Annotated in this window: 36 protein-coding genes and 1 rRNA gene; 36 read left to right on the top strand and 1 reads right to left on the bottom strand. The window is 44.4% G+C overall.

The window, feature by feature from the left end; genetic code table 11:
- Positions 1 to 355 precede the first annotated feature (355 nt).
- The 34 genes from AB4Z45_RS30755 (at position 356) to AB4Z45_RS30590 (ending at position 44,156) form a co-directional block, all read left to right on the top strand.
- Entirely contained in the window at positions 356 to 7,678 is a 7,323-nt protein-coding gene (locus AB4Z45_RS30755; RefSeq protein WP_441913237.1) for an endo-alpha-N-acetylgalactosaminidase family protein, read from the top strand.
- 1,490 nt (positions 7,679 to 9,168) lie between these two features.
- A complete protein-coding gene (locus tag AB4Z45_RS30750; RefSeq protein WP_441913235.1) occupies positions 9,169 to 10,374 on the top strand; it encodes a DUF4367 domain-containing protein in 1,206 nt (401 codons plus the stop codon).
- Positions 10,375 to 10,522: 148 nt separating this feature from the next.
- On the top strand, positions 10,523 to 11,707 hold the full coding sequence (gene alr / locus AB4Z45_RS30745) for an alanine racemase (protein ID WP_441913234.1): 1,185 nt from the start codon (positions 10,523 to 10,525) through the stop codon (positions 11,705 to 11,707).
- Positions 11,708 to 11,934: 227 nt separating this feature from the next.
- Positions 11,935 to 12,216 (top strand): CopG family ribbon-helix-helix protein, encoded by a 282-nt coding sequence (locus AB4Z45_RS30740; RefSeq protein ID WP_028609437.1) that lies wholly within the window; start codon positions 11,935 to 11,937, stop codon positions 12,214 to 12,216.
- Between the two features lie 3 nt (positions 12,217 to 12,219).
- Entirely contained in the window at positions 12,220 to 12,570 is a 351-nt protein-coding gene (locus AB4Z45_RS30735; RefSeq protein ID WP_028609438.1) for a type II toxin-antitoxin system PemK/MazF family toxin, read from the top strand.
- Between the two features lie 246 nt (positions 12,571 to 12,816).
- Positions 12,817 to 13,536, top strand: coding sequence for a flagellar biosynthesis protein FlgA (locus AB4Z45_RS30730; RefSeq protein ID WP_441913232.1), 720 nt, complete (start codon positions 12,817 to 12,819; stop codon positions 13,534 to 13,536).
- 2 nt (positions 13,537 to 13,538) lie between these two features.
- A complete protein-coding gene (locus AB4Z45_RS30725) occupies positions 13,539 to 14,387 on the top strand; it encodes a hypothetical protein (protein WP_441913230.1) in 849 nt (282 codons plus the stop codon).
- A complete protein-coding gene (locus AB4Z45_RS30720) occupies positions 14,342 to 15,757 on the top strand; it encodes an ATPase, T2SS/T4P/T4SS family (RefSeq protein WP_441913229.1) in 1,416 nt (471 codons plus the stop codon). Before AB4Z45_RS30725 ends, AB4Z45_RS30720 begins: the two co-directional genes overlap by 46 nt.
- On the top strand, positions 15,750 to 16,685 hold the full coding sequence (locus AB4Z45_RS30715; protein ID WP_441913227.1) for a type II secretion system F family protein: 936 nt from the start codon (positions 15,750 to 15,752) through the stop codon (positions 16,683 to 16,685). The genes AB4Z45_RS30720 and AB4Z45_RS30715 overlap by 8 nt, the downstream gene beginning before the upstream one ends.
- Positions 16,686 to 16,698: 13 nt before the next feature.
- Positions 16,699 to 17,589, top strand: a complete 891-nt coding sequence (locus AB4Z45_RS30710; RefSeq protein ID WP_441913225.1) for a hypothetical protein — start codon at positions 16,699 to 16,701, stop codon at positions 17,587 to 17,589.
- Positions 17,590 to 17,624: 35 nt separating this feature from the next.
- A complete protein-coding gene (locus AB4Z45_RS30705; protein WP_179089950.1) occupies positions 17,625 to 17,774 on the top strand; it encodes a hypothetical protein in 150 nt (49 codons plus the stop codon).
- A 45-nt stretch (positions 17,775 to 17,819) separates the two neighbouring features.
- Complete coding sequence (locus tag AB4Z45_RS30700) at positions 17,820 to 17,966, top strand: hypothetical protein (protein WP_441913223.1); 147 nt, start codon at positions 17,820 to 17,822, stop codon at positions 17,964 to 17,966.
- On the top strand, positions 17,963 to 18,388 hold the full coding sequence (locus AB4Z45_RS30695) for a hypothetical protein (protein WP_441913221.1): 426 nt from the start codon (positions 17,963 to 17,965) through the stop codon (positions 18,386 to 18,388). The genes AB4Z45_RS30700 and AB4Z45_RS30695 overlap by 4 nt, the downstream gene beginning before the upstream one ends.
- Positions 18,389 to 18,409: 21 nt before the next feature.
- Positions 18,410 to 18,895, top strand: a complete 486-nt coding sequence (locus AB4Z45_RS30690; protein WP_441913220.1) for a hypothetical protein — start codon at positions 18,410 to 18,412, stop codon at positions 18,893 to 18,895.
- 63 nt (positions 18,896 to 18,958) lie between these two features.
- Positions 18,959 to 20,179 carry a M24 family metallopeptidase gene (locus AB4Z45_RS30685; RefSeq protein ID WP_441913243.1) on the top strand — a complete coding sequence of 407 codons (1,221 nt, stop codon included), beginning with the start codon at positions 18,959 to 18,961 and terminating at the stop codon, positions 20,177 to 20,179.
- Between the two features lie 24 nt (positions 20,180 to 20,203).
- Positions 20,204 to 20,683: a PH domain-containing protein gene (locus tag AB4Z45_RS30680; RefSeq protein WP_339207432.1), complete on the top strand. Its 480-nt coding sequence runs from the start codon at positions 20,204 to 20,206 to the stop codon at positions 20,681 to 20,683.
- A complete protein-coding gene (locus AB4Z45_RS30675) occupies positions 20,676 to 22,208 on the top strand; it encodes a PH domain-containing protein (protein ID WP_441913217.1) in 1,533 nt (510 codons plus the stop codon). Before AB4Z45_RS30680 ends, AB4Z45_RS30675 begins: the two co-directional genes overlap by 8 nt.
- A gap of 148 nt (positions 22,209 to 22,356) precedes the next feature.
- Complete coding sequence (gene sigY, locus AB4Z45_RS30670) at positions 22,357 to 22,890, top strand: RNA polymerase sigma factor SigY (protein WP_441913215.1); 534 nt, start codon at positions 22,357 to 22,359, stop codon at positions 22,888 to 22,890.
- A complete protein-coding gene (locus AB4Z45_RS30665; RefSeq protein ID WP_441913213.1) occupies positions 22,877 to 23,215 on the top strand; it encodes a YxlC family protein in 339 nt (112 codons plus the stop codon). The genes sigY and AB4Z45_RS30665 overlap by 14 nt, the downstream gene beginning before the upstream one ends.
- On the top strand, positions 23,203 to 23,424 hold the full coding sequence (locus AB4Z45_RS30660) for a sigmaY antisigma factor component (protein ID WP_441913211.1): 222 nt from the start codon (positions 23,203 to 23,205) through the stop codon (positions 23,422 to 23,424). Before AB4Z45_RS30665 ends, AB4Z45_RS30660 begins: the two co-directional genes overlap by 13 nt.
- 37 nt (positions 23,425 to 23,461) lie before the next feature.
- Positions 23,462 to 23,671 (top strand): PLD nuclease N-terminal domain-containing protein, encoded by a 210-nt coding sequence (locus AB4Z45_RS30655; protein WP_441913210.1) that lies wholly within the window; start codon positions 23,462 to 23,464, stop codon positions 23,669 to 23,671.
- Positions 23,668 to 24,618 (top strand): ATP-binding cassette domain-containing protein, encoded by a 951-nt coding sequence (locus tag AB4Z45_RS30650; RefSeq protein ID WP_441913208.1) that lies wholly within the window; start codon positions 23,668 to 23,670, stop codon positions 24,616 to 24,618. The genes AB4Z45_RS30655 and AB4Z45_RS30650 overlap by 4 nt, the downstream gene beginning before the upstream one ends.
- Entirely contained in the window at positions 24,615 to 25,460 is an 846-nt protein-coding gene (locus AB4Z45_RS30645) for an ABC transporter permease (RefSeq protein ID WP_441913206.1), read from the top strand. The genes AB4Z45_RS30650 and AB4Z45_RS30645 overlap by 4 nt, the downstream gene beginning before the upstream one ends.
- Before the next feature lie 104 nt (positions 25,461 to 25,564).
- Complete coding sequence (locus AB4Z45_RS30640) at positions 25,565 to 25,948, top strand: ATPase (protein WP_441913204.1); 384 nt, start codon at positions 25,565 to 25,567, stop codon at positions 25,946 to 25,948.
- A 147-nt stretch (positions 25,949 to 26,095) separates the two neighbouring features.
- On the top strand, positions 26,096 to 29,179 hold the full coding sequence (locus AB4Z45_RS30635; RefSeq protein ID WP_441913202.1) for an ATP-binding protein: 3,084 nt from the start codon (positions 26,096 to 26,098) through the stop codon (positions 29,177 to 29,179).
- 59 nt (positions 29,180 to 29,238) lie between these two features.
- On the top strand, positions 29,239 to 30,345 hold the full coding sequence (locus AB4Z45_RS30630; RefSeq protein WP_441913241.1) for a response regulator: 1,107 nt from the start codon (positions 29,239 to 29,241) through the stop codon (positions 30,343 to 30,345).
- Between the two features lie 204 nt (positions 30,346 to 30,549).
- The gene (locus tag AB4Z45_RS30625) at positions 30,550 to 35,514 is read left to right on the top strand and encodes an Ig-like domain-containing protein (RefSeq protein ID WP_441913200.1); all 4,965 of its coding nucleotides are present in this window, start codon (positions 30,550 to 30,552) and stop codon (positions 35,512 to 35,514) included.
- Between the two features lie 265 nt (positions 35,515 to 35,779).
- The gene (gatC, locus tag AB4Z45_RS30620) at positions 35,780 to 36,067 is read left to right on the top strand and encodes an Asp-tRNA(Asn)/Glu-tRNA(Gln) amidotransferase subunit GatC (RefSeq protein ID WP_076271888.1); all 288 of its coding nucleotides are present in this window, start codon (positions 35,780 to 35,782) and stop codon (positions 36,065 to 36,067) included.
- 35 nt (positions 36,068 to 36,102) lie between these two features.
- Positions 36,103 to 37,560: an Asp-tRNA(Asn)/Glu-tRNA(Gln) amidotransferase subunit GatA gene (gene gatA, locus AB4Z45_RS30615; RefSeq protein WP_441913198.1), complete on the top strand. Its 1,458-nt coding sequence runs from the start codon at positions 36,103 to 36,105 to the stop codon at positions 37,558 to 37,560.
- 36 nt (positions 37,561 to 37,596) lie between these two features.
- Entirely contained in the window at positions 37,597 to 39,036 is a 1,440-nt protein-coding gene (gene gatB, locus AB4Z45_RS30610; protein WP_339207443.1) for an Asp-tRNA(Asn)/Glu-tRNA(Gln) amidotransferase subunit GatB, read from the top strand.
- A 148-nt stretch (positions 39,037 to 39,184) separates the two neighbouring features.
- Positions 39,185 to 39,895 (top strand): MgtC/SapB family protein, encoded by a 711-nt coding sequence (locus AB4Z45_RS30605; RefSeq protein WP_076271891.1) that lies wholly within the window; start codon positions 39,185 to 39,187, stop codon positions 39,893 to 39,895.
- The gene (locus AB4Z45_RS30600; RefSeq protein ID WP_441913196.1) at positions 39,877 to 41,802 is read left to right on the top strand and encodes a DUF4097 family beta strand repeat-containing protein; all 1,926 of its coding nucleotides are present in this window, start codon (positions 39,877 to 39,879) and stop codon (positions 41,800 to 41,802) included. Before AB4Z45_RS30605 ends, AB4Z45_RS30600 begins: the two co-directional genes overlap by 19 nt.
- 77 nt (positions 41,803 to 41,879) lie before the next feature.
- On the top strand, positions 41,880 to 42,314 hold the full coding sequence (gene perR, locus AB4Z45_RS30595; RefSeq protein ID WP_076271893.1) for a peroxide-responsive transcriptional repressor PerR: 435 nt from the start codon (positions 41,880 to 41,882) through the stop codon (positions 42,312 to 42,314).
- A 117-nt stretch (positions 42,315 to 42,431) separates the two neighbouring features.
- On the top strand, positions 42,432 to 44,156 hold the full coding sequence (locus tag AB4Z45_RS30590; protein ID WP_441913239.1) for a glycosyl hydrolase family 18 protein: 1,725 nt from the start codon (positions 42,432 to 42,434) through the stop codon (positions 44,154 to 44,156).
- A gap of 170 nt (positions 44,157 to 44,326) precedes the next feature.
- On the opposite strand, the gene AB4Z45_RS30585 is transcribed toward AB4Z45_RS30590, so the two are convergent.
- Entirely contained in the window at positions 44,327 to 44,686 is a 360-nt protein-coding gene (locus AB4Z45_RS30585) for a YgzB family protein (protein WP_339207446.1), read from the bottom strand.
- Between the two features lie 153 nt (positions 44,687 to 44,839).
- Here AB4Z45_RS30585 and AB4Z45_RS30580 point away from each other — a divergent pair, with 153 nt between their 5' ends.
- Together AB4Z45_RS30580 and AB4Z45_RS30575 are read left to right on the top strand one after the other, a co-directional pair.
- Positions 44,840 to 45,724, top strand: coding sequence for a nucleotidyltransferase-like protein (locus tag AB4Z45_RS30580; RefSeq protein WP_441913193.1), 885 nt, complete (start codon positions 44,840 to 44,842; stop codon positions 45,722 to 45,724).
- A gap of 383 nt (positions 45,725 to 46,107) precedes the next feature.
- Positions 46,108 to 46,253: ribosomal RNA gene (locus AB4Z45_RS30575) — 16S ribosomal RNA — on the top strand; the annotation flags it as partial.

Raw genomic sequence — 46,253 nt, 5'->3', positions numbered from 1 at the left:
ATCTGAATCTACGTTAATCTGATACTGAGTCATACCATAATCCCTCCATTGAATGTTGTCTCGACAACTCCATTCTAAACGAGGATTTTGGCTATGGCTCTCTTTTTTTGAGATGCTAGCTTTTTACACAAGTATACGGACTCAACTTGGATTTGAAAAGTAGTTGGCGGAATAGGAGCAGAAATGCACCTAGATGCAGCTGAAGCGGGCAACACCGTGGCTCCCCCCATCCCATACAGACTTTTTTCAAAAAAGATCAGACTTCTAACAAAAATGATCATTCTTAAGCGCTTTCATCTGTTCTATGCTAATAAAATCCAATTAGGATCAGATTACCATGGAGGATGGGTGAAAGATGATTAAGAGGAAAAAAAGCACGGTTTTCAAATTGTATGTTTGGATGATTTGTTTTGCTATTTTGAGTCAACTGGCTATATGGCCAAGTGCGGTATCCTATGCAGAGGAAGTCGTTGAGGTAAAAACGATCGCGAGCATTCCCTCTATCGAGATTAACACAACAATAGGGAACCCGCCGGTTCTTTCGCTGGAGGTACAAGCTGTATTTAACGATGAATCCGTTGGACAAGTTCAGGTAAGCTGGGACGAAATCGATCCCTCGCAATATGCTGAGGCGGGAGCTTTTAAAGTTGAAGGCAGCGTTCAAGGCACTCCCCTCAAGGCTTCCGCCGAAGTTACAGTGAGGGAAAACGATTTTACAGTATTTCTGAATGAGATGACGAGCAATGTACCAGATGGACAAAGCATCGTTTCCTACAGCAACAACTATCAGTCCATGCAGCCCGAATTGATGACTTTTATGAAAGGAAACGGGACTACATCGGTTAACAATGGGCTGACGGTAGAGATGAATTCGTTAGAAAAAAATATCGCTATTGCTGCTTGGGATAAAGGACCATGGCTGTCCGCCGGCACAATCGATGCAACACTGCGTTACACCAGCGGGACGCAAGGCAATATCGGGTTTGTAATCGGAGCCTATAATTCTACCCAAGGCTTGTCTATTCGTTATGATGCGGGTACAACTTGGGTCATTCAAAGCCCAGATGGTTCTGGCGCGTGGGAATCTTTTGAAGGACCTGAGCTGAAAATGGATACCGATTACCGTATCAAAATTGGTTATAACGGAAACAAGCTATTGGTTATCGTTGATGGCGTTACCTATTACAACAAAGAAACGAATTTATTGAATTTGAAGGCTGGAATAGGTCAGGTGGCCTTGTATAAACGTTTTGCGACAGGACAAGTCGTTTTGAAGGATATTAACATTCAAGGCGTTGGCCAAATCGAAAAACCGTCAGATATCATCAACTATGTACAAAATTACGAAGACCCAGCGTACACACCCCGTTGGTCCGGCCTTAACGCTCAAGTGGTAACCGACATTACAGGAAATAAGGTATTATCGCTAAAAAAAGGCGCTAAAGAACGCGGAGCAGATTTGGATTCCCCGCAGCTACAATCGGGTACGCTTTCATTGGACTTTAAGCTAGTCAATCCTGTTAAGCTTTCTAGCGGCCAAGGTTTTGCATTTGGCTTCAGAATGAATGAGACAGCAAGCATCTTTAGCGAAATCGGAGTCGATCCAAATCGCTGGTTGCCTGAATCCAGCTCCGGTTGGGGCAGCAATTTAAATATTCCTTATCCGATTCAGGGAAAATGGAACAATCTATTGTTCAATTTTAATGGAAAAACAATTACGGTCTATATGAACAAAAAGCTAGTTGGCGATATTACATTTGCTGAATTTACCGATGCGGCAGGCTTGTTTGGACTTCGAATTAGAAGCACAGTAGAGCTGTATATCGACAACCTGCAGTATACGAATCAGATGATTACTCCAAAGGAATTGGTGCAATACAGCAACAACTTCCAGGATGGCATTACGGGAGGGTGGAGCAGCGGCTCTCCATCCATCGTCAAAGAAGGCAGCAATCGCTTCTTGAAGTTGTCCGGCATCACGGGTACCGTATTGAATAACGATGCGCCTCTCCTACAGAGCGCAACCTATATGCTGGATGTGAAACCTACGACTGATTCGATTGGTTTTGCTATAGGCAGCAGCTCTTTGGTGAAATTTGCGAATGACCACTGGATTTTGGAGAAGGATGGCAGCACTATTCCTTTTGTAGCAAGTGACGCTATTTCACCGAGTCCATTACTTATGAGTTGGAATAAGGTCGGATTACAATATAGCGACTCTTCGGTCACACTAAGTATAAATGGAGCTAAGTTGACTGCGAATTTACCGTCCGGACAACAATTCGGAGAAGGTTCATTCGGAGTATACGGGCAAGGCGACTTGTATGTGGACAACATTTTGTTCACGGAGGAATTTATCCAAATGGATACTTCCCCTGTCGCAGGCAAGATGTATTATGAACAATATTATGAGACAGCTTCAAGCATGAACTGGACAGGACTCGGCGGCAGTCAAGTCGTCGATGGTTATTTGAAGGGCAGTATCGCTTCGGGATCGGTTGCGATAAATGAAGATATCGTACCTGTGAAAAACGGCGTATACCAGGTCAAGATGAGGACAAATACTGCGTCCGCAGGAGTTAAAATCGGCAATGCAGCCATTTATTACGAAGGTCAAGGAAAATGGATGTATCAAGCTAACGGTGGAGAGAAAATAGCTATCGGAGACAGCGTTGAAATTGTACCTGGCAAAGATTTTATTTTGCGGGTACGGTTGATCGAAGATGAGTTGAATCTTTATGTGAATGGCATTTTGGCGGGCAATGTCCAAGCGAAAAACTTCACCCCAGGTGCATTTGGAATTTATAATTCCGGAAATGAAGTGATGCAAGTTGAGATGGATGCGATGACCGCAGAAGAAATCAGAATTTATGAGCCTGACTTCGCAACGCCTAACTGGAGCGCGATGGATTCAAGCAGTCCGGCCGTGCTGGAAAGCGGCGAAGGCAGCGTTAAATTAAGGCTGCCGGGCGTATCTCTCGTTACCGATAATAACAGTCCAGACGTTGTCGATCAGAAAGTGACCTTTGATTTCAAGACGAGTGTAGGCGCTGGGTCAGATGGAGGGCGCTATGGATTTATTTTGAGAGGATATGACGATAACCGCTACGTATCTATCGTTCATGACATCAATGGAACTTGGAAGCTTTCTGCAAACGGCAACGATTCCAACTTCCCTACTGCGTATTCCATGGCGGCTGATACTGTGTATAAAATCGAATTGAATCTGATTGGCAACACAGTTACTTTCGCTATTACTGATGCTGATGGCAACAGGACGGATATGGGCGCGGTTACGGATAATACGGTGACCTCAGGGGCTGGGAAATTTGGAGTGCGTTCCTGGTATAGCGCCAAAGAAATGACGATTGCCAATCTCAAAGTGGTTGAACAGGAATCCATGCCAAGGCTTCAGCTTGCGGCGGAGCTTGATTCGATCACCAAAGACGATTTGACTGTGACGCTGAATAAGGATTTTCCGAGTATTTTTTCTTATCTGGTCGGCAATAAGACGATGAAAGCAGCAGACGAGCAAACCAATACATTACAAATTAACAATACGGAGTATACAGCTCAGACGGTTTCGGAAAAGGTTGGCGAAAGCAAATATGCCTATACGATGGCTTTTGACGAAATTGGCGTGGTGATTAAGGCTTTCATAGAAGCAAAAGAAAATAACGTTGTTCGATTCGAAGTGAGCGAAATTCAAGAAAAAAGTGATTTTGTTGTCAGATCTCTCGAGTTGAACAGTTCACTCTTCTATGTAGATAGCTCTATGAAAGGCGCGACGTACGCTTGGAACAAGTCTGACGGCAAGTGGCACGGGATTTCGGAAGAGCTGGTTGACGACATGTCCAAAATGAATCAAACCGGTTCATTCGGCGCAACGATGACGATGGTGAGCGCAGAAGGACTGGGCGCGTCTATGGAAAATAACGTGATGAGCGGCGGAAATAAGATACTCGTTAACGCCGAGAAAAAGTCCCTTGTAAACAAGCTTACCGTAAAACCAGGATCGTGGACTTATCGTCATACCCAGAGCAATGAAAAGGAAGCACTGCCGTGGTATAACGTTGTTCTTACCGAGGATCGCAATTCCGATGGGAAGGTAGACTGGCAGGATGCGGCTGTGGCTTATCGTAAAGAAATATACGTGCAGCCGTTCGGCGCTGAAGACATGAAAAACAATATGATGTACATTGCGTTCAACTTCGCCAGTCAGGCAAATGATCCGTTCCTGAACGCTTTGGACACCGGTAGAGTGCTGTACAATTATTCCGACGGCTTTGGACAAATGATTTTGGAAAAAGGTTATCAGGCGGAAGGGCATGACGATGATATTCCTTCTTACTCCAACATTGGAGTGAGACAGGGCGGATTAGCTGATTTTAACTACTTGATTGACGAAGGGGCCAAATATAACCTTCGCGTCGGCGTTCATTTAAACGCCACAGAATACCATCTTGATGCAAACGAGCTGAACTATTCCAATCTGACAGGCGCTACGCCAAACGGTTATAAACAGGATCGGCTAGCAAAAGGTTGGGATTGGATCGATACGAGCTACTATGTAGATCAGACAAAGGATGTTTTGAGCGGTGATCTGAAGTCACGATTTACAAACTTGTACAATCTCACTAAAGATCCAGCAAACCCGAATGACCCAGCTTTGGATTTTTATTATATCGATGTATACACAGGCAACGATTACAACGCTTATAAATTGCTGCAGTATGCGAATGGCTTGGGGCTGAAAGTAGGAACCGAATTTGCGGGGCCTATTGAGCCAGGATCGGTATTTGTCCATTGGGGAACAGATTTGGGTTATCCGAACCAAGGAAACAAAAGCATTCTTTACCGATTGGTTAAAAATGACCTCGATATTTTCGTCGGCAACGCGCTGTTTAAAGGCCAGAAAATCCCGGTCGTAGCGACTTGGGGGGATTCGAAGCCAGATATTCAACAGGGTGTAACCGTGTTTTTCAATGAAGTGCTTCCAACAAAATTTATGCAGCATTATGGCGTCATGAAATATGAGACGGATCAAGTGACTTTTGAACAAAATGTTGTATCCAAACGAAATAAAGCAACCAATAAGATTGAACTTTCCAAAGACGGGAAAGTCATCTCTTCTTGGAAAGATACCGGAACAACGACGGATACAGCCGAGCGTCATACGAGCGAAGCAGACTCCTTGATCCCGTGGCTGTGGGATGTGAAGACCAATCAGACTTTAGGAATAAACGAAGGAGCTAAATTGTACCACTGGAATACGACCGGTAATACGACGACTTGGCAACTGACAAATGATTTTAAAGACGTTGCATTGTTTAACATGTATGAATTAACGCAGCAAGGCAAGGTGCTTGTAGATACGATTGCTGCGGTGGATGGATCGCTAACGATTGCGAAGGCAAGCAAAAATACGCCTTATGTTCTATATCCTGCGACAGCAGACGCTTTAAACTTGATTCCTTCTGCGGGTGAATGGGGAGAAGGCAGCCTGATTAAGGATTTTGCTTTCAATTCGGAGAAATTTAATGTTGAAGGATCATGGACAGTTAATGATACGGCCAATGCTTCCATTAAGGTCGTTCAAGGTGATGTTGGATACGACACGACAAAAGAAATGGTAAGGTCCAACTGGAACCGCTATGCGGAAATGGGAAGCCGTGCCGGTGAGTTGTCTCAGCAAATCGCTGGATTGATTCCGGGAGGAGAGTATACGGTTGGTGTATGGACTCAAACCGTTAAAGGAAGAAAATCCTCTTTACAGGTAACCATGAACGGCAAAACGTACAGCAATTATGTAACCGGCTTGGACGGTTCACATCAAAGTTCATTTAAATATGTGGACACAACTTGGCAGAGAATGAATGTGAAATTTAAGGTACCAGAAGGCACGACAACGGCAACAATCAAGCTAATCGCAGATGCTGGAGCTGGCACTGTGCTATTCGATGATGTCCGAATTTGGAAGCATCTGACGGCGGGAAGCGGTGCTGAGCAAGCTGGATACGTCGTGAAGGAAGATTTTGAGAATGTGTATGAGGGCTGGGGGCCTTTCGAGTATGGAGGCGGCAGTCGAATGATTCATATTGCATCGGATGAGAGCAACCCGCATGACAACAATCCGATTGTTCAGGCAGCTGACCAAAAAATCGGTCCTGTCATGACTTGGGTATTGAATGGTCAGAATTCATTAAAGCTGAATGAAACTGACGTGGGCAGACTGATCAAATCAAATGAGTCAGACATTAAGTTAAAAGCGAATAAGACGTATGAGCTTGGCTTTGTTTATACGATGGAAAATGGGGTTACCTACGAGGTCAGCGTGTTGTCTCGTTCGACCGGCACTGCCGTGTTGAAGGAAACGCTGCAGAACAAGCCTAATTCGGGGATTAAAGCAGAGGATGGCTACATCCGCTTTAACCAAACCTACACCACTGGAGCACAAGACGATTATCAGGTCGTGTTTAAAATGATTGCCAAAGGCGTCGGTAACGCGACTTCCGATTATGCTTTTATATTGGATGATTTCTACATCAAAAATACGGGCGTTGATTATGCCAAGGAGCTCCTCCTGCAAGCAATTAAAGATGCACAAGCGCTTAAAGAAGCAGAGTATACGCCTGTGACATGGGCGACTGTAGCCGCGACTCTGCAAGGCGCTATCGAAGTAAGCAGCAATGTTGAAGCAACAATAGAAATAATTGAATCGGCGAGGACAGCTTTGGAGAAAGCTGTGAGTGAGCTGGAGACTCATGTCATCGCTATTGTAAGCTTGCAGACAGTGTCAGTGACCACTACGGTTGGAAAGGCACCAGTGCTGCCTCATACTGTGAGAGCCGTTTACAGTGACAAATCGGTTAAAGATCTTTTGGTCGTCTGGAATGCGATCAAAGCTTCCGATTATGCGCAAACGGGCACTTTTGAAGTAGAAGGCACGGTTGCAGGTACGACGCTTAAAGCGATCGTTACGGTGCAAGTGCAGGCGGACAATAGCGGACCGGGTACAGATCCAGGAACAGATCCAGGGACAGGGACGAATCCTGGAACAGGAACAAATCCGGGAGCGGGCACTGGTCCAGGCACAGGCACAGATCCGGGAGCGGGAACTAAAGTGACTTTCCAGGATACAGCCAGCCATTGGGCTAGAAAAGAGATTGAAGCTCTTGCAGCCAAAGGCATTCTAACAGGTGTATCAGAAAACAAATTTAACCCTAATGCGTCCATTACTCGCGCTGAAATCGCGGCTATGTTCACTCGGGGATTCAATCTCCAAGCAAGCACTTCTCAATCGTTTGAAGATGTGCGTGGGGACAAGTGGTACAACAATGTGATATCGGCTGCATCGGAATCAGGATTGCTGCAAGGAACAGGAGGCAATCGATTTGAGCCTGACCGTTCCCATACCCGTGAGGAAATGGCTGTCATTATCACGCGAGTGCTGCAAATGAAAGGTAAGCTGCCGACTCTTGCGACATCTGAAGAAGCCATTTTAGCGAGCTTTAAAGACGAAGATCAAGCAGCCGCTTGGTCCAGAACTGCGCTGTCTATTTGTATCCAAGCAGGCTTGTTGAAAGGCATGCCGGATCAAACGCTCAAAGCCAACAAAGAGCTGACTAGAGCGGAAGCGGCGATTGTACTTAGCAGACTATTTGAATATTTGGAATAGGTTTAAAGTTTTTAGAGAACTAGTGGATTTCTCTACATTACAGATTAGTTTGTCCCAAAAGTAGTATTTGAATTTGATAAAATAGCGTTACAGGGAGTTTTCCTGTATCGCTATTTTTCTATTCTGATCCATGGCTGCTTTTAAGCAGATGACGGATAAACAAAAGCCGCCTGACCCATTGAATGACATTCTGGCAGCCGATAAGCAAGAGACGGAATTAGGGAACCCATGGATTCTGTAGCCCCTGTAGCAGCCCGTTAAAACCCCTCAGACCACCCGAAACCCCGAAACCCCCGGAACCTACGAACCTTCGGAACTGCTAGAACCCCTGGAACCCCTGGAACCCCGAAACCCCGAAACCCCGAAACCCCGAAACCCCGAAACCCCGAAACCCCGAAACCCCGAAACCCCGAAACCCCGAAACCCCGAAACCCCCTAGGCCCCCTCTACAATACTTTAGCTGCCTAAATACGTTTTCGGAAAGAGTGTTGGAGTGTGAATCGACTGTATTTGAATTGTGAAGGTGGTGTACTTGGAGAGTGCGTGAACCGATTGTGAGTATAGATAAGCGCAGAAGTGCACTTGTTTTTAATAAATGAGGTGGAAATTACACAGATAGGTGCACAAGTGCATCTATTTGAGCAGTTTTGAAAAGTAGCTGGTGGAATAAGTGTATTTATGCGCTTAAATGCTGCTGCTAATCGGAGTGAGCTCACTAAACTAACTAACTGGATGTGTGGGGGCGTGCATTTGTAAGTGTGTAAGGAGTGCGATTGGACTGCATGTGAATAGTGTAGGTAGAGTGTTGGTAGTGTAATTTGAGTGTGCGTGAACCGATCGTGGAGTATAAATAAGCGCAGATGTGCACTTGTTTTTTATAAATGAGCTGGAAATGACGAGAATAGGTGCACAAGTGCATCTAATTGAGCAGTTTTGAAAAGTAGTTGGCGGATTAGGTGTATTTATGCGCTTAGATGTCGCGATGCCGCTGCTAACAGGTGTGTGCTCACTAAACTAGTTAGTTTTATATTCTTGAAATTTGTTGTGAATTGCGGCCGGTTACGTGAGAGAGCGTGCATTTGTGAAGTCTGTGAAGTGTGCAAGGAGTGCGATTGGATCATATGTGAATTGTACAGGCAGAGTGTTGGTAGTGTGATTAGAGTATGCGTGAAGCGATCGTGGAGTGTAAATAAGCGCAGAAGTGCACCTGTTCACAACAAATATGATGGAAATAAAGCATATAGGTGCAGAAGTGCATCTATTAGAGCAGTTTTGAAAAGTAGTTGGAGGATTAGGTGTATTTATGCGCTTAGATGCCGCGATGCTGCTGCTAACCGGCGGCGCATTAAATTAGCGAGTCAAATTGAGCTGAGATAGCCATATATTTTGATCCAAGCCCCTGCTTGTCAAACTAGTCCGCATAATTGGTCAAGTCCCCTCATAGACATGTTATCAGCCAGTAAAAAACAATGTGCAGAGGGGATGATTACATGCGTCGCATGACATGGACCGCGGCAATATTATTAATTTTTTCATTAGCATTAGCGGCTTGCGGAACGAAGGACGCCGAGTCCGTGGTTAAGGAGCTCGACAAGGTAGTAAACAGTATGGAGAGCTATCAAGGAAGCGGGACGATGACGCTGCGAACGGGACAGCAGCCACTCGAATACAAAGTGGAGGTTTCCTATCAAAAGCCGCAATTTTATCGGATCAAGCTGACAAATGAAGAGAAGGACATTACACAAATCGTGCTTCGCAATGACGACGGCGTATTCGTTCTCACACCGAAGCTGAATAAAGTATTCCGCTTCCAAAGCGATTGGCCGCAAAACCAAGGGCAAGTATATTTATATCAAACGCTCATTCAAAGCATCCTAGTTGATAACTCACGGCAATTTGTAATCGATCAAGATGCTTACGTGTTTGATGTCATGGCTAATTACAACAATGGGTCATTGTCTCGTCAAAAAATTTGGCTTAATAAAGCAGACTACAAGCCGGTTCAGGTTGAGGTCAGCGATACGAATGCAACGGTAATGGTCGAAGTGAAATTTGACAAATTTGATTTTGGTCCAAAATTTGATAAAGCTGTGTTTGAGACAGAAGCAAACATGAATACTGCTCCTACTAATCAAGCTACGGAAGAGCCAACGATGACTACGCCGGAGCAACCCGGCAACAAGGGAACAAATACGAATACTGAAGTAGAAGCAGGAACCCCAGGCAATAAAGTGGACAAAGACGGGAATAAGCCAGGAACTGACAGTGCAGTAGACGGTAATAATCAAACGAATAATAGCGGCAATGCTGCGGAAAATGAAGGCGATGGAGCTGCAACGGGCACTGCTCCTGAAGCTACTAATTTCACAGCAATGGAACCTTCGTACATTCCAGATGGCGTGGGCGAGCCGGAATTAGTTGATATCAAGTTTGGCGGTAATCCAGGTTTGATGCTACGTTACACTGGTGATTATAGCTACACGTTGATTCAGACGGAGCCAAAAGATCAAGCAGTCTCCTTAGTAGATGGGGTGATGGTCGATCTAGGCTTTACGTGGGGTCAGCTCAGCGGTGATGAACAACAGACGCTCACCTGGACTTACGAGGGTCATCAGTTCCGGCTTACCAGTGCAAATCTGCCTGAGTCCGAAATGCTTAAGGTCGCACAGTCGGTACAGGGAGAAATCGGGAAATAAAGCGGGGAAAAGAACGAATTTCCAAGACGTACTAGCCAATTCCGAGGTTCGTTTCATTGACAGTCTTAGCAGCAAGGTTTAACATTATTGCTATTGATGTTTGCTGCTCGGACTGTTGTGGCTGAAAGATGAGGAGAAGGTGAAAGACTTGGATTCGTTTTATCGCCCGACTAGGGTTGAATTATCACTTGATGCATTACGACATAATTTACAAGCTTTTCGCAATGCCATGCCACAGGACTGCAAGCTAATGGCTTCCGTTAAGGCTAACGCTTACGGACATGGCGCGGTAGAAATAGCAAGGGAAGCAGAGCGCTTTGGCGTGGACTATTTAGGAGTCGCTTTTCTTGATGAAGCATTGCAATTACGCAAGGCAGGCATCCTAACCCCGATTCTTGTACTTGGATTCGTGGCTGCGGATGCCTTGTCTGTCGCTAGAAGCAGTGATATTACAATAAGCCTGTTCAGGGATGACATCATGGAAGCAGCTGCAAAACTGCCGCCTGACATAAGTGGACGAAAGCTTAAAGTTCACATCAAGATCGATTCCGGAATGGGACGGCTCGGCATAATCGGGAAGGACGCTGCGATATCTTTTATTGAAAAGGCGTTGCAGATACCTCAAGTTGAAGTTGAAGGATTGTTTACGCATTATGCGCGTGCGGATGAAGAGGATAAGAGCTATACGATCATGCAATACGAGCGATTTCGAGAAGTGGCAGATTATGTCCAGCAGAATGGATTGCCTATACCTATTATTCATGCGGCAAACAGCGCTGCAGGCATTGACACTCCGCAATTTGCGGATGGTATGCTAAGATTGGGAATTAGTATGTTTGGTCTTTATCCTTCTGAAGAAGTTAATCAGCAGCGAGTGGAGCTGAAGCCGGTCTTGACGCTGAAAACAGAAGTAGTTATGGTCAAAAAAGTACCTGCCGGCTGGGGAATCAGCTATGGCACTCGTTATTTTTCAAAAAGCGAAGAAGTCATCGGAACACTTCCGATTGGATATGCAGACGGCTTTAGTCGCATGCTAACGGGTAAAGCCCACGGACTTGTACGAGGTGTAAAAGTGCCAATCCGAGGTACGATATGTATGGATCAATGTATGATAGCGCTTGATGCTGCTTCTGATGCGGGAGCGTTGCCAATTGAGCCAGGTGAAGAGGTTGTGCTCATTGGACGCCAGGGCAATGAGGCTATTACAGTGGAGGAAGTAGCTGAGCAGCTAGGAACGTTAAATTATGAATTAATCTGCATGCTTGCTACACGAGTACCTCGCGTATATGTCAGAGGTAACCAAATAATAGCTGTGCAAAACCCCCTAACTTAAACATCATTCGAATTGGTAATTGTTTCATCTTACAATTTTTCGTAAATGAAGAGGATTTTCGCCAAATATCTCGAATGTAGTAAGGCAGATCATCTATAATGGCTATACATGAAAACATACAGCATATTTGATATACGGCTATCATAGATATGTTGAAGTATAGCGACGGCAATATATTGTCATAATGTGTATTAAGGTTATGGAAAAGTTTTGGGGGTGCGAGTTCGGTGGCCAATGTACAAAATACCAAAAGAATCATGATTAGCCTGCCAGATCACTTGCTGGAGGAGGTTGACGGGATTGTAGCCAAGGAAAACTCCAACCGCAGCGAATTTATTCGGCAAGCCATGAAGCTGTATTTGGTGGAGCGCAAAAAACGTCAAATTCGAGAATCCATGCAGCGCGGGTATATGGAAATGGCGAAAATAAACCTGAACATGGCCTCGGAAGCTTTTCAAGCGGAGGAAGAAGCAGATCATACGTTAGGCCGTCTCGTTAGCGGGGTGTAGAGGTTGATTGTAAAACGTGGAGATGTCTTTTTTGCGGATTTATCGCCTGTCGTCGGATCGGAACAGGGTGGTGTTCGCCCCGTCTTGGTCATTCAGAATGATATTGGAAACCGTTTTAGTCCAACGGTAATTGTGGCTGCAATCACAGCTCAAATTCAAAAGGCAAAGCTGCCTACCCATGTTGAAATGGATGCAGCCGCCCATGGGTTTGATCGTGATTCCGTCGTATTGCTTGAACAAATTCGAACGATCGACAAGCAAAGATTAACGGATAAGATTACGCATTTGGATGACGAAACTATGCGTAAAGTTGATGATGCTTTGTTAATCAGCGTTGGATTAATTGATTTTTAATGAGTGAGAGGGCTATTTGGCATAGGAAGGGATTTCCCTTCTGCTGAATGGCTTTTTTTGTCGACTTTTACTGAATGTTGTTGAACTTGGAAAAATAATGATAGACAAATGAAAGTTCAATTTGCTATTATGAACTCAATTACTTATTGCAAACCTATATATGAGCTTTATTATGCGAAGAACGCACGTAGTACGCCTTAGTTGGCTGCTGCTGCGTTCTTTTTTTGTGCTCAGAGAGGAATGGGGATGAAAAAGAGACGAAATGCAATCATTAGTTTAACAGCTGCGGTGTTGTCGGCAAGCCTCGTGTATGGCATGTATGAGCTGCAACGAATTCAAATCCAGGGGGAGGAAACGGTAGCTGTTCTCGTACCCAAACGATTTATTGGGGCAGGCGAGCGGCTTAAGGAAAGCGACTTAGAGTACAAATTGGTTCCGCAATCTGCTTATGTCTCCGACATGGTATTGAAGCTGGAGCAGGCTGCTGGGAAGGAAACGATGATCCCCCTTGGCAAAGGGGAGCCGCTCTTGATCTGGAAGGTCGACGATTATTATTTGCAGCCTAGAAGAAGCGAGTCGACATTTCAAATTCCGAAGGAGTATATACGCTCGATTTCGAATGGGATCAGAGCAGGTGACAAGGTGCTTCTATACGCTTCAGGTGATGCGTCTCCCTCGACGAGGATTTTCTCTGAGGCAGTCACTGTAGCCTCGGTCAAGACATCTGGCAACATCGAAATAGATAATATGGAGAACCCGAATTTATTTTCGCTGGCTGAGGGAAATAAAGAGCAAATGTATGCGTCAAGGCGGGAAGCTAACGGAATGATTGATTATTTGAATTTAAATTTGTCGGAGGAACAATGGCTTAAGCTCGACAGCTTATGCAAGGGAGGCTCTTTGAAGCTGGTTGTAGCTTACAGTCCGACATCGCTTGATTTGGTTGCTGGAGAGGAGGCTGAGTAATTGTGAATGGAACACCAGCGACTCTTGCAGTATTTATTGGCACGACTCCCAATATCGGAACGACAACCGCGGCGTTTGCAACCGCATATCGTATGGCGGAAGCATGCGGCAAGCCAATCGGCTACTTATGCCTTAATCTCAAAAGCGCGAAGATCCATCGGTATATCGGTGTAGACGAGCCGCTTGTAACGCTTGATAAGCTTCGTCCAGAGCTTCGTTCCTATACGTTGACGCCGGAGAAGCTTCGCAGGGCCGTATATTCTGTGCCAGATCAGCCGAATTTGCAGGTGCTGTTCGGTAATCTCATGAGAGATCAAGCTGAATATTTTACACCAGAAGAAGCGGAGCATTTGCTTTCTATTGCGGAACAAACTTTTGCATTTGTCATTTTGGATGTGGGTGCCTATTGGGACAACGCAGCGACTATTTGCTCTATCCGTAGAGCGGGCTCGCGCATACTCGTTACAACTCCTGCATTATCGCATTTTCAAGAGGATGGAAGACGCTGGATAGGCCAAGTATCGCCATTATTTGAAGTCGCGCCTGAACAATACGATTCGGTCATTATCAACGGTCCATGGAGAAACGGAGGTTATCAGATGAAGCATATTTGCAAAGAGCTGGGAACAAAGGCACTTGGACAGCTTCAATTAAGCGAGCCAGTTTTTAGTCAGTTGGATAGTGGGACGTATGCACAGTGGCTTAAGGTTGATACGGAGGGCAAGCAGGTTATGCAGGAGCCCGCCAAAGCAATGATGAAGAGGCATAATATACGCAGTATGAGCACTTCTGTTGCAGTACAGCCTTGGTATCGCAAACTGTTAGCGCATCGCAATGGTACGAGTTCGTGACAGCGGGGCAAAATCGATTTTCGCCTTCCCAATTCGCAGCTCAAATGCAATCGGAGAAAGAAAAACGTGAGCATGATGCAGTTGGTTCTTATTTGCCATCGGACGCACAAGAGGAAATGGGCAAGCTTGCCGATGATATTCGAACTTATTTAAGCGCCCCGCACGGGCTTGGCGAGGAAGAGCGCAGGCAATACAGCGAGACATTGAACCGTGCAGTGCTTGGTTATGCGCAGGAGCGTGAGCAAATTCTTGCGGTTATCACGGATCGATTAATTAGGCTTCGAATACATGGAGCAGCTAATATACAGCATTCGTTTCAATCGCTCGCAGAGGCGTTATTTGCGGAAGTCATAGGATTGAATGTTCTGGAGCTGGTGCTTGCTGACAAGGAAGGCTTGGAGGAAATACAAGTCGTTGGCGAGAGGATTTTTACGGTAAAGAATGGGGTTACAAATGCTTCAGGCTACCGCTTTAACGACATTCGAGAGGTGGAGCGCATCCAGCAAAATTTAGTGCTCTACAATAATGACCGCATCAACCCGCGTAAACGATGGGCAGAGGTGATGCTGCGAGATGGGTCGCGTGTTACGATGACAGGTTTTGGCTTCACGGCAAACCCAACCTTAACGATTCGATTCTACACGGTACGAAGCTTCAACCTTGAGACATTAAGTAAACAGGAATACCAGACGATTAATGCGCGAGTAGAGAGCTTGCTTAAAGCCATCTTAGCTGCACGATTCAATATGGTCATAATTGGACCAACGAACTCTGGAAAAACCAATTTAATGAAAGCTTTAATTGCTGAGCTGCCTGATGAAGAACGAATCATTACGATTGAGAGTCGATTTGAGATGATGCTGGGGCGTGATTTTCCAAATAAAAACGTTGTGGAATATATGACCGATGAAGAGGATTCCTATCATCGCTCGGATCAAGCTTTTAAGCTCGCGCTCAGGCAGTCGCCGCAGCGCATCATCCATGCCGAAATTCGCGACATGGATGCGAATATTTATGTCCGTGCCTGCACACGTGGACATACGGGAAGCATGACGACCGTTCATGCGAATAGGCTGGAGGATGTGCCAGAGGCGATAACCGATATGTGCATGCTCGACGGAAGAGGCATGAACGCTGAACGGCTCGCAAAACGAATTACACAGTATGTAACCGAAGTCGGCATTGAAATGAGTTACTTGGGCGGACGGCGAGTCGTTAGTCGGATAGGGGAGCTATGCTGGGAGAATGGGCAGACAATCGTTCGAGACTGGGCAAGATTTGATGAGTCGCGAAATGATTGGCAATTTCCAATGGAGCCAACTGTGAGGTCGGCTAGCAGGCTAATCACAGGGGGACACCACGATGAATAAACTTTCCACAGCAGCAGCGGCATCCTTATTATTTTGCTTAATGTTTATCGCGTTGTATCACCTGTTCAAGCTGTGGTCGGCTGAGCAGCAGCTTAGAAGCAAGCTGGCTTACCGGGCAAATAACGGCTGGCGCAAGAAGCTGGCTGAAGGGTTCAGACGATATAGCTGGCTGCATGATCATTTGAATGAACTGCTCGAGACGCTCCGATTGAAAATAACGCCTGCTACCTTTGCTTGTGTATCAGGATTGCTGTTGCTTGCGGGGATTGCTTCTGGGGGCATATTTTTTCAAAGCGTCAAAGGAACCTTGTTGTTCGGCGCGTTGCTAGGGTTTTTCCCTTATACAATATTACGAGCATTGCTAGTGCACCGCAGAATGCAGACGCAGATGGATTTTTTACCTGCGGTGGAGCTGTTTTATCAATGTTATCTCGTAACAGGTGAGCGGCATGTCCGGGTTGCGCTGCAGCGCACGGTGGAGGAGAGAAGGCTGCTCGGACCGATGCAGCTTGTTTTTGAACAGCTGTATCGTAATTTATCGGTTCGAGGCGATGATGAAGCAAGCCTGAGGCTGCTCTCCGTATCACTTGGCCATTTGTGGGCGGATTATTTCGTTCATATTTTGCGGGTGGAGCTTGTTGAGGGAGCTCCTATAACAGATAGCTTAAAAGAGCTTCTAACCGATATGCGCAAGGCAAGAAGAGCGGGCGAGCAGGAACGAAATCGATTGCTAGAAATTCGTGTAGCTAACTTCACGCCAATATTGTTCCTAGCTTTATTTGTAGGCATTAATCTCAGATACAACAAAGATAACTCTTATTATTACTACATCGTTGACCCGATGGGAAGAGATATGCTGCTAAATGCAATGGTGCTCATCTTTGCATCGTTCCTTATGGGTTTGTGGCTTTCACGTAAAAAGATGTGAAAGGAGGCAGTAAATGCCTGAATGGACAGGAGTATCAATACGGTTAGCGCTGTTAATAAGTCAGTGCATAGGCTGCGCGGCTGCGATTTATATGCTTTTGCAGCTGTGGCCGGAGCGGCCATCGAGATGGAAGCACCTTGCTGTATTCGGGTGGCGAACGAGGCAAGCACCCGATAAGTGGCTGCGGTTTTTGCTTATTTCAAGGCAGCATCCTTCGTTTATAGAGCGGGAGCTGCTGCTCGCAGGCTGTGGTGTAACCATCGATACAGCATGGTATGTTTTTGCAAGGCGATCGTTATTAATAGGTGTAAGCGGGATGATTATCTTGGCTGCTGCATGGTATGAGCGTATAAACGCCTATATCCCCATGTCGTATGCGGGTCCAGGCTTACTCATTGTGATGCTTGTTTTGTATGTCGACCTAATATGGCTGCGTTCTATTCGCAAGGTGCGCACCCTGCAAATTACGAAAGAAATATTCATTATTAGCAGGCAGCTTCTTTATTTATCCGATTCCTCACTCCATGTCCATGCGAAGCTTCTAAGATGTGTACCCTTTACGAGAGCGATGCGCTACGATCTTGAACGGCTTCTGGCTGAATGGTATCACGATGCGGGCGGCGCACTTCAACGGTTTAAGCAAAGGCTCGGAACGGAGGAGGCTTTGAGCTTTGTAGAAACGATTGATGCGCTTCGACTCCATGAGAGTCCGCAATATTACGAACTGCTGCGTGTACGTATAGAGGATTATAAAGAGAAGCTGGAGCTGGCTAAAGAAAGCCGTAAGGAATCAACCTCTTATTTTTTGTTTGTCATCGCGGGAATCCCCATCTTGTATACCTTTCAAGTGTTTATATATCCATGGGTGAGAGAAGGACAGAAGCTGTTTGAATCGCTAGGCTAATCATTAATCGGTTATTTTGGAAAGGAGGTGGTAGCATGCGTAATATTTTGATGACAGTCATGATGCTAGTTGTTGTTATCGTTTTGTTTAACTCAATCATCGCTGAGGACAAGACTGGAACTAGCAGTCAGATCGAATCGCAAGGAACAGCAGCCAATACGAAAATTGGCGCTCTGCTTCCTTAAGCTCAACTGCATAAATTTATAAAGTAGAGCGGAGGTGTTCCATTATTGCGCTCAATACTTGTATCGATGCTGCTGCTTATTGCCGTAATTATTTGCTATCAAGCAGTTGCTGATGGTGATAAGGGAATGAAGAAGCAAATCGATGGAGCAGGCAGCTCGATAAGCAGCCATATTAGGGAAATGAGTCCATGAAGCAAATATTGGTTTTTGTTTTGTTTGCAGGGCTTTTATGCTGGCTTATGTTTTCGCCCATTTATAAGCATGTTCTCATTGTTAGACAAGCTGTTTTGCAGCAGGAGGTAGATTATTTACTGGAAATAGGCGCTAGTGGAACCTACGGCTACATTAGTGAGGAAATGCAAGAGCAGTCTAGGCAGCGTATGGCTCGCTATGGCATGCAGGCTGACCAGATCGAATATAAACTAGCTACAACGAGTGGTGTCACAGCTTCAAACCCTAGCGCCCCTGTTGTAAGAGGGACCGGCATTTCGTTGACACTTAGCTACCCGTATGAGGATTTATTTGAAATAGATCGATTAATTGGTCTGGCACCTCCGCTGCCGAGCGAGCGAATGCGGGCTTTTGGAATGAAAATGAGTGAATATTTGCCATAACGGAAAGAGGTGAATGAATCGATGTACAAGCTATTGCTTATCGTGTTGATGATGACGGTCTGGATATCGATTCATTTGCTTCAGGTTGAAGAGGAGCTTGCGATGCGCACCTTGTTCCAAAGCAAACGAGCGATTAATCGAGCTGCGCATGCAGCTGCACAACAGCTTGATCCAGCGGCGCTTGGCAATGGCGTGCTTCGATTATCTCCAGGTGAAGCTGCAGCTGCAGCGACTTTATATTTGCGGGAAAATTTAAGGCTGGATGAACAAGGCATGCCGCTGCCGGAATCATTTCTGAAAGAGCGAGTTGAGGTGCTTGTATTTGAGATCGTAAATGATGAAAAAACCTTTCCATACCTTTATCGAAATGAAACCTTTGATTATGAGGTGACGCTTAATCGGCCGGGAGTTGTGTTGATTGTACATATCGTATATCCGCGAGCGTTTCAAGTGATGGATGCCATTGAATGGGATATTAAGGGGGCGGCGGAGCTGGTAGCAGGTTGACGAAAATTTGGAAAATTGGTGTAATAAGGGGAGGGAAATAAATAGGAGTTGATTAACGAAGTGATGGATATTAAAGCAGATGTTCCTGCTGAGCTTATCGAACAACGAATTGAGCTATTGCAGGACGTTATGAAAGCAGAAAGTATTAATGGTTTTCTTATTACTCAAAATGTAGATCTATATTATTTTTGCGGATCTATGCAATCGGGTTATTTATTTATTCCAAGCATTGGGGAACCTACCTTTTATGTACGTCGCAGCGTTCAACGCGCTAAGCTGGAGACGGTCATTCAGGTAGAGGAACTCGGTGCTTTTCGTGTTTTTGGAGAAACGCTGGCAAAAAACTATGCGTATTTGTTTAACAAAGGAGAGGAGCTGCGGATAGCCGCCGATCTAGATGTGCTTCCAGCGCAGCTATACATCAAGCTGACGGAGCTGCTTGGCACATCGGGACGTTGCGAGCTGATGGATGGCTCAGCTCACATTCGGAGATTGCGAATGATTAAATCTCCATGGGAAATAAGCCGTATCGAGGCAGCTGCCGAAGTAGTGGCACAAGCATTAAGCGAGGCGCTGAATGACCTTAAGGAAGGAATCAGCGAGCTTGAATGGATGGCGCGTGTTGAATATGAGCTTCGCATTCGCGGACATATTGGTTTGATGCGCATGCGCGGCTATAACCAAGAGATAACGACCGGTATGGTTATTTCGGGAGCTGCAGCAGCGGTTCCATCCTATTTTGACGGACCTGCGGGCGGACTTGGTCTTGGCGGGGCATCGCCGCAAAGCGTAAGCAGATCAATCATCAAACGCAATGAACCAATATTAATTGATATTGGCTGCTGTGTAGATGGATATGTTATCGATCAGACACGTACAGCCGTAATAGGGAAGCTTTCTGAAACCCTTCACCATGCCTACAAGGTTTCGGAGTCAGTAATTGCTGATTCTGAGAAACTTATGATTCCTGGCACCCCTTGCGCAAAGCTTTACGAGGCTGCGCTTGAGAGCTGTGCAGCGGCAAAGCTATCGGATCATTTTATGGGCTATGGTGCGGATCAAGCCAAGTTTCTAGGGCATGGCATTGGGCTTGAAATCGATGAGTGGCCTGTACTGGCAAAAGGTTTTCAAATGCCTCTGCAGCCCGGTATGGTTATCGCAGTTGAACCGAAATTCACGTTTCCGGGAGAAGGCGTGGTCGGTATTGAGAATAGCTATTTAATTACGGAGCAAGGCGCTAGGGCGCTGACTCGTTCCAAGGCGGAGCTCATTCTTTTGCCTTAACAAATAGAGGGGGAAACGATAGAAATGAATCGAAAGTTAACGAATCGGCTTCATCGTGATTATATTACGGTTTATCGCATTAGTGAGCTAATTACGAACGGTATTTTTCTCGCTTTAATCATCGCCTATTTTTCTTGTGCAACGATTTGGGATTGGACGCTAATACCAGGATGGATCGCATTATCCATTTTTGCCATCTCTTTTATTATGTTCACTTGGGTTATTCCAGAAATGAAGTATACGCGATTTTCATATGAGCTGTTTGACGACGAGCTTGAAATTCAATCAGGTCTTATCTTTTTGAGCAATGTTCTTGTTCCGATGGTACGAGTACAGCATGTCGAGCTTGAGAGCGGTCCTCTGATGCGGAAGTATGATCTGGCTAGCGTATCAATAGTTACAGCTGCTACAACCCACCGGATCAGTGGTTTGAAGCAATCGGAAGCAGAGCAGTTGAAACGTAAAATTGGAATTTTGGCTAAGGTGGATGATCAGGATGAATGATCGCCGCACGCTTCATCCAATTTATATATTGTTCGGACTGCTGAATACGATTAAAGGTTTTATTCCTGTTATTTTGATCGGCGTATTGAAAGGGACCAGTTGGACTAATTTGAATTGGTACTGGTATACCGGGGCAGCCGTGTTATCTGTCGTATTATTAGTCTTTAGTTTTTTTGAATGGAAGCGTTTCGGATTTTGGCTGGAAGAGGATCGTATTATCATTCAAAAAGGCTTGTTGTTCAGGGATGAGAAAACGATCTACTATACACGTATCCACTCCGTTAATGTCGAGCAGCCGCTTATACAGCGGATACTCGGGGTTGCTCAAGTGAAGATCGAGACGCCTGGCGGCAATAAGAAGGCAGATGGGATATTGCCGGCACTCTCTATAAAAGAAGCAAATGACATCCAGTACATGCTTAGAAAACAAGCGTCGTCGATCGTTGTACCGACTGATCCGGCTGCTGAACATATCGCGGTCAATGAACAGGCTGATGAGCAGGTTGTTGTAAAAATAAACAATAAGCCGCTTACACCGCAAGCTCCGGCTGCCTTGGCCAGCACCAAAAAATCGGAGATAACGTTATCGGCTGCGCAGCTTCTTCAAGCAGCTGCGACATCGACTAATTTTGGTCTCGTAGCGGCGTTTTTGGCGGGTTTGTTTTCTTTTGCAGATGATATTATCAATCAACTTCTCCCGGATCACTTTTTTGAAACGGTTGTCGAGGATTCAACTAGTTTAATGCCAAGCTACATACTCATCGTAATTGTTGTCGTTATTGGAATTGTGCTGGCATGGCTTCTGTCTATCGTTTTATACGTGCTCAAGTATAGCGGCTTCTCCATTAAAAGAGATGGCAGGCAAATTGCAGTTTCTTATGGTTTGCTTGAGAAAAAATCGTTTGTTTTTGACCCGAAGAAGGTTCAGGCTGTTATCGTCAACGAAGGACCACTGCGGCAGGCGATTGGTTATGCGGAAATCCAGCTTCAAATCGTATCATCGGATAAAAAGGAACAGCTTATGCTGCATCCTTTTCTCAAGTATTCCGATATTCAAACTGTACTCGAAGAATTTGTTCCTCAAATGAACATTCCTTCGAGAGCTAAGCTAATCGGTGCGCCGAAACGTGCCTTCATTTATTACGTTAGAATTGAGTTATTGATTACTCTGCTTTTATGTATCGCATTAGTCGTATTATTTAAAGCAGATGGGTTATGGTCGCTGATATTGTTGCCGCTAGTTATTTTGTGGAGAAAAAGCTGCTATAACGCTGCGGGGGTTTATTTGGGAGAAGGCCAGTTAACGCTTCGCAATCGTTTTTTATCACGATCAACTTATATGGTTAGGCGCCCGCAAATTGTAACGATGAGAGTAAGCCGCTCCATTTGGCAGCAGAAGAAAAATCTGTTTGCAATAGCGGTTCGGGTTCTGGGCAGCCCTTACGAATATCGTGTGAAATCACTCGATCGTGCGGACTTGCAGCCTGTATGGAATTGGTACAGCCGCAGTCATAACAAACAATAGAATAAGGTTTTCCTTACAACAGCTGCGGAAGAGCTACTATTTCCGCAGTTGTTTTATTTTAAAAAAATAAATTTAAAAGGAAATGAACGAAATGTGCTAGTGAACCGTCTAAGCTACAAGTGAATGAAAAAGAGGAGGTTGCGCGCTCGTGCATGACGAGACGAAGCTAATTAAGCAAGCAGTTCGCGGCGATTCGCGAGCGCTCTCTGAACTGCTGCGACAAAATTATTCATTTCTGTATCAATACGCACTTAAAGTAACGATGAACAAAACACGTGCGGAGGATGTCACACAGGAAACGATGCTTAAAGCGATTGAAAAAATAGCGACCTTTCAGAGTAAAGCCAAATTTTCCACTTGGCTTATAACGATAGCATCAAGACTTGTTGTTGATCGCATTCGTCGAAACGAGCTTGAAAAGCATTGGGTGCAAGAGGAGCAGTCGCTCAGGTCCATTCGCTACAATACTTTGCAGCGAGTAGATGAATGGCCCGAGGCGCTTCAAGCATTAGGTGATCTGAATAGCGATACTCGAATACCGGTATTGTTGAAATATTATTACGGCTACTCACAAGAGGAAATTTCCTCGATGCTGGATATCCCAGTAGGGACAGTAAAATCAAGGCTGCATAATGGGTTAAAGCAGCTGCGGAAGGAGCTAACGGAGCATGAAGAAGCTTAAAGAGGACATAGAGGATCAGAAGTGGTTCGACGATCAACTGCAAGAGACATTAAATCGATTTGATGCTATTCATGCACCGCATGTTCCAGAGCTGCAAAGATTCGAGGACATGGTGGATGCGCATAAGCAGCAAATGAAAAGAAAGCTATGGAAGGATCTTTTGATTTTTTGGCTGTTAGCTTGTTTGATTTTTGGAATGATGATGTGGATGTTGAATCGTAACTTGGTATGGTTCACTGTACTTCAAGTGGTCATTGCCGTTGGTGGCATAGGTTTTGTTGGCATAACGTTTGGCCTGAGGAAGGTGCGAACATGGAAGAGCTGAAGATCATACCGATTTGGGGATGGATTTTGCTTATCTCTGCTTTGATCGCACAATCAACGTGGCTATTCATTGATGCTCGTAAAAGGGACAGTATGCCTTGGTTTTGGGGGTTATGGGGGTTGATTCAGGCGCCGATGCCGCTTCTCTTTTATTTTATTTTTGTGCGGAGCGGATGGTTTCCACGTCGCCGTGGAAAAGGAAATGAATAGCCTGATCATTTTTAAATCGAACTAGGGGGGCTTTATAATGAATAATCAAATCGAATTGTCGGAAATATTACCTATCATTGCACCAATAATCGTTATTCAATTGATATTAATGGTGATTGCATTGGTATTGTGCGCTAAGGCGGAGAGCACACGCGGTCCTAAGCTCATGTGGGTTTTAATTATTATATTTGTAAATATTTTTGGCCCGATCGCCTTCTTTATTGCTGGAAGGAGGAATGAAAGATGAGCGCATTGCTTCAGGTGAAGGGACTCACAAAAACGTTTGGTACAGTTGATGCAGTGGCTGGAATCGATTTTTCGATTGCGACAGGCCACTGTGTTGCCCTTCTAGGACCGAACGGAGCAGGGAAAACGACAACAATTAAGATGATTACAGGTCTGCTTAAGCAGACGGCAGGACAAATGGATTTTATGGGATCTGCTCAAGCAGGCAATCATCGTGAGTTGATTGGATACTTGCCGCAATCACCTTCGTTCTATAATTGGATGACTGGAACGGAATATGTGATATATGCAGGGAGATTATGCGGTCTCAGCGCTGCAGAGGCCAAAAAACGAGCCAAAGCGTTGCTGGAGCGTGTCGGGATTTCCTCTGCTGCGAAGCGGAGAATAGGCTCCTATTCGGGAGGCATGAAGCAGCGCTTAGGTCTGGCTCAAGCGCTTGTCCATCAGCCTAAGCTGCTTGTTATGGATGAGCCGGTTTCAGCGCTTGATCCGATTGGACGCAGAGAGGTGCTTGAATTGCTGCGTGAGCTGAAGCGGGAGATGACGGTGCTTTTTTCGACTCATGTTCTGCATGATGCCGAGGAACTGTGTGATGATGTCATTATTATTCGGAATGGGAAAGTTGCGCTGCAAGGAGCGATTGAGCAGATTCGCAATGAGCATCGTAAACCGATCATTGAGCTTCAGATTGAACGTGATGCAAATTCAGAACGCTGGTTATCCTCCTATGTAGAGCGTATCCAGCCGGCCCTTACGAATAGCAGCAAAACTAGTCTCTTTCAAGATGTTCAATTGTACAATGGCATTGCACGATTTACTGTAAACGAAGTGGATGCAGCTAGACGGAGTTTGCTTGAAGAATTGACGAGAGAACAAATTAAGGTAAGCAAATTGGTGATTGGTCATTCATCATTGGAGGATTTATTTATGAGGGTGGTGACTGCATGAGTACAAAAGAAATGAGTCGTTTACAGACAGTTACTGTTCCTTCAGCTGGATCGTCAAGCTTTACTCGATACATGGTTATGGTTCAAAAGGAGCTTCTCGAACTTATGCGAAGCTTTAAGCTGCTATGGGTGCCATTAGTATTTATATTGCTCGGTATTATGCAGCCGGTATCAACCTATTTCATGCCGGTCATATTGGAGAAGGCAGGAAGTTTGCCGGAGGGAACGGTTATCGAAATTCCTACGCCGCTTGGTACTGAGGTTCTTGCACAAACACTGCAGCAATTTGGCACACTAGGGGTTCTTGTTCTCGTACTCGTTTGTATGGGGACGGTGTCAGGTGAGCGTATCAACGGCTCAGCATCACTTATTCTTGTAAAGCCGATTTCGGTATTATCCTACATCTGCTCCAAATGGACCGCTATCGTTTTGCTTACCTGGGGTTCATTTATAGCGGGATATCTTGCTTCTTGGTACTATACAGACTTGTTGATCGGCGATGCTCCAATGGATAAGGTGTTTAACAGCCTGCTTATCTACGGTTTATGGCTCACCTTTGTAGCAACGATTACGCTCCTTTTCAGCTCGCTGCTTCGGAGTCCGGCGGCTGCGGCGTTCTCGGCATTAGGGGGAGCTGTCATCTTATCCATTTTGACGGGGCTGTTTCCTAAGGCACTGGGGTGGAGTCCAGGCGCATTAAGCGGTTTTGCCTATCAAGCCGCGGTATCAGGTATAGAAAATAATAGTCGATTCGGGTGGTCGATTCTGATTACGATATTATGTATTGCAGCGTCTATTAGCTTATCAACAACTGTTCTTCGCAGAAGTTCAGCTGTTGAATAATGTAATTATTCCGTCTATCAACTCTCTTCGATTGGACACCGCTATCATTTTTTAGTAGGATAGTAGTGAAAGAATCAGCGGCGAAGAAACAGGAGTTGAGGACGATGCTACAGCTAGGCACAAAGGTCGTCATTGTGGCTGACCAATATGAACAAAACCTGCCCATCGGGGAACATGGTTATATTATAGCTTACGACCGCAATGCGGATAATGTATTTGATTATGTGCTCAGAGTACCCTCTGCGAATCGTAATTTCCTTATTCCTGATGAAGATGTAGAACTTGAAGAGGTACTCATTCAAGATGAGGTTGACCGCATTGAACGTGAGGCTTTAATTGATTTTGCTCTTGCTACACATAATGAAGAATTGTTTAAACGAATTATGAACGGCGAAGTAGAAGCGGAAGCGGAGCCAGAGAGTACGGCTACGGAGACGCTTAGCCCAGCGGACTTTATTCGTCAGGTTAATTTAAAGGCTTGGATTTAAAAAGAATAGCTTTGAGCATTGACTGTTCTGTAGTCACTTTTGTGACCGCGGAGCAGTCTTTTTTTGTTCATAGAATTATAGAGATTTATGTGAGCTTGAGGTGATAAAATGGACGAAATGTTATGAACGGTGGAAGGGGCTACTGCATTGCACAGAGATAGCGTTAAAAGATTGATCAAAATAGCAGTATTTCTACTCATTACAATCTTATTGACAGCCAGCCTGCAGATATTAACGCAATCTAACCGGGACTTGCCGCAAGCGAAGCGTGGAGTGCTGGATTTGTCTAATTGGAACCTCGAGCAGGATGGCCCTGTCTTTCTTGATGGTGAATGGGAATTTTACGAAGGACAGCTGCTTACGCCTGCCGATTTTCACCAAAATAATTCGGAAATTTCTTATTTATCTGTACCTGCTACTTGGACAGGGAAAAACGCTGAAGGAGGTATGGCTCGAAAAGGCTTTGGGACGTATCGCCTTAAGGTTCTGCTCCAAGATGAAAAGGAAGGTTTGGGTCTGAAAACAAGAAGTATCCGGATGGCTCATCGGCTATTTATTAATGGCAAATTGGAAAGTGAAAGTGGACAGCCATCCTCGAGTAAAAAATTGAACAAGCCTGGAAACACGCCTTCTAGCGCTTTTTTTCAAACGGAAATGAAGGAAGTTGAGCTTGTCGTTCAGGTATCCAATTATGAGTTTGTCACCGGGGGAATCGTCAATTCGATTTCGTTCGGATTGGATTACGATATTAGCAAGATGAATGGCAGACAGCTAGGTATAGGAATTGGACTTGTTTTGATTATGGGTATGTTCGGGGCGTATCATCTTATCTTTTATTATCTTGGGCGGAGGAATAAAGCTTACTTGCTTAGCGGATTGTACCTGCTAATCTTGTCTTTAGAGCGTTCACTGAATGGTGAAAAAATATTTCAACAGCTGCTTCCTAACATTCCATTCGACATCACTTATAAGCTGCTTGATTTGAGCCAAGTTTTAAGTGCTATGGTCATTATTATATTTTTTTGTTCATTTGATGCTAGTCTATTGTCGCGGAGAAACTTAAAGCTGTTTCAAACGCCATTTATCCTTTATATTGCTGCTGTTTTGCTGCTGCCGTACAGCGTTCACATTAATGTAAAAGGTTTAACTTTATATTATTTAGGGCTGTTGGTCTCCTATATTATTTTGAAAATGGCTGTATTTTACATACGCAGTGAGAGTACTTCGTCTGAAGGGAAAGAATGGCTTCTGTTCATTGGGAGCGGTGTTTCTTTGATGGTATTTCTCCTTTATGATGGTCTCTACTCGACGAATGTCGTAGACACTAATTTAGTGGGAACATTCGGTATTATCGGATTTATTGTCATTATAAATATTTTGCTTGCTGTAAGATTTTCGAATGCCTATGAGAAAGCTGAAATACTCTCCCGTCAATTGCTCGTTTCCAATCAATTGAAGGATGAATTTTTAATGAGTACCTCTCACGAGATCAAAACACCTTTGCACGGTATTATGAACATGACAGCTCATTTGCTTAAGGATGAGGATCATAATTTGCAGCTAAAGCAAAAACAAAATCTTTGGTTGATCAAGGATACTTCCACTAAACTATCTATGTTAATTCATGACTTAATTGATGTAAGCCGTTTGAAGCATGGAGAATTAAGGCTGCATATGACAGTGGTGGATTTGCGAGTAGCCGTCCAGATCGTATTTGATGTGCTGCAATTCGAGCTAGCTGGGAAGTCGGTGCGATTAGACAATCAGGTGGAAGTGGATATATGGGTAGTTGCAGACGAAAGCAGACTTAGACAGGTGCTCTATAATCTCATTTATAACGCAATCAGGCATACAGAGAACGGCTGGATAAGGGTTAATTCGAGCCTGATAGACAATAGGGTAGCTATCACTGTTGAGGATACGGGAAAAGGGATTCCGAGCAATAAATTTTTGAAGGTTTTCGAATATTTTGAGCAGTTGGAAGAAACCCTTCCGACGGATGGTTATATGGGAATGGGAGTCGGTCTGTACATTAGCCGCAAGCTGGTTGAGCGAATGGACGGCGAAATTCGAGTGGATTGGTCCGAAATCGGTGAAGGAACTCGTATGCTCTTTACATTGCCTAGGGCTTTAGACATTCAAGGCTATCGGGAAGCTTCGGCATCCTCAGAAAACGAAATGGTGCAGCGAGTGACTGCTGATCACGCCTCGCTCGACGTTATAGGCTATCATGATCATACCATTTTAATCGTGGATGACGAGGCCTCCAATATTTATAGCTTATTGCATATCTTAAAGCAGCATCGATACAATGTGATTACAGCATTTTCGGCTAAAGAAGCGATGTTCAAGATGGACGAGCATCCTCATGTGGATCTTGTTATTTTAGATGTTATGATGCCAGGTACTTCTGGTATTGAACTATGCCGTACACTGCGAGGCCGCTATTCTATTCTAGATTTGCCCATTCTCTTCGCGACTGTTAAGGACACGCCTGCAGATATTGCGTTAGGTTTCAGGGCAGGTGCTAATGATTATATAACAAAGCCATTTGATGGTGAGACGCTGCTTGCTAGAATCCAAACCTTGATTGCAATGAAAACCTCTATTCAGGAGGCCATTCAAAATGAGCTAGCTTTTCATCAGGCTCAGATTAAGCCTCATTTTTTGTTCAACGCGTTAAGCAGCGTTATTTCCTTCTGTTATACAGATGGAGAAAAAGCAGCCTATTTACTGTCGATGCTTAGTCAATATATACGCTACATTCTAGATACGGATCGATCTAATTTAGTCGTTCCTCTAGACCGTGAGCTTGAATTGATTCATGCCTATGTTGAGATCGAAAAAGCTAGGTTTGGAGAGCGGTTTACTTTTATCTCTCATGTAGATGAAGGTCTTCAAGATGTAGAGATTCCTTCTTTATGCATACAGCCATTTGTTGAAAATGCGATCCGTCACGGGTTATTTGATAAAGAGGGAGAGGGCACTGTTTCATTAAAGATTAATGAAGGACATGGCTATATACAAGTAACCGTCGAGGACGATGGTGTTGGAATGCCGGATATTCTGCTTAGTCAAATAACGAGCGGAGAGAAGCGGGATGGGGGCATTGCCATCGCTAATATTCGAAAGCGGCTAGAGGCCATTTCTGGTGCTGCATTCACTGTTCATTCAGAGCTAGGGAGCGGAACAAAGATAACGATGTATTTGCCTTATGGTATCGTAGGGTGAATAATCATGACTCAACACTTGGACGATATTTTGGATGAAGGATTAAAGGGGTGAAGATTATGTTTCGGGCTGTCATTATAGAAGATGAGAAGCCGATTTTGGAATTAATGAAGGTTATTTTAGGACGGAATACTAATTACACTATTGTGGGAGCTTTCACTAATCCTATTGAAGCGCTAGAGAAAATGGAAGACATTAAGCCCGACGTAGCTTTCATAGATGTGGAGATGCCTAAGATGAATGGGCTTGAGCTTTCACGGAAAGTACGAGCGTTAACAGTGCAGACGGAGATTGTTTTTACAACAGCTTACAAGAACTATGCTCTGGACGCGTTTGGGGTAGAAGCGATTGATTATATTTTAAAGCCGGTAACACCTTCAACAATTGAACGGGTGACGGAACGTCTAGTTAATCGGCAGCGCTCAACTATGATGGTCATCCCTCAAAAGGACCTATCTATGATCCAATGTTTTGGTGGGTTCGAGGTCCGCAATTCGGAAGGGGTTCCTGTACATTTTCGGACACGCAGGGCAGAGGAGCTGTTTGCCTATTTTTTGTGTCATTCGGGACGCAATATTAGCAAATGGCAGGTAATGGATTTATTGTGGCCGGATATGCCGGAGGAGAGAAGCTCTTCCAATCTATACAATACAATTTATCTTATGAAGAAAATATTGAAAGAAAATGATCTCGGCATGAGCATCCGTAAAATGAATGATGGCTACATGATGGAAACGGGAAACCAAATGTATGATGCGCTAGCGTTCCAACGCTCAAATGTATCTTTTACCGAGGGTAAGCTGGATAGGGAGCAAATGGAGTATCTATGTGCATTGTATCAAGGGCCGCTACTGGACGGGAAAACCTATCTATGGAAAATCTCACTGGAGGAAGCTTATTTTAAACAATACTCCATGATGACCAGAAAGCTAGTCGAAGATGATTTATTATCGAATGACTGGAATCAAGCGGAACAGCGCCTCGACAAATATTTGGCTGTTTATCCGCTTCATGAAGAGATGAATCAGCTTATGATCRATATTTATGAGAAACAAGGGAACAGGGAGAAGATGCTTCGACTATATACGAAATATGAGAGGGCTTGCCGCGAAGAGCTTGGAATAGAGCCGTCTTTGGATATGAAGAGCAGGTTATCTTCGTTCTAGATTCATTAAAAATATAGTTATAAACAATTAGAGCAGAGGAATGTCCTCTGTTCTTATTTGTTTTTTCGACATGTTGTGACGAATTGTGAGATTTTGTTGAGTTTCGATTGTTAAGATTCTTCCAAACATGGTAATAGCCAATCACACGGTGGGAGAGAGGTCAAAAATATGCTTAGTTTAGTAAGGTCCAAGAAGATAATCAGTATGATTCTATTCGCGCTGATGGTCAACCTATGCTCGTCATTGTTTATTGAGGATGGGAGAAAGGTAAATGCGGCTGGAACTGACACAACTGCAACATTTAATAAAGCGTATATTACTAGCTTTACTCATGGAACAGTTGATGTTGTAAATCTGACAGATCTGACGGTGGAAAAGAAGAAAATTAAGGCAGGAAAATACGCTAACAGCGCTGCTATCAACCCGAATCAGAAACAGGTGTTTGTAACCAACAGGGGGGATAATACGGTTACAATTATTGATCCTACGGATGATGATAAGGTAATCAAAACGATTCAGGTCGGGCATGATCCACAAGGTGTTGCTTTTAATAAGGAAGGGACTAAGGCCTATGTGGCAAATCACGAAGGTAATACACTTTCAGTAATTAATACAAAATCTCTTGAAGTCAATAAAGAAATATCAGTATCAGGTAAGCCCGTTGCTATGGCTGTGATCAGAGATAAGCTTTATGTTACCGGAAGGGAGTCTGGTAAAGTCTCGGTTATTGATATCTTAAGCGATGAGATAATTATGGATATCCCTGTAGGGAAAAGTCCTTTTGGACTTTCGGCTAATCCATTAGGCACCAAAATTTATATAGCTAATCATGAGTCTGGAACAATCTCAAAAATCGATGTGGCAACAGGAACAAAGGAAGCAGACGTAAACGTGGGCACGGCTCCAGCTTCAACAGAAGTTAGTCCCGATGGCAGTAAGGTATATGTAGCAAATGTGGATAGCAACTCTGTATCAGTGGTTAATACAGAAACGCTCAATGTTGAAGCTACCATTAATGTTGGTCAAATGCCTTACGTAATTGGTCTTTCAAGAGATGGCCTTCATGCTTATACGATTAATTATCTTTCGAGTGATATGAGTGTAATTGATACAGCCACTAACGAGGTCATCAAGACTATTGGGTTGAGTGATGGTCCTTTTATGGTCGGAACCTTCATGGTTCCTGTTGCTGTTGCATTGGATGCTGAACCCTCTGAACCATCCGAGCCAGCAGATAACAAAGCACCTGTTGTGACAGCGCTAACTCCTGTTAAGGATGCACAGACTGTTAGTGTGGATACTAATCTTAAATTAATGTTTGATGAGAAAGTAAAGGCATTGGCGGGTAAAAAGATAACGCTTTGGAAGCCTCGGGAATTATCAATGATTAATGGACCTCAATACCCGATCTTAATAAGCGATGCAACGTTAGTAGAATCAATTGATGCAGGTGATTCGACAAAGGTAACAGTCTTGGATAATGTAGCAACAATTAATCCAGCAGCGGATCTGGAATATCAGACGACTTATTTTGTGAAGATTGAACCATCTACTTTTACGGATATTGCAGGAAATGGCTATGCTGGATTAACCGCTGATGTTGAAATCCATGATGGTCAAGTACAGGATACTTATACCGAATCATGGCATTTCAAAACGGGTAAGGCAGCAGATACAACCGGCCCGGTGGTGACAACATTTGTACCCGCAAAAGCAGCTGTGGATGTTTCCGTCAGTACGGACATGACATTAACGTTCAACGAAAATGTGAAGGCTGGAACAGGCAAAAAAATAAAGATTTTTGAACCGGGCAGAGCCACACCGGATGGAACAAATCCAAGTGCTCCAATTTTACTTGAAGAAATAACTTCATCAGATACGAGCAAAATAACGATTTCTGGGAACAAAGTTACCATTAATCCAACGAAAAACATGAAAAACAACACCTATTATTATATCCTCATGGATAAAGGTGCGTTTCAGGACATATACAATAATGATTTTGATGGCATGTTCCAATTCATTCAGTTGATGAACGAAAACGTAATGTATATGGGTGAGCCGGGGAAGATATGGTTCTTCAAAACAGAAGCTGCACCAGACACAACAGCGCCGACAGCTATTGGATATACACCAGCTAATAATGCGCTTGATGTGGCGGTTGATGCTAGCTTACAGCTGACTTTCAGTGAGATCGTGGAAGCGATGGCAGGCAAAAACATTAGCATCCGCAAAGCAAGTGATGATAGTGTTGTTGAAACCATTGCGGCTAACGATACTGCAAAATTGACACTAGCAGGAACTAAGGCAACCATTAAATTGTCAACTAGTTTAGCTAACGACACGGGTTATTACATTCTGATTGATGATGGAGCCTTTAAGGACAAGGCAGGCAATACGTATAAGGGCATTACAGGTAAGACGATCTGGAGCTTCAAGACAGCAAAGAGTGTTTCGCCACTAACTGTCACGGCATTATCTCCTATTGATGATGCTTCAGCAGTGGCCACTAACTCCGATTTGTTGCTAACTTTTAGCGAGAATGTACAAGTGATTCCGGGTAAAAAGATTTTTATCAAGAAGCAATCTGATGACAGCATTGCTCATACTTTTGAAATTAGCAGCATTAGCGATGTAAGTGTATCTGGTAATAAAGTAAAGATAAATCCTTACCTAATGGTATCGGATGTTCCAGGGAATTATTTGGAATACAATACTGCTTACTATGTTCAAATAGAAGCGGGAGCACTGAAAAGCACGACCAGCAGTGCACAATACGCAGGTATTGCAGACAAGACAACTTGGAACTTCACTACAGGCGCTGCTCCGGAAAAAAACGAACTGAAGGTTACAGCATACTCACCTGCAGGAGGGACAAATAGTGTTTCTCAGAGTACAGCTCTAAAACTGACGTTTAGCACAAATGTTCAGGGAGTAAACGGCAAGAGCTTTGAAATTAGAAAGAAGTCTGACAATAGCGTTGTGCATAAAGTGAGTATCGGAGAAATGGGAGTCGAGATATCGGGAAATACGGTAACGATCAATCCTCCAATCCTCCCGCAACCTGGCAATGGTCCTAAGGTCGAATATTTGGAGCCAGGTACAGAATATTACGTCCTAATTGCAGCTGGAGCTTTGAAGGATAAAGACGGAAACAGCTATGCGGGTATTTCTGATAAATTAGTATGGACCTTTACCACGGAGTCAGATTTGGAACTGGATACAGACGGAGATGGTATTCCAGACTCCATTGATCCAGACGATGACAACGACGGTTTGACGGATGAGCAAGAAGCGAAAATAGGTACAAATCCAAAAGATCCTGATACCGACAAGGATGGAATCAACGATAAAGATGATCCATTCCCAACGGATGCTTCTAAGCCGGGTACAGTAAACGGTGAGCTGGACACAGACGGAGATGGCATACCAGATTCGACTGATCCAGACGATGACAACGACGGTTTGACGGATGAGCAAGAAATTAAACTAGGTACAAACCCAAAAGATCCAGACACCGACAAGGATGGAATCAACGACAAGGACGATCCATTCCCAACGGATGCTTCTAAGCCGGGTACAGTAAATGGTGAGTTGGACACAGACGGAGATGGCATTCCAGACTCGACTGATCCAGACGATGATAACGATGGATTGACGGATGAACAAGAAGCGAAAATAGGAACGAATCCAAAAGATCCTGACACCGACAAGGATGGAATTAACGACAAGGACGATCCATTCCCAGCGGATGCAGCTAAGCCGGGTACAGTAAACGGTGAGCTGGATACAGACGGAGATGGCATTCCAGATTCGACTGATCCAGATGACGACAACGACGGTTTGACGGATGAGCAAGAAGCGAAAATAGGTACAAATCCAAAAGATCCTGATACTGACAAGGATGGAATCAACGATAAAGATGATCCATTCCCAACGGATGCGTCTAAGCCGGGCAAAGTAAACGGTGAGCTAGATACAGACGAAGACGGTATTCCAGATTCGACTGATCCAGACGATGACAACGACGGTTTGACGGATGAGCAAGAGGTAAAACTGGGTACAAATCCAAAAGATCCTGACACCGACAAGGATGGAATCAACGACAAGGACGATCCATTCCCAACGGATGCTTCTAAGCCGGGTACAGTAAACGGTGAGCTGGACACAGATGGAGATGGCATTCCAGATTCGACTGATCCAGACGACGACAACGACGGTTTGACGGATGAGCAAGAAGCGAAAATAGGTACAAATCCAAAAGATCCTGATACTGACAAGGATGGAATCAACGATAAAGATGATCCATTCCCAACGGATGCGTCTAAGCCGGGCAAAGTAAACGGTGAGCTAGATACAGACGRAGACGGTATTCCAGATTCGACTGATCCAGACGATGACAACGACGGTTTGACGGATGAGCAAGAAAAAGCAATTGGAACGAATTCAAAAGATCCAGACACGGACAGAGATGGTGTCAATGATAAGGATGATTATTATCCGCTCGATCCAACGAGATCCAGTTATTCAGGCAACAACTCGGGCGGCAACGTGACGCCAAAGCCTGATAAGCCTGATCCGGTTGAAGTTCCAGAACACAAAGAAGTCAAAGCTTATATTATTGGTCATCAGGACGGAAGCTTTAAACCAGAGAAAGGGATTACACGTGCTGAAATGGCAGCGATACTTGTTCGCATACTGGGCAAGGAAGCTGAATTATCTTCCGTGAGCAGCACGGGCGTTGATGCTGAGCATTGGGCTGCAAAATATATTGCAATCATAACCAAATTGGGTTTAATGGTTGGTTATCCAGATGGCAGCTTCAAACCAAATCAGACGATCACTCGTGCGGAAATGGCTGTTATTATTAATCGATTGATGGAGCATATTGAAACCGGCGGCAAAAGCTTCTCTGACATTAATGGGCACTGGGCACAAACGGCCATTGATCAGGGGACTGCAGCAGGAATTTTCAACGGGTATAAGGATGGTACATTTGCGCCAAACCGCGTTCTTACGAGAGCAGAGGCTGTTGTCATATTCAATAGACAGCAGGGCAGATCTCCTCTAGCAGGAGCAGATCAACAATGGAGTGACGTTTCGCAGAAGCACTGGGCGTATGAAGATATTCAGACTGCGAGCATCGACCATGAGATTAAAGAGCAATAATGCTAACGGTCATCTAGAGCATTTCAGTAAGAACCTGATTCTCTAAAACTAAAAAGCAGCCTGCCTCACAACAGCTTAAGTTGTGAGAGTAGGCTGCTTTTGTTTGTTTGATAAACGATAGCTTTTACGCCCAACTCTTCTGCTTTAGATCCAGTTCCTTTTATGTGGAAATTAAGAAGTGATTTGCCGTTTACATTGATGTTCTCCCTGTATGTGCGATATAATAGGAAGAATGATTACAGGAATAGGAAAGGAAGAATACCTGATGAGCATTTCACCTAAGGATGTAGACCATGTAGCAAGACTTGCTCGGTTAGAGCTATCCGATTCGGAGAAGGATCAGTTTACGGAGCAGCTCAATGCGATTTTGAAATATGCGGAAAAGCTAGAAGGCTTGGACACGGAAAATGTTGAGCCAACCAGCCATGTGCTCCCTATAACGAATGTAACGCGCGCGGATGAGAAACGCCCGTCGCTGCCGATCGAGAAGGTTTTGCTAAATGCGCCTGATGAAGAAGATGGACAATTTAAAGTACCTGCGGTGCTTGAATAATACGAATGGGTTTAATTTGAAGGGAGGAACTACTGTTGGCACTGTTTGATTTGCGCCTGCAGGATGTACATAACAAGCTTAACAATAAGGAACTGTCTGTTTCTGAGCTGGTTAGCGCATCATTTGCGAGAATTGCGGAAACTGAGCCTGCTATTAAGGCTTTTATCACATTAAATGAAGAGAATGCACGCTTGCAGGCTTCCGAGCTGGACAAGCAATTGCAAGAAGGCGGCGACCAAGGTTTATTGTTTGGATTGCCGGCGGGTGTTAAGGATAATATTGTGACTGAAGGTCTACTGACCACTTGTGCGAGTCAGTTCTTAAGCAATTACAATCCTATTTATGATGCCACTGTTGTTCGCAAGCTGAAAGTAGCTCAGTCGGTAACGATTGGCAAGCTGAACATGGATGAATTTGCGATGGGCGGTTCCAACGAGAACTCCAGCTTCTATCCAACTCGCAATCCATGGAATACGGATTATGTTCCAGGCGGCTCAAGCGGCGGATCCGCAGCTTCGGTTGCTGCTGGACAAGTTTATTTCTCGCTTGGCTCCGACACTGGCGGCTCGATTCGTCAGCCAGCTGCTTATTGCGGTATCGTTGGCCTCAAACCAACATATGGCCTAGTATCACGCTTTGGACTTGTTGCTTTTGCATCTTCTTTGGACCAAATCGGTCCGCTTACCAAAAATGTTGAAGATTCCGCATTTGTGCTGCAAGCCATTGCTGGTTACGACACAAGCGACTCTACATCAGCGAATGTGGATATTCCAGATTACACAGCAGCTCTTACAGGCGATGTAAAAGGTCTGCGTATCGGTGTGCCTAAAGAATACCTAGGAGCTGGTATTGATCCGCGTGTGAAAGAAGCGGTACTTAAAGCGCTGGCAGTGTACGAATCACTGGGCGCGACTTGGGAAGAGGTTTCACTTCCGCATACGGAGTATGCAATCGCTACTTACTATTTGCTTGCTTCCTCGGAAGCATCGTCAAATCTAGCTCGTTTCGACGGCGTACGTTACGGCGTACGTGCGGAAGATCCTAAAAATCTCATTGATTTGTATAAGAAATCCCGCAGCGAAGGATTTGGCGCTGAAGTAAAACGCCGGATTATGCTTGGAACCTATGCTCTAAGCTCTGGCTATTATGACGCATATTATTTGAAAGCTCAGAAGGTGCGTACACTTATCAAGCAGGACTTTGACCAAGTGTTCAGCCAATATGATCTCATCATCGGACCTACGGCTCCGACACCTGCGTTCAGAATCGGAGAGCAAGTTGGAGATCCATTAACGATGTATTTAAACGATATCTGTACGATACCGGTAAGCTTGGCTGGCGTTCCTGCCATTAGCGTTCCTTGTGGAACGGCAGATGGCTTGCCGATTGGCTTGCAAATTATCGGGAAAGCGTTCGACGAATCGACGGTGCTGCGCGCCGCTCATGCGTTCGAGCAGCATACAGAGCATCATAAACAACGTCCGCAGCTATAAGCGGACCTATATACGTTTACGAAGGGATCGATACGAATGTCTGAACCGAACAAATACGAGACGGTTGTCGGGCTGGAAGTCCATGTGGAGCTGCATACGAACAGTAAAATCTTTTGCGGCTGCTCTACGGCTTTCGGCGCGCCGCCGAATACCCATACCTGTCCAGTATGCCTTGGACATCCCGGCGTTTTGCCGGTATTGAATCGCCAAGCCGTTGAATATGCAATGAAAGCGGCAATGGCTTTGAACTGTCAAATTGCAGATATCAGCAAGTTTGACCGTAAAAACTATTTTTACCCTGATTCGCCAAAAGCGTATCAGATTTCGCAATTCGATCAACCAATTGGTGAACATGGCTGGATTGATATTGAAGTGGGCGGAGAAACCAAACGAATTGGGATTACGAGGCTGCACCTTGAAGAGGATGCAGGCAAATTGACTCACGTCGATGGCGGTTATGCATCACTTGTCGATTTCAACCGTGTAGGTACGCCGCTAATTGAGATCGTATCAGAGCCTGATATTCGTACACCTGAGGAAGCGAAAGCATACCTCGAGAAAATCAAAGCCATCATGCAGTATTGCGATGTTTCTGATGTGAAGATGGAAGAGGGCAGCTTGCGCTGTGATGCAAACATAAGCCTTCGTCCATACGGACAAAAGGAATTTGGTACACGTGCGGAGCTTAAGAACATGAACTCCTTCCGCGGCGTTCAGCGCGGCCTTGAGTATGAGCAGTTCCGCCAAGCGGAAATTCTCGATAGCGGAGGTGAGGTTATCCAGGAGACGCGTCGTTTTGACGATGCACTTGGTAAGTCCTTCTCTATGCGCGGCAAAGAAGAAGCACATGATTATCGCTACTTCCCGGACCCGGATCTAGTACAGCTTCATATTAGTGAAGACTGGAAGCAAAGCATTCGTGCGACAATTCCAGAATTGCCTGATGCGCGCAAAGCGAGATATACGGCTGATTACAGCTTGCCTTCCTATGATGCTGAAGTCATTACTTCATCTAAGAAGCTTGCTGATTTCTTCGAGGAGAGCCTTTCTTACACGAAGGATGCCAAATCCGTATCGAACTGGATCATGGGTGATTTGCTTGGTTATTTGAATGCCAACGGTCAAGAAATTACCGATGTAAAGATTACTGGACAAGGCCTAGGTGAAATGATTGGTTTGCTTGAGAAAGGCACAATCAACGGTAAAATTGCCAAAACGGTATTTAAAGCGATGCTGGATTCAGGCAAGTTGCCACAGCAGATTGTAGAGGAACAGGGTCTCGTTCAAATCAGTGACGAAGGCGCTATTCAAGCCATCGTTAACCAGATCGTTGAAGCAAATCCGCAATCTGTTGAAGATTACAGAGCAGGTAAAGATAAAGCAATTGGCTTCCTTGTTGGTCAGGTTATGAAGGAATCAAGAGGGAAAGCAAATCCTGCACTCGTGAATAAGCTGCTTGTAGAGCGCTTGAAATAAGAGCAGTTGCACGCAAATAGACGCGGTTCATCAACATGATGAACCGCGTCTTTCTTTTTGTACATCACTCTGGACAGAAGACCTGTAAGCTCCATACGCTGCATACAATTATGTTACAATAGCGAATATAGAAAGGTCGGGATTGTTTATGCTACTAAGTACACTTCATAATCCTTGGTATATTAGTGAACTTCATATTTTATTAAGGCTCCTGCTTGCCTTGCTATTGGGCGGACTTATTGGCTTCGAGCGAGAACAGTCGAATCATGCTGCTGGACTTCGAACGAATATTCTAGTTTGTTTAGGTTCTTGCTTGTTGATGCTGCTATCCATGTACGGTTTCTCAGCATTTGTCGACGAGCCTAACGTACGGGTTGACCCAGCGCGACTTGCAGCCGCAGTTATTACAGGCATTGGATTTCTAGGTGCAGGTACTATTTTATTTACCGGAAAATCAATAACGGGTTTAACGACAGCGGCGTCCCTATGGGTCGTTTCTGCAATTGGATTAGCAGTCGGAGCAGGCTTTTATTTTGCATCAGCTACCGCAACGATCATGGTTCTTGTGACATTATGGGCGTTTAATAAGCTGGAAAAAAGGTATATTAGTGCAAAGAAAGAGCACTTGCTCAAAATAAAAGCTAATAATTTATCTCAAGCTATGCTTGAATTAAATAGCCTATTGACTGATCGGAAAATCATCATGAGAAAAATGCTGCTGGAAGAATGCGAGGGTGAAGAGGAAGGCGAGCAGATTTTGCTGCAGGTGTATATTACACTGCCTAAATCAGAAGCATTGTTAGTGCTCCTCGATAATATAAAGCACTTGGAGGGTGTACGTTGGGTCAGCTCAGAATAAAACGAATAAAAAATAGGCTTCTCACCGTATTATTCGCATTTGCTATGCCAGGAGCAGGACATATGTATACGGGACAGCATCCGAAAGGCTTACTGTTAATTGCGGCCTTTTGGCTGGATTTGACGGCGATTGTACGATTAGCCGATTCAGATGGCGGCAGACATTTGCTGTTGATCGTTTATTTAGGTATTATGCTTCCTATTTTTTATTTTATTAGCGTGTTTGATTCCTTGCAAAGCGCGGATGCCGATAATAACAACCCCGTTGCACTGAATCGCACACATGGTATTTTACTTTTGGCGGCGGGAAGCGTCATGCTTATTTTAGTGAAGCCTCCACAAGCGATTTTACCCTGGATGAATGAACTAGCGGAGTTATGTGTTGGCCCGATTATTATAATCGCTTCAATATTGCTGCTGTCACGTTCAAGGAAAGGAAGAGTTACTATGTTTAAGCTGGGACGCTTTACAGCAGCGGCACTGGTATTGGTCGTAGGAGGATTGCTTCTCTGGGATCAAATTCAAGGACGGAATGATATTTCATTGCTTGGTCAATGGTGGCCGGTTATTTTTATTTTGCTAGGTTTAGAAATCATACTATACAGCATAAAGTTTAAAGACATAGAAAAAAAGCTTCGATTTGATGTTGGAGGCGCGATGATCGCTGTTGCGATTTCGTTGACCGCTTACGTTGTGACCCAATACGCGGATATCCCTTATCGTTGGCTGGATCAATTTAATGTTGATTTGAACGGGGCAGCAGAATTTGGAGAAGAGAAAGGATTTCATTATGAGAAGACCATCATTAAGGTTCCTTTAGATGAAGCGATTTCACTCATTCGTGTAGTTAATCCCAATGGGCAAGTAACCATTCGATCGGGCGACGTGCAGGAAATAGAGCTTTTGACCGCTGTATGGGTTGATGTGCCAGGCAAAACGGAGGCTGATGCGATCGCAGAGCAATCAACCGTCAAAATAAATCCAGGCGCTGAAGTAACGTTGGAGGCGAAGGGTCAAACCTATGGCGCTAACGGCAGCAGAAAACCGAGAATGAATATGATCATTACCGTACCAATGTCTTTGTCTGATCAGGTTGAGGTTAATCAACAGCCTACAGAAACACCGTTATCCTTAGGAGCGGAAGGTATTGATGCGAATAACGATGAAATTCCGGAGTCAACACCTGATGCTGATTTGAACGACCAGTCCGCAACTGAACAGCCTACGGATACAGATGCAAGCTTAAATGGTCAATCTGAACAACTGCCTCAGAATACTGAGGAACAGAAGCCTTTATTAAAGATGAAAGTAGAATCAGGCAATGGTTCAATTGAAGTCATGAATTTGACGCTGCCAGGCGGCCTTGAACTCCGAAGCAATAGCGGAATTGTTTCCGTAAGCAACATTAAAGGTCCTATCTCCGTCAAAGGTAATAATGGCGGAATTAATGTGAAAAGCATAACCGGTGATACCAGTCTTGAAACAAAAAATGGTACGGTTACTGCAGATTCTATTGAAGGTAAGCTTTATGCAAATACACTCAATGGCAGTTTGGAGATCAAGCAGATTGAGGGAAACATTGAAGCAGAAACAAAAAACGGGAAAATCAAAATGGACGGTGCAGGCGGTTCTGTTAAAGCGGATACGCTGAATGGGAACATTGAACTAAGCAGTGCTGAAGTTAGCGGAGATTGGGATCTCGATAGCTCCGTTGGAGAGGTAAAGCTTGCAATACCGGCGAATGCTCATTTTACGATGTATGGATCGGTAACTTTCGGTAATATTGTGTCCGATTTGCCGCTTGAAGTAAGCAAGAAAACGATAAGAGGCACTATAGGCGACGGCACTTTCAGGATTCAGATTAATGCTACGAACAGCATTGCAATTAAGCAATTTGGACTATCCTAAAAAGGCGCTTTCATTGACAAACTCTTAAATAAGAACGTACAATAGCTTTAATAACTTTAAGGAAGGGCGTGAGGGGAATGGGAGCCAGCGTTAACTTAGCACTTGAGCAACTGAAGATGAATGGCGTCCGAATGACCCCGCAACGTCACGCCATATTAAGCTACTTGATGGACTCGATGTCGCATCCGACTGCAGATGAAATTTATAAAGCGCTCTCACCAGTTTACCCGAGCATGAGCGTAGCTACCATATATAACAATCTGCGTTTATTTGTAGAAGCTGGATTAGTGCGTGAGCTGACTTATGGCGATGATTCAAGCCGGTTTGATTCGGATTTATCCGATCATTACCATGCCATTTGCAAAAATTGCGGTTCAATCGTCGATTTTAATTATCCACCGCTGCTTGAGGTAGAACGTGCAGCGTCACGTGTAACAGGTTTTGTGGTTGAAGGACATCGGATGGAAATTTACGGTGTTTGCTCGACTTGCAATACTAAATCAGCGAAATAATTGGCGTTATGCCTACAAGAACGTGCCGGGAAGCGATACAACGCTAATCTGCACGTTTTTTAATAGTCGAATAGAATTTTGAAGTTAACATTACAGGAGAGTGATGACTTGGAAACGATGTACAACCGAGCGCCACGCCGAAAAGGCAACCGAGGTGCTCGGAGCATAATATTGTTGTTTTTGTTAGGAGTAATAGCTGTCTTTTGTTGGTATGGATATATGCGCTTTATTCCTAACAACGAAAAGGTAGATCCAAATTATAAGTCAGAGCATCCTATATTTATTCAAGGCGTTGAAGCGGAGCAAGGAGCTATTATCGAAAATGATGAAGTTAAGCTGCCGCTTTCGGTGCTGGAGCAGGTATTAGGAGCGGACAAGCCTATAAGATATGAGCCTGATTCAGGTTCAATCATACTGACAACTGCCAATAAGGTGCTTCACCTCAAGACGGATTCTTTAACGGCGACTATCAACCAAAAGCCATATGATCTAACGATTACTGCAGAAACGTCTAATGATACGGTCTATATTCCTGCAGAACCTTTGGAGGAGTTATATGGGCTGAAAGTAGAATTCGTAAAAGAGACAGGCACAGTAACACTGCTGAATGCAGGAGACATGGTTCAGCTCGCTGAGGCTACACCTGAGAAAGGGGCAGCTATTCGAACCGAAGCGACTATTCGAGCGCCTTTTGTTCAAAAAGTTCCTCAATCACAGTCAATAAGAATTTGGAAAGAGCAGGAAGGTTGGCTGCTTGTCCAAAACAGCGAAGGCATCATCGGTTTTATGAATAAAAAAGATGTGAAGCTTACTTCTATCGAGAAAATGCCCGAGCAGGCGTCAGAGCCTCCTTTTATTGCTTGGAAGGTGCTCGGCAATAAAATTAATATGACATGGGAAGCTGTTTATCAACGGAAAATCGATACTGCCAAAATAGCGCCGATGCAGGGAGTAAATGTCGTTAGTCCTACCTGGTTTGAACTTGCTGACGACAAAGGAACAATAAAAGGCAAGGCTGATCCCGCATATGTAAAATGGGCACATCAGCAAGGGATGCAGATTTGGGCGCTGTTCAGCAATAGCTTCGAGCCTGATCGAACGACAAAGGCATTAGCGTCAGTGGAAACTCGGTTCTCGATGATACAGCAGCTGATCGGCTTTGCTCAAGTATATGGATTGCAAGGGATTAATTTGGATTTTGAAAATGTACACACGTCGGATAAAGCTAACTTTGTACAATTTGTTCGGGAGCTGACTCCGCTTTTACATGAGCAAGGCTTGGTTGTCTCCGTGGATGTAACGCCCAAGTCGAATAGTGAGATGTGGTCGCTATTTCTTGATCGTGCAGCGCTTGGCAATGTTGTAGATTATATGATGGTCATGGCTTACGATGAGCACTGGGCTGCGAGTCCAAAATCGGGTTCGGTAGCATCGCTGCCTTGGACAGAGAGTTCTCTTGTTCGCATCATGCAGGAGGATGCCGTACCAGCAAGTAAAATTATTTTAAGCATGCCCCTTTATACCCGGATATGGACTGAGAAAAAAGGGGAAGACGGTAAAATAGACGTTTCCTCAAAGGCAGTAGGCATGAAGAAGGTTAATGAGATTATTACGACAAAGAAACTTAAGCCAGCGTTTGATGCAAAAGCAGGTCAGAATTACGTGGAATATACGGAAGACGGAAACTTGATGCGAATATGGATTGAGGATGAAGTATCCATTAAAGCTCGAGTAGCGCTTGCACGTAAATATGATTTAGCGGGTGTAGCAACATGGCAGCGTGCGTTCCAAACGGAAGCTATTTGGAAATCGATCGACGATTCTCTCAAGATTAGGCCATAATTCATTTATAAATGTTAAATAAGAAACGCCTCCTCACATGTGAAGACATGGAGGAGGCGTTTCTTATTTATGTAATGCTGCGATCAAAAGTTGGTTTTCTTAGCTTTTTACCTTCTTAGTAGAATAAAGGTTGTTTCCTAAGAAAGAATCAACCGTATATTCACTATAGGTTAAACTTGCTGTTCAGAAGGAGTAGTTGTTGCTTGTGCAGGATCAAGCGTAAGTATCGTTTTGCAATACATACAACGATCTGTTTTTCCAAGCATCTTGGTTGGACGCGAGCATTCTGGACACTGAAGCATTGTGGCACTTGTTGACATCATGCCAGCCCAGAAATAAACGGCTACGCTGATTAACAAGGAGATCATGCCGATTACCATGAAGATAGCAGCAATGATTTTGCCTGCTTGTCCCAAAAAAACAATGCCGGCTGTTCCGAGTATCATGACTCCCATGCCAACAAGGGTGAAAACGAGTCCCCATAGACGGAATTCATTGATTTTGGCTGACTTGAAAAAGAACTTATTCATGTATTCATACCCTTCCTATGACCAATGACTTATGATTTTGAAACAGTTTCTGAGTTAGTAAGCAGGAATGTGCCTCCAACCTGTCGAAAAAGAATAAAACTGTAGAATATTATTATAGCGTAATAAAATGTGATTAGCTATATGGAGGAACCAGTGGAACATATAAAAGCGTACTTCTCGGACAGCTATCGAGATGAACCTCATTTAATCGGTTTGGCTGTTATTGAAAACCCATATCCTTATAATCCTTTAGCTGATGGATTAGATTCATTAGTACTTGTTGTAATGAATGAAGAGATTGAGCGGAATGATACGGAGCATGTCCAAATCGAGGGTCAACGGGTATTGATTCGAACGATTGATTCGAATGGATTGAGTGAATGGTTGTCTGGTGGCGAAAACCGCAATATTATCGAGTGGCTAGTTCGGGGGGAGATCTTGGTGGATCGCGACGGCTATCTGAGCAGTGTTCGTGAACGTCTGCTTCAGTTTCCTGCTTCAATGCGGGAGCAAAAGCAGTTTGCTGAATTTACGGGTTTCTTAAGAACGTATTTACAAGCAAAGCAGGATCTATTGGATGGTAATTTGTTGGATGCATACAGTCATGTGCTGACAGCCTTGCATCATTGGGCTCATATCGTTCTTATAGAAGAAGGAAGGCATCCTGAGCTAACCGTGTGGAAACAGCTGAAGCGAGTTCACCCAGGAATATATAAGCTCTACGAAGAGCTAACGGTAAGCCCAGAAACATTGGAGCAACGCGTACAATTAGTTATGCTTGGCTGCGAGTTTTCCGTTATGAGCAAAATGAAAACAAGCTGCGCGTTATTATTTAATATACTTGGCAGCCGCGAAGAGCCTTGGAGTATTGCGGAGCTGCAATCACACGCCACATTAAATATATTGCATGGTGATTTGTCGCTTGTTCTCCAAAAGCTTGTGAAGCGGGAGTACATTCGTGAGGTTGCTGTTATGAATGAAGCAGGAGATATAGGTGCGCTTGAACTTCGATATATGAATAACGTGAAAACAAGTTAACGATTCAACCGTTTATAATAGTAGAAGCGCATGTCATGCCCTATGTTTATAGAGGCAGGCATGCGCTTCTTTTGTTTAAAATAAAAAGTAGAAAACATGCTTGACTTATATTAGGATCAGATGATATATTAGTACTCGCCGCTTTTACAGGATACATAATCGCGAAAACGACATTTTAAAAAAAATGTCGAAAAACGAAAAAAAGTACTTGCAAAGAGATAGGCAAACGTGATATATTATAAAAGTCGCCGATACGAAATACRCGGTYGACAMGARAGAAAAGATTGCTCTTTGAAAACTGAACAACGAGTAATAACTGCCTCGCAAATCCTTCGGGATAAGCGAAAAAAGCGATAAAAAAGTAATGAGCAWKTCAAACAACCAATTTGGAGAGTTTGATCCTGGCTCAGGACGAACGCTGGCGGCGTGCCTAATACATGCAAGTCGAGCGGAGTTGATGAGGTGCTTGCACCTCTGATACTTAGCGGCGGACGGGTGAGTAACACGTGGGTAACCTGCCTRTAAGACT

Source organism: Paenibacillus sp. MCAF9 (assembly GCF_052114265.1).
GTDB lineage: Bacteria > Bacillota > Bacilli > Paenibacillales > Paenibacillaceae > Pristimantibacillus.
Note: the sequence above shows the minus strand (reverse complement) of the source record. Positions and strands in the feature narration are given on the sequence as shown.

Coding starts and splice junctions, on each gene's coding strand:
- AB4Z45_RS30755 (WP_441913237.1), top strand. CDS start 356: ATGATTAAGAGGAAAAAAAGCACGGTTTTCAAATTGTATGTTTGGATG.
- AB4Z45_RS30750 (WP_441913235.1), top strand. CDS start 9,169: ATGCGTCGCATGACATGGACCGCGGCAATATTATTAATTTTTTCATTA.
- AB4Z45_RS30730 (WP_441913232.1), top strand. CDS start 12,817: ATGAAAAAGAGACGAAATGCAATCATTAGTTTAACAGCTGCGGTGTTG.
- AB4Z45_RS30715 (WP_441913227.1), top strand. CDS start 15,750: ATGAATAAACTTTCCACAGCAGCAGCGGCATCCTTATTATTTTGCTTA.
- AB4Z45_RS30710 (WP_441913225.1), top strand. CDS start 16,699: ATGCCTGAATGGACAGGAGTATCAATACGGTTAGCGCTGTTAATAAGT.
- AB4Z45_RS30705 (WP_179089950.1), top strand. CDS start 17,625: ATGCGTAATATTTTGATGACAGTCATGATGCTAGTTGTTGTTATCGTT.
- AB4Z45_RS30695 (WP_441913221.1), top strand. CDS start 17,963: ATGAAGCAAATATTGGTTTTTGTTTTGTTTGCAGGGCTTTTATGCTGG.
- AB4Z45_RS30690 (WP_441913220.1), top strand. CDS start 18,410: ATGTACAAGCTATTGCTTATCGTGTTGATGATGACGGTCTGGATATCG.
- AB4Z45_RS30685 (WP_441913243.1), top strand. CDS start 18,959: ATGGATATTAAAGCAGATGTTCCTGCTGAGCTTATCGAACAACGAATT.
- AB4Z45_RS30680 (WP_339207432.1), top strand. CDS start 20,204: ATGAATCGAAAGTTAACGAATCGGCTTCATCGTGATTATATTACGGTT.
- AB4Z45_RS30675 (WP_441913217.1), top strand. CDS start 20,676: ATGAATGATCGCCGCACGCTTCATCCAATTTATATATTGTTCGGACTG.
- AB4Z45_RS30665 (WP_441913213.1), top strand. CDS start 22,877: ATGAAGAAGCTTAAAGAGGACATAGAGGATCAGAAGTGGTTCGACGAT.
- AB4Z45_RS30660 (WP_441913211.1), top strand. CDS start 23,203: ATGGAAGAGCTGAAGATCATACCGATTTGGGGATGGATTTTGCTTATC.
- AB4Z45_RS30655 (WP_441913210.1), top strand. CDS start 23,462: ATGAATAATCAAATCGAATTGTCGGAAATATTACCTATCATTGCACCA.
- AB4Z45_RS30650 (WP_441913208.1), top strand. CDS start 23,668: ATGAGCGCATTGCTTCAGGTGAAGGGACTCACAAAAACGTTTGGTACA.
- AB4Z45_RS30645 (WP_441913206.1), top strand. CDS start 24,615: ATGAGTACAAAAGAAATGAGTCGTTTACAGACAGTTACTGTTCCTTCA.
- AB4Z45_RS30640 (WP_441913204.1), top strand. CDS start 25,565: ATGCTACAGCTAGGCACAAAGGTCGTCATTGTGGCTGACCAATATGAA.
- gatC (WP_076271888.1), top strand. CDS start 35,780: ATGAGCATTTCACCTAAGGATGTAGACCATGTAGCAAGACTTGCTCGG.
- gatB (WP_339207443.1), top strand. CDS start 37,597: ATGTCTGAACCGAACAAATACGAGACGGTTGTCGGGCTGGAAGTCCAT.
- AB4Z45_RS30605 (WP_076271891.1), top strand. CDS start 39,185: ATGCTACTAAGTACACTTCATAATCCTTGGTATATTAGTGAACTTCAT.
- perR (WP_076271893.1), top strand. CDS start 41,880: ATGGGAGCCAGCGTTAACTTAGCACTTGAGCAACTGAAGATGAATGGC.
- AB4Z45_RS30590 (WP_441913239.1), top strand. CDS start 42,432: ATGTACAACCGAGCGCCACGCCGAAAAGGCAACCGAGGTGCTCGGAGC.
- AB4Z45_RS30585 (WP_339207446.1), bottom strand. CDS start 44,686: ATGAATAAGTTCTTTTTCAAGTCAGCCAAAATCAATGAATTCCGTCTA.